Consider the following 57,671-nt stretch of genomic DNA (forward strand, 5'->3'; position numbering starts at 1 on the left):
AACGGCTTAAAAGCAGGGCTATCGACAACTTGGACACTTGGAAAAGTCATCTTTCCGGTTACCATTCTCGTCAGTATCTTGCAGCATACGCCTGTTATGGATTGGATCATACAATTCATACGGCCATTTATGGGGTTGTTTGGTCTTTCAGGAGAAGCGGCCATTCCGCTTGTATTAGGAAATGTGCTGAACTTGTATGCGGGCATAGCCGCCATTCTGACACTAGATCTTCCTGTGAAGGAAGTGTTCATTTTGGCCGTGATGCTGTCCTTTTGCCATAACCTGATCATCGAATCGACAGTGGCAGCAAAGGTTGGACTCAGAGTGTCTGTCATTTTGCTGGTCAGAATCAGCCTTGCTGTTATTTCGGCTATTGTCATTCATCTCGTTTGGCAGGGAGGCCAGGAGCCGGCACAATATGGACTGCTGACGGCAGCTCAGACGGCTGATGTGCCTTCCAGCTGGTACATGATTGTCCTTGTCGCTTTACAAAAAGCCGTACTCGGTGTGCTCCAGCTCGCCTGTATCGTCATCCCTCTCATGATCATCATTCAATTCATGAGAGATTTAGGATGGCTCCATACGCTGTCTAAGTGGCTGTCTCCATTTACGAGAATGCTTGGAATGAAAGAAAATACGTCGATGACAATGGTAGCTGGATTAACCATCGGTCTGGCATACGGAGCCGGCGTGATGATGAAGGCAGTGGAAGAGGACGGCGTGAGTAAAAAGGATTTAACCCTTGCCTTTATTTTCCTTGTTGCCTGCCATGCAGTGGTCGAAGATACGCTGATATTTATTCCACTTGGGATTCCTGTGTGGCCGCTTCTTGTCATCCGTCTGATATCTGCTATTTTATTAACAGCTGCCATTAGCTATATTTGGCGGAAGCGGGAGCTTGCAGCTGTTAGAAAGGAAGCCATATGAACGAATCAACTATTAACACCGTGCTATTTGATTTAGATGGCACATTAATCAATACGAATGAATTAATTATTGCTTCATTTCAACATACGCTTGATCATTATTATCCTGGTCAGTACAGCCGTGAAGAGATCCTTCATTTCATTGGTCCATCATTGTTTGATACATTCTCTGCGATGGACCCTGAGCTAACGGATGATATGATTCAGATGTATCGAACGTTTAATCATCAACAGCATGATCTGCTTGTGACTGAATATGAGACTGTTTTAGATACATTGAAAGTCCTGCAGGATCAAGGATTTAAACTTGGGATAGTCACAACAAAAATACGTGATACGGTTTTAATGGGTTTGAAGCTGACAGGTTTAGAGCCATTCTTTGAGGTGATTGTGACGCTCGATGATGTCCAAAATGAGAAGCCGCATCCAGAACCTGTCCAGCTGGCATTATCCAAGCTTGGCAGTGATCCACATGAAGCGGTGATGGTCGGCGATAATTATCACGATATTTTGTCTGGTCAAGCGGCAGGGACAAAAACAGCAGGTGTTGCTTGGTCGATTAAGGGAGAAGAGGCCCTTTTAAAGCATCGCCCTGATTTCATGCTGAAGAAAATGAGTGATCTCCTGGCGATTGTTGGAGCTGATTGAGTTGAGAAAAACAGATCGTTATCCTGTAAAAGGGGTCAATTCGTTACGACAAGTCTATCGGACGGTTTCCTTTTTCAAAGTGGTGAAAAACTTTATTTTCATTCAAATAGCACGGTACACGCCTTTTATGGGAATGAAAAATTGGATATACCGAACCTTTCTTCGTATGAAGGTCGGCGAGGATACGGCGTTTGCCTTAATGGTCATGGTGGATCTCATGTTTCCTGAGAAAATCAAGGTCGGTCGAAATAGTGTGATTGGCTATAACACGACCATCTTGTCCCATGAGTATTTGATTAAAGAATACAGACTTGGGGAAGTCTATATTGGTGACGAAGTCTTAATTGGAGCTAATTCAACCATTTTACCTGGTGTAACCATTGGGGATGGGGCGATCGTATCGGCTGGTACACTTGTTCATAAGGATGTTCCAGCAGGCTCATTTGTTGGAGGAAATCCAATGCGCATGATTTATACGAAAGAAGAAATGAAAGCACGTCAATCTACGTCTGCTGAGTAGCTCGGCAGACTTTTTTGTTGACAATATGTTATGGTGTAACTATAATGATTACAACAGAGGTGAGAAAACATGAAAATCAGCAGCAGATTCACTGTCGCTGTCCATATTCTGGCCTTGCTATCACTTGAAAAAGGATCATTACAGACATCGGAGGATATCGCGGGAAGTGTGAATACAAACCCAGTGGTCATCCGCCGCATTATGAGTAAATTAAAAAAAGCAGGCCTAATCTCAACGAGTCTTGGCAAAGGTGGTTCTCAGCTGAACCGCAGTGAAGACGACATCACGCTGCTGGATGTGTATAAAGCGGTTGAAGTGGTGGATGAGGGAGAGTTGTTTCAAATCCATGAAAGCCCAAATCCTGACTGTCCGATCGGTGCGAATATCCAGGCTGTGCTTGAGTTAATCTTGTGCCGCGCTCAAAGTGCGATGGAGCAAGTGCTTGCTGAGATCAAATTAAGTGAACTAACGCAGGTGTTAATCAAAAAAATTGGATGATTATTCAATTTTTTTTACCTCTGTTGTAACTATACTTGTTACACCTTTATTTATCAAATAAAATCATTTTACAGGAGGAATTCATATGAAGATTGGTATTATTGGCGCTACAGGTAAAGCAGGACAGGAAATTGTAAAAGAGGCTCAATCTAGAGGACATGAAGTGACAGCCATCGTTCGAGATGCACAAAAGGTGACTAATTCATCCGTAGCTGTTATCGAGAAGGATGTGTTTCATTTACAAGCAGAAGACATCAAAGGCTTTGATGTCATCGTCAATGCATTTGGTGCACCTGCTGGACAAGAGCACCTTCACGTAGAGGCTGGGAAAAAGCTTATTGATATTTTGAAAGAGATATCGGATACGCGTTTAATCGTTGTGGGCGGAGCAGGCAGTCTATTTGTTGATGAGGCTCAAACAACAAGACTTGTTGATACACCAGAATTTCCAAAGGAGTATGTGGCGACTGCTTCACAGCAAGGTGAAAACCTAAAAGATCTTCAACAGACCGAAGGATTAAAATGGACTTTCCTCAGCCCTGCTGCATTCTTTGACCCAGCAGGCAAACGCACAGGTTCTTATGTGAAAGGGAAAGACCAGCTGATTGTCAATTCTAAAGGTGACAGCTATGTGAGCTATGCCGACTACGCCATTGCCCTTGTCGATGAAATTGAGCAGGCTGCCCATGTTGGAGAACGTTTTACCGTTGTATCTGAAGCAGAATAAGTCGTTTCACTGCTGCTAAAAACCATGAGTGAGAAGTCTAACGAATTATCTCTCATTTTTACTAAAAAAAGGTTGAATACTTCATTGTAGGCGGAGGAGTAATGACAGCTGCAAAGCTTGAAGACCGCCTGAAGGAAATACTAGAAAGATCATCATGAAAAAACATCCTCTATACGGCTAGAGGATGTTTTTTCATGTTTTCAATGAGAAAGGTGTTCTACGCTTTAATGATAATCGCCTGCCGGCCCATCTGTTCCCAAGAATCCTCAAACTGATCGCGATCGACTTTTTGATTCTTTTCACCGTATGGGTTATTTAGGTAGACATGTTCCTTGTCATAGCCCGTGATGACCACGCTATGCATATTAAAGCTCACATCTATTTTGCCATTCGGGGTATTCCATGTTTCGATGTTATCTATTTTGTCGAAGGTGGATGTGGTAATCACCCAAACAGGATACCCTTTTTCAAGTGATTGATAGATGGCTTTTTTGACAGGTTTTCCGCTTAAGTCGACGACTTGAGCGCCCGCATATTTTTTCGCAAGCTGATAAATAGGTTCATGGTAAACACCAAGACCTGGTCCATTCTCCATATCGCCTACAAACCCGTCATGCGGGTCTCCTTTTAAGCCATTTTCATAATTGAGCGGAACACGTTTGATTTCATTTGCCAATGCGTCTTTCGTCACTTGCTCATAACCGCTGTAATGAAGAAGCATCGCTAAGCTTGTGACTTCGCATCCATTATAAAGCTTTGGGGCATCCATTTGATTGTAGAGGATGACGTCCATGGCTTTTTTACTTCCTTTTAAAGAAGAATATGTGTTGTCTGTTTTTTTCGTTGATCGTGTTTCTTCAGCTGCGAGTGCCGTATCGTTTTCTTTTTCTTTGGCTGCTTCGTGTGGTGAAGCTGCCTTCTTGACTTGGTCGATTTGTGTCACGTATATAAAGCCGAAATAAACAAGGCATGCGCACAACAAAGTTAAGATTAATGTCTGGATGAACTTCACTGTAATCTCCTGTGTTATTCAATATTTTTAAGTATTATAGCACGTTCTTTTATCAAACATGCAGAAAAGGGACAGGTGTCACTTGAATGTAATAATTCCACAAATTTTTCATGAAAATAGAGAGAAAATAAAAATGATTGATTTAATTACTTTATTTTGTTAGCATATTATCATATTAGCGAACTAAAGGATTCGGAATTTTTTGTTTTAATGTGTTGGAGGTGCAGAAGAGCATGTTTATGTTTGAGAAACCATATGGTATGCGGGATTCATTACCAGGATTGTATGAGACGAAGAAAAAAGTGAGCCATTCATTAACAGAGGTCATGAATGGCTGGGGTTACCGTTTGATGGAGACACCAACGCTTGAATTTTACGATACAGTCGGTGTTCAATCGGCGATTACAGATACACAGCTCTTTAAGCTTTTAGATCAGAACGGGCAAACCCTTGTACTCAGACCTGATATGACGGGACCTATTGCGAGAGTGGCGGCTTCAAAGCTTCATGAACAGGCGTATCCGCTTCGCGTTGGGTATGCGGCCAATGTGTTCCGGGCGCAGGAAAGAGAAGGCGGAAGGCCATCAGAATTTGAGCAGGTCGGAATTGAGTTGATTGGTGATGGGTCGATTAGTGCAGATGCTGAAGTGATCGCGCTTGTCGTATTTGCATTAAAAAATGCCGGGCTAAAGTCCTTCAAAATCGCGATCGGGCATGTCGCTTTAGCAGAGACGTTATTTGTAGATGTATTGGGAAATACAGAGCGTGCAAACGTCCTCCGCCGATTCTTATATGAAAAGAATTATGTAGGATACCGCCAGCATGTGAAGCAATTGCCACTCTCCTCCATCGATAAAACGAGGCTGTTACAGCTTTTAGAGTTAAGAGGCGGCCAGGAAGTCACAGAGCGGGCAAAGGAAATCGTCGTTTCACAAGAGGGAAAAGAGGTGCTCACACAGTTAAAATCGCTTTGGGAGACACTTGAAGATTACGGCTGTACAGAATATATCCGTTTAGATTTAAGCATGGTGAGTCATATGAGCTACTACACGGGCATTTTGTTTGAAGTATTTGCAGATCATGTTGGGTCAGTCATCGGAAGTGGCGGCAGATATGACCAATTGCTGGCTCATTTTGATGCACCTACACCAGCTACAGGATTCGGACTTCGATTAGACCGTCTGCTTGAAGCGCTTGATGCAAAAGAAATCAATGAGCCGCAGGAGGCAGTGATTTTTAGTAAAGAACAACGGCTGGAGGCTTTTGCTTTTGCAGAAAAGGAGCGGTCAAAAGGGAAAAAGATCGTCCTGCAAGACTTAGCAGGGATTGAAAATATTGACGCGATGACCAAGGCATTTGAGCAGGTGACTTATTTTATCGGCGCTAGAAAGGGAGAGTCAAATGGGTAAAGTGTTGACGATGGCGATGCCAAAGGGCCGGATATTTGAAGAAGCAGCTGGGTTGTTGAGACAGGCGGGATATCAGCTGCCAGAGGAATTCGAGGATTCAAGAAAGTTAATCATTGATGTACCGGAAGAAAACCTCCGCTTTATTTTAGCGAAGCCAATGGATGTGACAACTTATGTCGAGCACGGTGTAGCGGATGTTGGCATTGCAGGGAAGGATGTCATGCTCGAAGAAGCTCGTGATGTGTACGAAGTGCTCGATTTAAACATCAGCAAATGCCATTTAGCGGTTGCCGGATTACCGGGAGCCAGCTGGGGCGGTGTCGCGCCGCGTGTGGCAACAAAGTACCCAAATGTCGCATCTTCCTATTTTAGAGAACAAGGGGAGCAGGTGGAGATCATTAAGCTGAATGGTTCCATTGAATTAGCACCGCTCATCGGACTCGCCGATCGTATTGTTGACATTGTCTCTACAGGTCAAACACTCAAGGAAAATGGACTTGTTGAAACGGAGCATATTTGTGATATTACGTCACGGTTTATTGTCAATCCTGTGAGCTATCGGATGAAGGATGCGGTGATCGATGAAATGGCGCAGCGCCTTGCAAGAATCATTGAAGGGGAGGAAACATCATGAACATCACCTACATACAAGAAGGTGAGACAGAGACACTCTCACTCAAGCGGACTTTAGATACAGGCACGGAAGAGCAGCGCCTGGCTGTTCAGCGGATTATACAAGAAGTGAGGCTAAATGGTGATCAAGCGGTACAATCTTTTACAAAGCAATTTGATGGAGTGCTGCTTGAAGATCCGCTTGTCACAGAGGAGGAAATGACAAAAGCCTCCGAACGCATGGACCCAGCCATGATTCAGGTGATCCAAACGGCTATCCGTCATATTCGCACATACCATGAGCGTCAGCTGACATCCTCTTGGTTTTATCACCAGCAGGATGGCTCGATGCTTGGACAAAAGGTGACACCGCTCGATGCAGTCGGTGTGTATGTCCCCGGCGGAACAGCTGCTTATCCCTCATCTGTTTTAATGAATGTGATTCCGGCGCTTGTCGCTGGTGTTGAACGAATTGTCCTTGTCACACCTCCAGGGAAAGATGGCCATCTCTCAGACGCTGTACTGGCTGCTGCAAAGGAGCTCGGTATTTCTGAGATGTATAAAATGGGCGGTGCGCAGGCGATTGCGGCACTTGCCTATGGAACAGAAAGCATCCAGTCTGTTGATAAAATCACAGGTCCAGGCAACATATATGTAGCGCTGGCAAAGCGGGAAGTATTTGGCCAGGTAGACATTGATATGATTGCCGGTCCAAGTGAAATTGCTGTTCTAGCAGACGATACAGCAATGGCACGTGAGGTGGCGGCCGATTTACTTTCGCAGGCAGAGCATGATGCACTGGCATCTAGTATTTTGGTGACACCGTCTAAGACACTTGCTGAAAACGTGCAGGCTGAGATGAAAACGCAGCTGGATACCTTGCCAAGAAAATCAATCGCCGCACAATCCATACAAAATCATGGCCGTATATACGTGACAGATTCCATGGATCGTGCAGTAGACGTCGTCAACCAGTTAGCGCCAGAGCATTTAGAAGTGCTGACAGCATATCCAGAATCACTTCTTGGTCAAATCAAGCATGCAGGGGCGATTTTTTTAGGGCGTTATAGCCCTGAGCCGGTGGGAGATTATTTTGCAGGACCAAATCACGTGCTGCCAACCAACGGAACGTCTAGATTCTCCAGCCCGCTTGGTGTGACCGATTTTCAAAAGAAAACGAGCATTATTTCATATAGTCAAGAAGCGTTTGAGACACACAGGGATAGCATTGCGGCTTTTGCCAGATTAGAAGGGCTCGAAGCGCATGCAAGGTCGATTGAATCGAGAAAGCGGGAGGAATCGTCATGAGACAGGCGGAAACAGCGAGACAAACAAATGAAACGAATATTTCGTTAGCGTTAGAGATTGATGGGGAAGGAAAAGCAGATATTCAAACAGATGTCCCTTTTATGACACACATGCTTGATTTATTTACGAAGCATGGACACTTTAATTTGACCGTCGATGCGAAAGGAGATACGGATGTTGATGATCACCACACAACAGAAGATATCGGCATCGTGCTTGGGCAAATGTTTAAGGAAGCGTTAGGTGATAAAAAGGGAATTAAGCGGTATGGCTCCAGCTTTGTTCCGATGGATGAAACGCTTGCCCAGGTCGTGGTCGACTTAAGCAATCGCCCTCATTTGGAAATGAGAGCGGCCTTTCCAAGTCAAAAGGTCGGTACCTTTGATACAGAGCTTGTGCATGAGTTTCTTTGGAAGTTTGCGCTAGAAGCTCGTATAAATCTTCATGTGATTGTTCACTACGGAACCAATACGCACCATATGATTGAAGCCATTTTTAAAGCGATGGCACGTGCCCTAGATGAGGCAACAACCATTGATCCACGTGTGAAAGGGATTCCTTCGACAAAGGGGATGCTCTAATGATCGGAGTCATTGATTACGGAATGGGAAATTTGTTCAGCGTATCAAAAGCACTGGAACGAGCAGGTGCCAGTTATATCGTCTCCTCTGATGTGGAGGAGCTCAAAAAGGTAGATGCTTATATTTTGCCTGGGGTCGGTTCGTTTCGTGATGCGATGCAGCTGTTAAAACAGACAGGACTTGAAGAGTTTATCCACCAAGTTGTGCAGGAAGGAAAGCTGCTATTTGGTATTTGTCTCGGGATGCAGCTGTTATTTGAAGAAAGTGAAGAGGCAGGACGTACGAAAGGTTTGGGGCTGTTAAAAGGGCGTGTCGTTCTTTTAAAGGATCGCGACCAGGATGGGCAAAGGCTGAAGGTGCCTCATATGGGGTGGAATGAGCTCACATTTCATCAGCCCTCCCCATTGTTTGATGGTGTACCGGAAGGATTTGCGTACTTTGTTCACTCTTATTATGTAAGTGATATGAATCCAAAAGAGCAATTAGCAAGTGCGGATTATGGCGTTCAAGTACCAGCAGTTGTCGGCAAGGGGAATGTGCTTGGCGCACAGTTTCACCCTGAAAAAAGCAGTACAACGGGAATGGCGCTGCTCAAACAATTTATTCAATTAGCAAACGAACAGAGGGTGAACAAATGAGTGAATTTACATTGTATCCAGCGATTGATATGAGAAATGGCAAATGTGTACGGCTTGTGCAAGGAGATTATGATCAAGAAACCATTTATGGAGATTCGCCGCTTGATATGGCTGCGCGGTTTGCAAATGAAGGAGCAAAGTGGATTCATCTCGTTGACCTAGATGGTGCGAAAGCAGGGAATCGCGTCAATCATGAGCATGTACTGGCGATTGCTTCATCCTTAGATGTGAATGTACAAATTGGCGGCGGCATTCGGACAGAAGAAGACGTTGCCTTTTATATAAACAATGGTGTAGCTAGAGTCATCCTTGGCAGCTCCGCTGTTTCTAATCCCGCCTTTGTGAAAAAAATGCTTGCGCAATATGGGGAGAAAATAGCGATTGGGATCGATGCGCGAAATGGCTTTGTATCGACTGAGGGGTGGCTTGAAACGTCGAAAGTGAAGGCGGAGGAACTCGGCAAAGAATTGGCAAAGGAAGGTGCGGAGGTCTTTATTTTCACGGATATTCAAATGGATGGCATGCTGTCTGGACCCAATGTGGAAAGTACAGTTCGTTTAGCAGAAGCTACTGGCAAACAAGTCATTGCTTCAGGTGGTGTAAGCGCGCTAGCTGATCTTCAAAAGCTGTCAGTACAAAAACAGTCAGGTGTTTCTGGTGCGATCATCGGAAAAGCCCTTTACACGAAGCGGTTTACTTTAGCTGAAGCAATTGAAGGGCTTGACCGCGTATGATGACAAAACGAATCATCCCATGTCTCGATGTGAAGGAAGGGCGTGTGGTCAAAGGGGTGCAATTCCTCGGCTTAAAGGATGCTGGTGATCCGGTAGAATTAGCGCAGATGTATGATGAGGAAGGTGCGGATGAACTTGTCTTTCTTGATATTTCTGCCTCTCATGAAGGCCGGAAAACGATGGTGGATGTGGTCAAGCAAGTGGCGTCCACTCTTGCCATCCCTTTTACGGTAGGCGGCGGAATTAACCACCTTGATGACATGAAGCGCTTATTAAGAGCGGGTGCAGACAAAGTATCTGTGAACACAGCGGCAGTTTTAAGACCAGAACTGATTTCAGAAGGCGCCGATTTCTTTGGTTCCCAGTGCATCGTCGTCGCAATAGATGCAAAGTACGATGAAGAGAAAAAAGAGTACATGGTCTACACACACGGAGGGCGCCGTCAAACGGATATAGAGGTCAGCGATTGGGCAAAAGAAGCCGTGCTGAGGGGAGCAGGAGAGATTTTACTGACAAGTATGGATGCCGACGGTGAGAAAACAGGCTTTGATCATCGATTAACAAAGCTTGTGTCAGAAGCCGTCACCGTGCCTGTCATTGCCTCGGGAGGCGCTGGCAATGCCCAGCATATGCTGGAGGCATTTACAAAAGGAGAAGCTGATGCAGCATTAGCAGCCTCCATTTTCCATTATAAAGAGACTTCAATTCAAGAGGTAAAAACATACTTGAGAGAACACGGGGTGAAGGTCAGATGAAACAGGCAAACGAATTATCCTTTAATGAGGCAGGCCTGATACCTGCAATTGTACAGGATGCTCAAAGTAAGGAAGTATTGACATTGGCGTATATGAATCAAGAATCCTATGAAAAAACACTGGAGACAGGGGAAACATGGTTTTACAGCCGGTCGAGAAACGAGCTTTGGCACAAAGGCGCCACATCTGGACATACTCAGCGAGTCACATCCATTCGATATGACTGTGACAAAGATGCTCTGCTTGTTCTTGTCACACCAAGTGGACCAGCCTGCCATACTGGCAGCTATAGCTGCTTTTCGGAAGAAGGCGTGAAGCTTCAAACGGAAGAGCAGGATCGTTTTGCGATTTTAAATGAACTTGAACAGGTGATTGCAAAACGTCAGACAGAAATGCCAGAAGGCGCTTATACAACCTATCTATTTGAAAAAGGGGTCGATAAAATCCTAAAAAAGGTAGGGGAAGAAGCGTCAGAGGTCATCATTGCAGCGAAAAACCGGGATCAAGAAGAATTGAAATGGGAAACAGCCGATCTCCTGTATCATCTGCTTGTGTTATTACGTGAACAGCAATTGCCGCTTGATGAGGTATTAAAAGTATTAAAAAAGCGTCATCAAGGTGAGTGAAAAGCCGGGGGCACCTCTGGCTTTTTGTTTTTGAGTGAAAAACAAATCCTTCCTTTTCTTTTGTTCTATGTGACGACTCGTGAAGTATGTTATACTACACACGGTACACTGTTCGAAATGGAGGGTATCGGTGAGTAAATACACTTCTCAAAATAATCACACACAAGTCGTCCAGCTATTCCAAGATGGGCATTACTTTTTTCATAAAGGTCTAAAAGCTTATAGAGAAAGAAATCTATCTAAAGCGAGTAAGCTGATACAGCGGGCTATCGTACTTGAGCCTGAAAATGTAGAAATGCTATCACAGCTTGCCATTATTTATACTGAAATGGGTCATTACCAACAATCAAATGAACTGCTTGATTTCATACTTGAACATATCGATGAAAACATGTCTGAGTGTCACTATTTTAAAGCCAATAATTATGCGAACCTAGGACTCTTTCAAGAGGCTTATAAGTCAGCTACTGCCTATGCTTCATTGGAAGAGAACGGGGAATTTGCAGATGAAAATGACGATCTCCTCGACCTGCTCGATATGAGCGACGAAGAGGACGAAGATTTTCCTTACGATCAGGATGACCTGATTGTCAAGCAGGATCAAGCGAATCACTTGCTAGAAAGCGGCAGGCTTGATGAAGCCATTGAAATGCTGGAACAGATGATTGTTGAGTATCCAGAATTTTGGTCAGCGTATAATAATCTCGCTTTGGCCTATTTTTATTCTGGTCAAATCCATCAGGCGAAAGAGATGTTGAACCGGGTTCTTCATGAAAATCCGGGTAATCTGCATGCCCTTTGCAACCAGCTTGTCTTCTATCATTATGAAAAAGAAGAAGAAAAGGTCAATACGTTAGCGAAGCAATTAACGCACGTGTATCCAATATTAAGTGAACAGCGTTATAAGCTTGGCGCAACATTTGCCCTAGTTGGAGAATTTGAATGGGCCTTTAAATGGCTTTATTCTTTGTACAAAACAGGCTTTCAGGGAGATAGTACATTTTTATACTGGCTCGCAAGCGCAGCTTATTATACAGGCCACAAAACGCTTGCACAGACGGTTTGGAATAAGATGGTCGAAGAAGATATCGATGCAGATGAAATCAAGCCGTGGCAGGATAAACCCGAGGAGACTGAGCCAATGGTCTCCATTGAGGAGCGGCTGACTGCGTACTATGTGAGCAAACAAAAAGGGGAACGTGACGTTCTTCAATCTGTCCTTGATGCACACGCAGCGAAAACAGCCTTCGAACAGCAATTCATCGAACTGCTATTATACGAAGATGAAATGGAAGTGCGGTCGTTTTCAGAAGATGCGGTTTTCGCAAAACAGGCGGCATCCAGCTTGGAAGAAGCTGTTCAGCCTGACAGCCATATGCCTTATTTTTGGTTATTCCATATTATTCAGCAGGCACGTGCTTCTGGCGTAGATAAGAAAAATGCGCCTGCATGGGCAGCAGCATCTTATTATTTATGGATGCAGGAGCAAGAAGAATCAGCTGTGAGCAAAAAAGAGATTGCAGCCTCTTTTCAAATCAGCGTTCAAACACTGTCTAAATATGAACAAGTCATTTGTGCGTTAATCGATTAAATAGGTAAATAGATTCAGCAGATTGCAGCATGGCCGAAAAGGTCATGCTTTTTTCTTGGATAAAAAGGTGGGATTTGCAAGGATTTGGCGAAGTATGACAATCACGACATGTTTTTGAAACATAAATGTAATAAAAATATTAGCTCATTTTGTCGATGTCTCATGTATAATGAAAATCGTGGATTAAAACAAAGACATATATTTAGATATTTTACTATACATAATGAAACACCTAGTGATAGAAACAATCTGGTCAACATCTGACTGATCAATCAGGAAGAAAGACATAGATAGCACAGATTGGCCGCAGAGAATTTGCTGCTTTCTCATGTCGCTTGGAAATTGTCAAAGGAGGAACTATTCGTGAAAAAGTTTATTACTTTCGGTTTAGCTTCGGTCATCGGAGCGAGCGGTTTATTTATCCCATTTACTCATGAAGCAAACGCACAGAACTTTGAACAAAAGAAACAAGAGCTGGACAGCAAGCAATCTGAGGTCAACAAAAACCTTCAAAAGAAAAAAGATGAGCTTTCAAAGCTTGAAGCAAAACAAGAGGCACTTGCACTAAAGCTAAAAGAAATTGACGAGAAAGCTTTAAAAACAAGTGATCAAATCGAAGAAAAACAAAAAGAAAATGAACAAACAAAAAAAGAAATCAAAGCACTGAAACAAGAAATTGCTGATACTGAAAAACGTATTGAAGATAGAAACAAATTCTTGAAAAAGCGTGTACGTGCGCTTCAAGAAAGCGGCGGTTCTACGAAATACATAGATGTATTACTAGGAGCGAAAAGCTTTAGCGATTTCATCAGCCGTGCAGGTGCAGTATCTACACTCATCAACGCAGACAGCGAAATCATTAAAGAGCAAGAAAAAGACAAAGCTGAGCTTCAAAAGTCTGAAAACGAATTAAACACAAAGCTTGAAGATGTTCAAAAGACACTTGCAAAGCTTGAAACGCTTCAAACAGACTTGAATAAACAGCTTGATGAAAAAGACAAGCTATTCAAGCAAGTGAAAAAGCAAAAGGGAAGTGCATCTTCTGAAATCAGCGAGTTAAACAGTGAGGCTAACAGCATTGCATCTGAAAAAGACGCAACAATCGCTGCTCAAAAACAAGCTGAAAAAGAAGCGAGAGAAGCAGCTCAAAAAGCAAAAGAAGAAAAAGCACAAAGACAACAGCAGCGTCAAGCGAGTGTTCAAGCGGAAGACAACAGCTCAACTAACGACAGCAGCCCGTCTTCAAATAACAGTAACAGTGGATCTTCAAATAATAATAACAACAGCAGTTCACCAAGCAAGAAGCCATCTTCTGGCGGTGGATCACCTGTCAGCAGTAACGTAGGCGGAATCGAAGGTGCAATCAGCACAGGTTCTACCATCGTTGGACAATCTCCGTATAAATGGGGCGGCGGCAGATCACAAGCCGATATTGATGCACGTCGTTTTGACTGTTCTTCATTCGTTCGCTGGGCATTCGCATCAGCAGGCATCAACCTTGGACCAGTTGGCGGTACAACAACAGATACGCTTGTAGGTAAAGGAAGAGCTGTAAGTGCATCTGACATGAAACGCGGAGACCTTGTGTTCTTTGATACGTATAAAGTAAATGGACACGTTGGTATTTACTTAGGAAACGGTACATTCTTGAACGATAACAGCTCTCGCGGTGTTTCAGTTGACTCTATGAGCAATGTTTACTGGAAAAAAGCATTCAATGGCGTTGTGAGAAGAGTCGTTGAATAAATCGTTACTTACTATATAACCGTAAACAGGCTTCCTTAAACAGCAGTTTAAGGAAGCTTTTTCTTTTTTTGAAGATATGAGCAAATGATTCGCTTATTATCCGCAGATTTAATAGGATATGGGTAAGGAATAAAAGTAAGAGTGGAATTGATGCTCTCTGTCATGAATGGAAGCATCACCCAAGGGCATTCTAATAAGAAATGCTAGCAGCAATTGAAGAGGGAGTGACAGTTGTGTCAGAAGAAAAAATCTACGATACGATCATCATTGGAGCGGGACCTGCCGGAATGACAGCCGCTGTTTATACATCACGGGGAAATCTTTCAACATTGATGATTGAAAGAGGGATTCCAGGCGGTCAAATGGCAAATACGGAAGATGTCGAGAACTATCCTGGCTTTGAAAGCATTTTAGGACCAGAACTTTCAAATAAAATGTTTGAGCATGCGAAGAAATTCGGTGCTGAGTATGCATATGGCGATATCAAAGAAATCGTAGACGGTGAAGAGTACAAAATCGTCAAAGCCGGTTCAAAAGAATACAAAGGACGCTCTGTCATTATTGCGGCAGGTGCTGAATACAAAAAAATCGGTGCACCAGGTGAAAAAGAACTTGGCGGCCGGGGCGTCTCTTACTGTGCAGTATGTGACGGTGCTTTCTTTAAAAACAAAGAGCTCGTGGTCATTGGCGGCGGAGACTCTGCGGTAGAAGAGGGTGTATACCTCACACGCTTTGCGTCAAAAGTAACGATCGTTCATAGACGCGATAAACTTCGTGCACAAAGCATTTTACAAGCGCGTGCTTTTGATAATGAAAAAATCGACTTCATGTGGAACAAAACCGTTAAACAAATTAATGAAGAAAACGGTAAAGTCGGCAGTGTGACCTTGATTGATACGGTGACTGGTGAAGAAGAAGACTTTAAAACAGACGGCGTCTTTATCTATATCGGGATGCTCCCACTATCTAAACCATTTGAAAATCTCGGCATTACAAATGAAGAAGGATATATCGAGACAAACGAAAGAATGGAAACAAGAGTGGAAGGCATTTTCGCCGCTGGTGACATTCGTGAAAAAACACTCCGTCAAATTGTGACAGCAACAGGTGATGGAAGTATTGCCGCACAAAGCGCACAGCATTATGTAGAAGAGCTTGCTGAAAAGCTGAAAGCAGCGAAATAAATGGCTGTCGTAAATCCTTAATATAGCGTCATGGGCTTTTAACTGGAATGTAACACGGGTGAAATAATTATCCGTTATGATAAAACTAGTAATTGACCCCCTTTTATAAGGAATACATGTTTGGCACGGATGAGAATCCGTGTCCTTTTTTTTGCTTAAAATCAGAAATTCATGAGATGTTCACAAATGACGCATGGAGAACCATTAGATGCTGTAAAATAAAGAGTAGAGAAATTGCCCGCCACCTCTTTCAGACGAAATCCGGTCTGTTTTCGGTGAAGAAGGGGCATGTTCATTGTGAGAGTCAGGATGAACCTGTATAATAAGTTAAAGACATAAAAGAGTAGGTGACAGCTGATGCAACGAGTAACCAATTGTGTGCTGCATCACGAAGATCAAGTTCTCTTGCTGCAAAAGCCAAGACGGGGCTGGTGGGTAGCGCCGGGCGGCAAAATGGAAAGCGGAGAATCGGTCAAGGATTCAGTCGTTCGAGAGTATAGAGAAGAAACAGGAATTTATATTTTAAATCCACAGTTAAAAGGTGTTTTTACCTTTATCATAAAAGAAGGCGATCAAATCGTTCAAGAGTGGATGATGTTCACCTTTATGGCAGATTCATTTACTGGAAAAAACGTGACAGAGTCAGAGGAAGGCATTTTAAAGTGGCATGAAGTAAAGGATGTGCCTCATTTACCGATGGCACCAGGAGATTCTCATATTCTTGATTTCATGCTAAAGGGAAAAGGACTTCTGCACGGTACTTTTACGTATACACCTGATTTTGAATTGATTGCTTATCGGTTAGATCCTCAAGGAGACTAATACATGAACCGTTTTCATAAAGAAGGAGAGGAAGCAGGCATGAATACGAACAAACAAGAAGATATTCAGCTTGTGATTATTACAGGAATGTCAGGTGCGGGGAAAACCGTTGCCATTCAAAGCTTTGAAGACTTAGGTTACTTCTGTGTAGATAACTTGCCGCCATCACTTTTACCGAAGTTCCTAGAGCTCATGAAGGAATCGAATTCTAAGATGAGCAAGGTCGCCCTTGTGATGGATTTACGCGGACGAGAATTCTTTGACAGCTTAATTGCAGCTTTAGATGAAATGAGTGATCTTGGCTGGATCACACCAAGAATATTATTTCTAGATTCAAACGATAAGGTGCTTGTCTCAAGATACAAAGAAACGAGACGTTCGCATCCCCTTGCGACAACAGGTTTGCCCCTCGAAGGAATCGCAATGGAACGCGACCTGTTAGAAGAGTTAAAAGGCCGGGCTCAAATGATTTTTGATACATCGGATTTAAAACCAAAACAGCTTCGAGAAAAAATTGTCGCGCACTTTGCCACGAACCAAGGGCAGGTGTTTACAGTGAATGTGATGTCCTTCGGTTTTAAATACGGTCTGCCGATTGATGCTGATCTTGTATTTGATGTGAGATTTCTGCCGAATCCTTACTATATTGAGAGCATGCGTCCACAGACTGGAAACGATGAAGAAGTGCGCTCCTATGTAATGAAATGGAGCGAGACACAAAAATTCACAGAGAAATTAATTGACCTTCTCAGCTTTATGCTTCCGTCCTATAAACGAGAAGGAAAAAGCCAGCTTGTGATCGCTATTGGCTGTACAGGCGGACAGCACCGATCAGTGACGCTAGCTAACTACTTATCGGAGTATTTTAAAAATGACTACTACACTCATGTCACTCACCGGGACATTGAAAAGAGAAGCAGAAAATAGATGACGACACTTCCAAAGGTGGTCATTCTTGGTGGGGGCACTGGCTTATCTGTTTTGCTCAGAGGGCTAAAAACAAAGCCAGTGGACATTACCGCTATTGTAACGGTTGCTGATGACGGAGGCAGCTCAGGCAGACTGCGGCATGATTTGAATATTCCGCCTCCAGGCGATATTCGAAATGTCCTTGCAGCTCTCTCTGATGTTGAACCGCTTGTAGAAGACTTATTTCAGCACCGTTTTAACAAAGGGAATGACTTAACAGGCCACTCTCTTGGCAACCTCATTCTTGCGGCCATGACAAATATAACCGGTGATTTTTTTCATGCCGTCACAGAAATGAGCAAGGTCTTAAATGTGAGAGGAAAAGTCTTGCCAGCAGCGAATTCAAGTGTTGTTCTTCATGCTGAATTAGAAAACGGGCAAGTGGTGACAGGAGAATCAAAAATCCCAACCTACGGTGAGCGAATTAAACGAGTGTTCCTCACACCCGATACGATTGAACCGCTCCCAGAATCGATTCAAGTCATTCGTGAAGCTGATTTGATCGTCATTGGGCCAGGCAGCTTGTATACGAGTATCCTGCCAAACTTGCTTGTACCGCATATTGGCGAAGAAGTGATTCGCTCGAAGGCGAAAAAAGTGTATATTTGCAATGTCATGACGCAGCCAGGGGAAACGCTTTCCTACAGTGCAGCTGATCATGTGCAGGCATTAAATGATCATATGGTTCGTCCATTTATCGATACCATTTTTGTGAACAATAAAGAAATTCCAGAAGAGATCAAAGCAAAATATGCAGAAGAACAGGCACAGCCTGTACAGTTCGACACAGATGTACTCAAGGCAATGGGACTGGAAGTCATCCCTGGGGAAATCATTACATATGACCAGCATGTGATTCGTCACGACACGCTGAAAGTAGCCTCGCTGCTTGTCGACCTGCTGCATAAGAAAAAATAGGAATGGGGGTGGCAAGGATGTCATTTGCATCCGAAACAAAAAAAGAGCTGACTAATCTGGACGTGAAGGACTGCTGCACAAAAGCAGAGCTTTCTGCCCTCATCCGTATGAACGGTTCATTATCTTTCTCTAATCGAAAATTAATTCTAGATATACAGACAGAGAACGCAGCCATCGCAAGACGGATTTATACGCTGCTGAAAAAGAAATATGATGTCACAGTCGAGCTGCTCGTTCGTAAGAAAATGAGATTAAAAAAGAATAATGTGTATATTGTCAGACTGGTAGAACGAGCGAAAACCATTTTAGAGGATTTGAAAATATTAGGTGAGCAATTTGTATTTGAGCGCAATATTTCAGAAGAGCTTGTAAAGAAAAGATGCTGCAAGCGCTCCTATATGAGAGGTGCTTTTTTAGCAGGCGGTTCTGTGAATAATCCAGAAACGTCTTCCTATCACCTTGAGATTTTTTCACTATATAAAGAACACAATGATGCCCTTTGTGAGCTGATGAATCAATTTCAACTCAACAGTAAAACACTTGAGCGTAAAAAAGGATACATCACGTATATGAAAGAAGCCGAAAAAATTACCGAATTCTTAAGCGTTGTAGGTGCGCATAATTCACTTCTTCGCTTCGAAGACGTTCGGATCGTCCGTGATATGCGAAATTCCGTGAACCGGCTCGTCAATTGTGAAACAGCAAACTTGAATAAAACGATTGGTGCATCACTGCGCCAGGTCGAGAACATTCAATTCATTGATGAAAAAATTGGACTTGATGCCCTGCCGGATAAGCTGCGTGAAATTGCAAAACTGCGAGTCGACTATCAAGAGGTCACGCTAAAGGAACTGGGAGAAATGGTGGAAAGCGGCAAGATCAGCAAATCAGGCATTAACCACCGCTTAAGAAAGCTAGATCAAATTGCAGAACAATTACGAAACGGACAAGCTGTTACACTCAAATAGGAGAATGAAAAAGGGAGGCAGATCATATGGTGGAAAAAACGGTCACCATCCAGTTAAAAACAGGCTTGCAGGCACGTCCCGCTGCTTTGTTCGTACAAGAAGCTAATCGCTTTGGGGCTGAAATTTTTCTAGAGAAGGACGGAAAAAAAGTCAATGCGAAGAGCATTATGGGTCTCATGAGCCTTGCGATCAGCTCTGGGGTCACTGTCACACTGATAGCAGATGGTGCGGATGAACAAGAAGCCATTGATGCGTTAACGGATTTTATCAATCAAGAAAACTGAGTCTCTTCACAGACTCAGTTTTTTTAGAAGGGAATGAATATGATGCAATCAGCATTTTTACAGAAGATCGGATACGAAGGCCAGTCCATCACCTTTGGTGACCTGCCTGCATTATTAAAAAAGATGGCCTACACCTTTCCATTTGAAAATAGATCTGTGCTGAACAAACAATCCTATGCCTTGAATCAAGAGGGGTTGAAGCAGCATCTTCTTGAAGGAGAAAGAGGAGGTCTTTGCTATGATCTCAATCCTCTCTTATATTATGTGTTAAAAGAGGCAGGGCTTGCTGTACAGCTCGTTCAAGGGACCGTGTATAACAAAGAAGCGTGCACATGGGCAATTGATGGCACGCACGTAGCCATAGCCATGACGTTGAACCATCACAACGAACGCTTCCTTATTGATGCGGGATTTGGTGTGAATTTACCTCTTCAGCCTGTACCTTTTACAGAAGAATGGGTGGAAGGAGCGTCTATTCGGTTTCGAGTCAAAGAAGAGGACACCGAAAAAGGAACGCATCTGCTCCAATTAGATAAGGGGGAAGGCGCTGAAACAGGCTATGCTTTCACATTGGAAGAGGTGAGCGAGCCTACTTTGGTCCAAATGAGACATGAGATTTATGAAAATGAAGCCTCTCCTTTTAACAAAAGACCGCTTGCGTCAAAGCTCACACCAACAGGACGTGTAGTCGTCACCGAGGATCATGTCACCACACATGAACATGAAGAAGTGTCGAAAAAACCGCTGCCTCTGCCTTTTGAGGAATACGTGAAAACTCTTTTGCCGTAAGCAGCATCAAAAAAACAGCCCTAGGTCAAATGGGGCTGTTTTTTGATTGATTATCGAATACGTGTGAAAGTTGCATAATGGTCTGTTGTTTTGTAAATGAGCCAGTCACTTGAATACACGAGGCGGTCAGCATTTCGGAAGCCAGAGACGTAGTTGATATCTGCCTCACGCCATGTTCGGCCGCTTGCTGAAGGAAGACGTCCCTCCCGGTTAGAGAAAACATCTCCACCGATGCTTTTACCTGGGGCAACCTCTGCTAGATTTCCCTTTGATGCCACCCATCCAAGAGCACTTGCTTGTGATTTTGTGATGTAGTTATCAGGCAATCGTTTGTAGCGAATTAAATAATCTGCTACACCATCAAACGTATTAATGACGGCAAGGGTATGAACATCTGATGTAAGTTGAATAGTAGCTGTTTCATTTGTGGCGGTCTGTGTAAGAGGTGTTTCGGCATAGGCTTGCTGCGGAATAAAACCAGAAAACAGAATAGCAGCGATCAGAGCAAACATAGTAAAAACCGAACTGATTTTTTTCATCTTCATCCTCCTATTAAGGAAATCGGATGCTGTCCTCTTGATGCTTGTCTACCTCATATTATAGCACCCGAACATGAAGGAAATGTAAAGAAACAGGTTCTTTGCTAAAATGAGGCTTTTTTCCTGATAACCTTCTGATGAAATAAATAAATAAAAAGACGCAGCTCCGAATCCTGCGTCTTTTCCGATTAAGATGAAGCAAGCTCCTTCACAATATCAATAGGGGCTTTGCCATCAATTCCATGAATCACATTATGAATGGCTCGTTTCAGCATAAGATCCCGTGTTGTTTCAGTAGCAGAACCGATGTGAGGAGCAAGTGTGACATTGTTCATTTCTTTGAAAGGATGATTCTCCTGAAGCGGTTCCTGCTCAAACACATCAAGACCTGCGCCTTTGATCCATCCCTCCTGAAGCGCTTGAATGAGGCTTTTTTCATCCACTGTTTTCCCGCGTGAGATGTTTACAAATAAAGCCGTTTGCTTCATTAACTTCAATTCCCGTTCTCCAATCATATGATACGTTTCATTGGTCAGCGGTGTAATCAACACAATGATATCGGCTTGCTTTAGCAGGTCATCAAGTGTGCAATATAAAGCGCCATATGCTGATTCAGCCTTTTCATTCCGGCTGCGGTTATGATACAGGACATTCATATCAAAACCATGTGCGGCTCGTTTGGCTACTTGCTCTCCGATTCGTCCCATGCCAATAATGCCAAGCGTTTGATGATGGACATCGATGCCAAAGATATCTTCTTCCTGTACAAATTTCGTCCATTTCCCCTCGCGGATAAAACGATCAAGCTCGGCAATTCTTCGCGCAGAGGAAAGAATGAGTGAAAATGCAAGGTCAGCAACAGTATGATCGAGTGTATAAGGCGTGTGCGTTCCGATTACGCCTCTTTGCCTCATCGCTTCTATATCGAAGTTGTCATAGCCAACAGAGTTATTGCTCACTACTTTGAGTTTTGGTGCGTGATCTAATAGCTCTTGATCGATTTTCGTTCCAGACGTTAAAAGACCATCAGCATGCTGCAGTTTTTGAAACAAAATACCTTTTGGAATGGGGTCTTTGGATTGCCACACCTCGTATGTACAATGTTCCTTTAGTATTTCCTCAAAAGAGGCAGGTAATGGTTTGGCGACAAAAATGTGTGGTGTCACAGTCTACTCGCTCCTTTCACATGATTATCTTGCTCCTTTTATTATAAAGCAACCATTTCGGCTGAACACGTTTGAAGGTTATCTGCTCAATATTTAATATACTAAAATAACGGAAAAGAGAGACATTTTCTTAGTGAAAAAGTATATTCATATGCCATCTGATTCATTTTTTACAAAGATAAGAGTCAGCTAATGGGTGATGTGACATATGAAAAAGCCTGATTTTTTGAGAGATTATCTGACAAACTGGAAAATAGATCGAGATTTTTTGATAGAAAAATGATTATATTTGAAACGTATTAAACGGGAAGGTCGTTTTCTACTAAACCATTTCATCGTCTTTTGGCGATCAGAGAACGATAGATTGAAAGGAAGACCGCGTCTCTCTTACGATGAAGCGGAAAATAGAGAAAATGATGACTTTTTTTCTCATCGTTTTCTCATTTTTTTCTTTTTTTTCTATCATTTTTCTTCTCTATGCTTGAGAACACACGAAAGAAAAGGGGGACAGGCAGGGACTTACGTGACTTAAAAAAAGATGGGAGATGGCAAGATGGGATCAAAATTAGAACAGATTCTTCAGCACAATTCAGAGTTCGTACAAGAGAGACATTATGAGCCTTACAAAGCGGGGAAATTTCCCGAAAAGAAACTGGTCATATTAACTTGTATGGATACACGTCTTTTGGAATTATTGCCGCAATCCATGGGGCTGCGCAACGGTGATGCCAAGATCATTAAAAATGCGGGCGCCATTGTAACTCATCCGTTCGGCAGTGTGATGAGGAGTATTCTACTAGCCATCTATGAGCTAAAGGCAGAAGAGGTATGCATTGTAGGACATCATGAATGCGGAATGGCAGGTCTTGCGGCAGATCCTTTACTTGAAAAGGCGAAAGCACGCGGCATTGAAGAGAAATGTTTGAGCATTGTGAAAAACTCAGGAGTTGATTTAAAGGGGTGGCTGACAGGCTTTGATTCGGTTGAAGAGAGCGTGTCCCAAAGTGTGAAATTGGTCAAAGAGCATCCATTGATGCCAAGTGATGTGGCTGTTCATGGACTAGTCATTCATCCAGCAACGGGAAAGCTGGATGTTGTTGTGAAAGATAAACAGATTGACGCGCAGTATACCTAAATCATCTACACATACTTGAAGGAGGCCAACACATACCATGCGTTTTTATGGAAGATTTGAAGGATATGATTCATCAAAGTTTAGACGCGATTTAATCGCTGGGCTTGTCGTGGGCGTTGTGGCAATTCCTTTAGGCATGGCTTTTGCCATTGCATCTGGTGTCGGACCAGAATATGGATTATACACAGTCATCGTTGCCGGCATTTTGATTTCATTGTTTGGTGGTTCAAAGTATCAGATCGGCGGGCCGACTGGGGCGTTTGTTCCGATTTTATTTGGTATCGTCAGCCAGTATGGTATCGAAAACCTACTCATAGCCGGTTTTATGGCAGGCTGTATGCTTGTATTATTCGGAATATTCAAACTAGGGAAGCTCATGAAATTTATTCCTCGTCCGGTTATCATCGGCTTTACTGCTGGCATTGCTGTCATTATTTTTTCAGGGCAGATTGCCAACTTCCTCGGATTAAAGGGTGTTGAAAAGCATGAAAGCTTTTTCCTCAATATGAGAGAAATTGTGGTCCATCTCGGTACCGCAAACAGTCTTGCCATCATCACAGCTGTTATTGGGCTCATCGTGATTGTGGCGGCTCAAAAATACATTCCCAAAATACCTGGTGCTCTATTAGGTCTATTGGCTTCAACGTTTCTAGCTGTTCTCTTTTTCCAAGGACAAGTTGAAACGATCGGCTCGGCATATGGGGAAATTCCTCGTCAGCTGCCAAGCTTCGCTTTTCCTGAATTAACGATTGAAAAAATGATATACCTCCTGCCTCCAGCGATTGTCATTGCACTTTTAGGCGGAGTGGAGTCAATCTTGTCAGCTATGGTTGCTGATAATATGAAAGGCTCAAAGCATGACAGCAATAAGGAGCTTGTCGGACAAGGGATCGCCAATATGGCGGCACCGCTGTTCGGAGGAATTCCGGCGACTGGGGCGATTGCCCGTACGGCAACAAACATCAAAAATGGCGGAGCAAGCCCGATTTCTGGTGTGGTACATGGCGTCGTCGTGCTGCTCATCTTAATGCTATTTGCGCCATATGCGTCGATGATTCCACTTGCTGCGATGGCACCGATTTTAATGTTTGTTGCTTGGAATATGAGTGAGAAAAAAGAGTTTATCAATATTGTAAAAGTGAAAAATGCGGATTCACTTGTACTTGTTGTGACCTTCCTGCTGACGGTCATCGGTGATTTGATTATTGGCGTCACCGCAGGTCTCATTTTAGCATTTATCGCTTTTATCAAAAAAATGAGCCAGACGACCAGCATTCATACTAATGTTGCGGTTCCCCAAATGGAAACGGCAGCTGCTTTAGAAAAACAGACAGACCAGCGAGGTATCAGTATGTACTCCATTGAAGGGCCGCTGTTTTTCGGAACAACAGATTCATTGGAAAATTCGATTTTGGACCATGTTCAGACAAAGCCGAAAACGCTCATTCTGCTCATGAATAAAGTCAATTATATGGACACATCAGCAGAAGCGGTTCTGATGAATATCTCCAATCGTTTAAAGCATCATAATGGAAAGCTGATGATTGTCGGACTTCAATCACAGCCTAAAGAGCTTTTGCGTCGAACGGGTCTTTTTCATCATATTGGAAAGCAGCATTTCTTTGAACGAACAGATGATATCTCGCCACAGCAGTTATAAGGTGGAAAAAAAGCACGTGACAATGTGGTCACGTGCTTTTCACTTGCTCTATTTCTTCTGAAAAACGCTTTGTGAGTTTCTGTTGATGAGAGGAGAAGACCTCTTCTACTGTGACATCATAGAGATTGGCTAAAATAAGTAGATTCGCTAACACATCACCCATTTCTTCAACGAGTTCTTTCTTCAACTCGGATGATTTTTGTCTTTGCTCATCAGGCCGGTCACGTCCGATCTCTATTGCTCTAACAGCACGAGCGAGTTCTCCCGTTTCTTCCATGAGGAAGCCTAACCGGATAAACGGCCCGTATTTTGTCCAATTTCTCATTTCATAAAAATCCTTGATCCACTTCTCCATCTCCGTTGTTTGCATTTTCTTTATACAGCTCCTTATATGGTGTTTGCCTTTTGATTTTACACTATATATAGATAGATCGGCTGTTTTTTTACAATTAATTATAGTAGAATGAGTGGGGAGAAGAAATCATAGAGAGAGATGGAGCTGTTCTGATGAAAACGATTTGTGTGTTTGCTGGTTCGAATCCAGGCGTGAAGGACGTCTACAAACAAAAGGCTGTAGAGCTGGGGACTTATATGGCAGAGCAAGACATCCGTCTTGTATACGGCGGTTCACGAATTGGATTAATGGGTGCCATTGCAGATGAGGTTTTAAGACAAGGCGGGCAAGTGATTGGGGTCATGCCTAAAGGGCTTTTTAGAGGAGAAGTTGTGCATCAAGAGCTGACAGAATTAATCGAGGTAACAGGAATGCATGAACGAAAAGCGAAAATGAGCGAGCTGGCTGATGGATTTATTGCGATGCCTGGCGGCTTTGGTACATATGAAGAATTATTTGAGGTGCTATGCTGGGCACAAATCGGCATCCACCAAAAGCCAATCGGCTTGTATCAAGTGAATGAGTATTTCAATCCGCTCATTGACATGGTGAAGTTTAGTGTACAGGAAGGTTTTTCGAATGAATCACACCTTCAATTGTTACATGCTTCCAGCGAACCGGAGGAATTAATCACGCAGATGGCTTCTTATCAAACACCATCTCTTCAGCAGAAATGGACAGAGTTGTCTTAAAGCGTTTTTGAATCACAAAAAACCGTCTGTTCAAGGAGCAGACGGTTTGTTTTGTCATATTATTTTTGTTCTTCTGAATTACGGGTCAAGACTTTGTCAATAAGTCCGTATTCAAGTGCTTCTTCCGCTGTTTTGAAGTTGTCACGATCTGTATCGCGCTCAATCACTTCAATTGGCTGACCAGTACGTTCAGCAAGTACTTGGTTCAGTTTATCGCGTAAAGAAAGGATTCGTTTTGCCGCAATTTCAATTTCTGTTGCTTGACCTTGGGCACCACCTAGTGGTTGGTGAATCATGACTTCACTGTTTGGAAGGGCATAACGCTTACCTTTTTCACCAGCAGCAAGCAGGAACGCACCCATAGATGCAGCCATACCAATACAAATGGTTGATACCTTTGGTTTAATAAATTGCATCGTATCGTAAATGGCCATACCAGCTGTGATCGAACCGCCAGGGCTGTTAATGTAGATAGAAATATCTTTTTCTGGATCTTCAGCTTCTAAGAAAAGCAGCTGTGACACGATGGAGTTGGCAACATTGTCATCGATCGCAGAACCAAGCATGATAATACGGTCTTTTAAAAGACGAGAATAAATGTCGTAAGCTCTTTCCCCACGATTTGTTTGCTCAATGACTGTAGGTATTAAATTCATAATGTTCCTCCTTCACCTTTTAGGTAAGTATGTAATTCAATGATACATTTTTGGTCAATAAAGGTCAAACAAAACGCTGACCTAAATTCAAATACCCCTATCCATTTTCCCCAAACTCATTCCACTTCAAACCATCATATTAGTCTATGTATCCAAAAGAAGAAAATACATGTTCAGGACTGATGATTAATCATTGCTTTCTTGCAGCATTTCCCTTATAATTTGATATGCTGACGTTCAAAAACATATCGTGCGCTCGTAGCTCAGTTGGATAGAGCGGTGGTTTCCGGTACCACGTCTGCCGGGGGTTCGAATCCCTCCGAGCGCGTACTTGATCTTGTTCACGACCGATAAAGGTCCAATGAAACCCTCTCCTTTGAGAGGGTTTTCAGATTGTTGACAAAGGGCTAAAATGATCTTTATTTTAGCCCTTTGTCTTCTTTTCAGCATGATAGAAAACCTTTGAAGTCTAGGAAGGACGAGCACCGAAGCGGAGCGAATTTAACATTCGTGAGCATCGGCGCACAGGACTGACACCGAATGCGAGGGTTTGTCTACACGCTGAAACCCTCTCCTTTGAGAGGGTTTTTTCGTTTACACATATATATCCTTCACTTTTAAAATTTTTCATTTATGACTAGCCATTTATGCTATAATTAATAATCATTCTCAATTAAAGGTGGTTTCACTAGTGAAAAAAATGATTTGGCTGGTCAGTCTGCTGGCATTATTATTAGTGGCATGCGGGCAGAAAGAGAATAAAGAGCAAGCAGCAAGTACACGTACATATACAACTGAAACGGGTGAAAAGATCACCATTCCCGCCAAGCCGAAGCGTGTTGTTGTGTTAACAGCGCAGCTTGGAAATTTTAAAAAGTTAGGTGTGACACCTGTTGGCATGACAGATGTTTACCCAGAATCGTCGTTTTTAGATGAATCAGGTGTGAAGCGTGTACCGATCGAAAATGTGGAGGCGATTGCCAAGCTAAAGCCTGATTTGATCATTGCATATTCCCAAAACGAACAGATTGAAAAGTATAAAAAGATTGCCAAAACGATCACGTTTACGACAAGTGAACACAGCTTCAAAGAGATGCATATTGAAATCGGAAAGATTCTTGGAAAAGAAGCGTTAGCGAAAAAACAAATACAAGAAATGGACGAGCAGCTGAAGAAAGACGGCAAAGAGGTCAAAGCAAAAATTGGTGATGACAAGACGTTCTCCATTATGGACGTGCAGCCAAAGCAAGTTTACTTATTTGGTACAGACTTTGGCCGCGGCGGGGAAGTCATCTATCAAGGCTATGGGTTCAGCTTGCCTGAAAAGGCAGAAAAAGCTCTTCCGAAAGAAGGCTATCTTGGTATTTCATTAGAAGAGATGAACCAGTATACAGGTGACTATTTACTTGTCCCCACAAAGGATGGAAAAGCACCGAATCTTGATATCACAAACAGCGGTGTATGGAAAAAGAATCGAGCGGTGAAGCAGGGACATGTTCTTTATTATTCAATCAACGAATTTATCTATGCAGATCCGATCTCAATTGAAAAACAGTCTGCTGCGTTTAAACAAATGCTGCTCAAAAAATAATAGAAAAAAGACAAAGCACATAACATGGGGCTTTGTCTTTTTTCTTCTTGTCATCTCTTAAAATACTGGCCATAAGACTCATTTCTTCCCTTTACAGGCGTATTTGTTGAGCCTGCTGGCTGTATATGATTAACATGGAAGAGAATTGACAATGAGGAGGGATTTCTTGTGGCGAAGATTTTATTGATTACATTTCCAGCTGAAGGGCATGTGAACCCTATGTTAGGGATCATCAAAGCATGGGCGGATCGAGGAGATGAAGTACATGCGGTCACAACTGTACATTATGAGCAGCGAATCAAACGCTTAGGAGCTCACGTACATAAACATCCAGACTATATTCGTACATTACATGTGGATGAAGGAAATCTCGATTCCATGCAGCCGTTCTTTCATGCCATGCTGCAAACATCATTTGATATTTTAGAGGTGGTGGAAACACTTTCTCAGCAGCATTCATTTGATTTTGTCTATTTTGATATGTTTGGGGCAGGGGAGCTTGTTCGAGATTACTTACAAATTCCAGGGATCGGCTCAAACCCATCTTTTGTGCTGCAAGAGGCGCATTTTGATACACCGCTATACAGAAAGGATGAGAAAGCCGGTCATCTGTTAGAAAACATACAAGAGCGTTTTGGCGTTCAGCCAACGCGTTTGATGCAATTCATGAAAAACCGCGGAGAGCTCAATATCGTGTATACAAGTGAATATTTCCAGCCGTCTGTCGATGCAGTGAACGACTCGTTTGTTTTCATTGGACCGAGCTTTCTAAAAAGGGCAGATCAGCATGATTTCCCGCTGGAAGCACTTGAGCAAGAAAAAGTCGTCTTTATTTCGATGGGCACCGTACTTGGGGATACAGAAGCATTTTTTAATATGTGTATTGATGCCTTTGCCGACTTTGACGGAAAAGTGGTGCTCGCAACAGGTGAAAAAGTGGATCGGTCTCTCTTGAAAGAGGCGCCGTCTCATTTTCTGATAGAACCTTATGTACCGCAGCTTGAAGTGCTTGAGCTGACAGATGTGTTTGTGACCCATGGCGGAATGAACAGTGTCAATGAAGGCATTCATTATCACGTTCCGATGGTCGTCATTCCGGTCGACAAAGATCAGCCGATGGTCGCACAAAGACTGACAGAGCTATCTGCTGCCCGTGCACTTGATAAAGATCAGCTGACAGCAAAGCAGCTAAGAGAAACCGTGGAATCTGTTCTGGGAAGTGACACGTACCGTGCTGGGATTGAAAAAATTGAAGAAAGCTTCCAAACAGCAGGTAGAACAGAAAAAGCATTGCGGGTGATCGATCAATTGTTGCAAACGAAACAGACTCAATCGTGAGTCTGTTTTTTTGATAAAAAAAGAGATTGTATTCCCCATTTCTGTATGATATTATTCAATTCGTAATCATTTCGATTAATAATCGTAATGATTACGATAATATAAATTTGGGGGAAGTACATATGAGTGATCAGCCTGTTTACATAAAGAAAAAGCAATCCTATGTAACATACACCTTGATGCTGTTTTCAGTCATGGCATGTTTTTTATTGGCATCATGCTCTGATAATAAAGCATCTTCCAGCATGAATGACAGAGAAGAAGATGAGCTGGTGTATGCAAGTACAAAAGATATAAGGGACATCAATCCCCATTTATATGGTGGAGAGATGGCCGCTCAAAATATGGTGTTTGAATCGCTTGTCGTCAATACAGAGAAAGGCGTTCAGCCTGCCTTAGCGAAAAGCTGGGATATTTCAAAAGATGGAAGGACCTACACCTTTCACCTTCGAAAAGGCGTGACTTTTTCAGATGGCGAGCCTTTTAATGCAAAGGCAGTGAAAATGAACATGGACGCTGTCGTCAAAAATATTGAAAAGAACGCTTGGCTTAATCTCGTATCCGAAATCAAATCCACAAAGGCGGTGGATGACGATACATTTGTTCTTACGTTAAAGGAGCCTTATTACCCTACGTTAGAAGAACTGGGCTTAACACGCCCCTTCCGTTTTATTTCTCCAAAAAGCTTCATTGATGGAACGACAGCAAAAGGAGTTCAAAGCTATGCAGGCACAGGTCCTTATGTGCTAAAGGAACATAAAAAAAATCAATATGCCGTTTTTAAAGCGAATGATCACTACTGGGGGAAAAAGCCAAAAATTTCAACAGTAAAGTGGAAAGTCATGCCGGATCACCAAACGATTTTACTTGCCCTGCAAAAAGGAGAGATTGATCTCTTATTTGGAGCAGATGGCGACATGATCGACGGAGACTCATTCCAGGCTTTAAAGGAAGCAGGTCAATACGGTGTGACCGTGAGTCCTCCTGTTGGTTCAAGATCGATCGTCATCAATTCAAACCAGCCAATGACAAAAGATCCGAAAGTCAGAGAAGCGTTTCAATATGCCATTCAAAAAGAGATGATCACAAAAGGCATTTTAAATGGAACGGAACAGGTGGCACATACGCTGCTTGCCCCGTCCGTTCCTTACGCAGATATCCCGCTGAAAAAGAAAACCTATCAAAAAGAGAAAGCAGAGGCATTACTGGATGAGGCAGGCTGGAAGCTGAAAGAAGACGGCTACCGCTATCAAAATGGCAAAAGGCTGAGTGTCGCCATTTACTATAATTCCGATAATGCAGGTGAAAGAACGATAAGTGAATCCATTCAACAAGATTTCAAGCAAGTGGGGATCAAGCTGGATATTAGAGGAGAAGAAAAACAGGCGTTTTTAGATCGCCAAAAAACAGGGAAATTCGATCTGATGTACTCGCTATCGTGGGGACTTCCTTATGATCCACAAACCTATGTTTCTTCGTTCCGCGTAGCATCGCATGCTGATTATCAAGCCCAGTTAGGATTGAAGAAGAAAAAGTGGCTGGACGAGACGATTACGAAAGTATTGGTAGAACCAGATGAGCAAAAGCGGAAACAAATGTATCGAGACATCTTGATGTATATCCATGATGAAAATGTCTACATCCCAATTTCTTATTCTGTGACAAAGGCTGTTTATAATAAGCGTCTGAAAGGCATAGGTTTTCATGTGTCACAGTATGAAATTCCCTTTGACCGTATGTATTTTTCTTCATAAAGCGGAGGCAGAAAGATGACACGCTATCTCTTAAAACGAATATTACTGCTTTTCCCACTCATGATCTTTATCACCTTCTTTGCTTTTGTACTGCTGACGATGCGGGCAAGTGATCCAGCTGAGGTCGCTTTGCGGGTGAATCAAGTCACTCCAACAGAAGACATGATTGAATCGATGCGGCAGGAGCTAGGCTTAGATCAGCCATTTCTTATACGATATGCCACATGGCTTAAAGATGGATTAACAGGTGATTTTGGCAGGAGTTATGTTACACAAGAGCCAGTTTTTGATCTCATCATGGAGGCGCTGCCTGCCACATTGCAGCTTGCAGGAGCAGCGCTCTTTTTCATCATTGTATTGAGTTTGTTATTCGGAGTGATCTGTGCATATGCTGCTCATACATGGGTAGACCGAGTACTGAGAGCCTTTGTGTTTATCGCTGCTTCAATGCCTAGTTTTTGGTTAGGGATTTTGTTTATTTGGCTTTTTTCTGTCAAATTCAATTGGGTCAATACGAGTGGAATGGAAGGATTCAAATCAATTCTTCTACCAGCTGTCACACTATCACTTGGGTACTTATCAACCTATGTGAGACTGATCCGCAATCAAATCCTGAAATTTCAGCACGAGCCCTTTGTTTTTTATGCAAGAGCTCGCGGTTTAAAGGAACGGGCTGTTCAACTGAAAGTGATGAGACATGCACTTCAATTAGCTGTGACAGCACTTGGCATGTCTATCCCAAAACTCATTGCTGGCACAGTTATTATTGAAAATCTTTTTGCTTGGCCAGGGGTTGGCCGGTTGTGTGTAACAGCTATTTTCCATGCCGATTTCCCTATGATTCAAGCCTATTTATTTGTGATGGGGTTCCTTTTTGTTGTGTGTAACCTCATGGCTGATGTTGTGCAAATGACCATGAATCCGCAGTTGCGAAAGGAGGTCTGAGAATGATGATAGGATGGCATCAATTAAGAAAAGACCGTATGGCGGTTGTTTCTATCTGGCTGTTAGCACTTGTCGCTTTAGCAGGACTGTTTGCACCAGTGTTAGCACCACATGATCCAACAGAAACGAACATTCTTCAAAAATATGCCGGCATCAGCCTGACTTATCCGCTCGGAACGGATCAGCTCGGGAGATGCGTATTGTCACGGCTTTTATATGGCATTCGGACTACGATGCTTGCGGCCATGCTGACGATGTGTATCACGATGCTCATTGGCAGCACACTTGGACTCATGGCGGGCTTCTTCCGAGGAAAAGTGGATGGCGTGTTGATGAGACTGTGTGATGTTATGCTCTCCTTCCCAGCAGAAGTGATGATTCTAGCTGTTGTGGGGATACTGGGGCCTGGATTATTCAATATTATTTTGGCGAATGTCCTAGCGAAATGGGCCTGGTATACAAGAATGATTCGTTCGTCCGTTCTGCAGTATGCGAATGAACCATCTGTTCAGTATGTAAAAGTGTCTGGCGGCTCCCCATTTTACATACTGAGGAAGCATTTATTTCCTCGCATTTCAGGAGAAATTGCTGTCTTTGCGACACTTGATGCGGGCTGGGTCATCTTAAATATATCTGCTCTGTCTTTTCTTGGGTTAGGCGTGAGCGCACCTACACCGGAATGGGGGATGATGCTCAACGAAGCGAAGAATGTCATGGTGACACATCCAGCCCATATGCTTGTGCCTGGCCTTGCCATCTTATTTGTGGTCATGGCGCTGAACTTTTTAGGAGACAGCCTTCAGCAGGCCACGACCCCTGCCATGCATCACAACAATCAAAAGGGAGGGAGACCATTTGCCTTTCATCGACGTAAAAAATCTGTCCGTACATGATCCAGTGCAGCAAAAGGATTTAGTGGCGAACATAACGTTCTCCCTACAGCAACAACGTTGTTTAGCTGTTATTGGAGAAAGTGGAAGCGGAAAATCAACCGTCGCAAAAGCGTTAATTGGCTTGATTCCTTCTTCGCTAGAAGTGGAGGGAGCGATCATGTTTGACGGCGAAACATTGACAACTCAGACAGCTGAGCAGTGGCGAGGCAAACGAATTGGCTTCATCTCACAAGATGCGATGAATGCGTTCAATCCCATCGAAACCATTGGTCATCAAATGATGGAAACGTTCCAGCGTCATTTGGGCTTACAAGGAAAAGAAGGGAAAGCACATGCTATCGCAGGACTTGAGCGTGTTCATTTAAAAAATCCAAATGAATTGTTGAAGCAATATCCTTATGAATTATCTGGCGGTATGCTTCAGCGAGTGATGATTGCGATCACGATGATGCTTTCTCCTAATGTGATCATTGCCGATGAGCCAACGGCGTCGCTTGATGCATATAATCGGCGTGAAGTCATCATGCAATTACAGAGGCTGAAAGAAGAAACAGGCGCGGCCTTGATCATCATTTCGCATGATTTAGGCGTCGTTCAGGCGATCGCTGACGAGGTGTTGGTGGTGCATCAAGGCGAGATGCTTGAGCATCGCCCAGCTGATAAGGTATTCACATCGCCTGAGCATCCTCAAACGAAGCATTTACTTGAGACGAGGCGCCGATTATCTGTGCCTCTTGAAGCACTGCGGCAGCAGCAGAGAGTGAGGGCATTTCCATGTTGATTACAGCTGATAGCCTCATCAAGCATGGAGAGAAGAAAGGTTTCTTCTCTCGACAAATGCAGTCAAAACCACGCATATCAAACGTCTCGTTTGAAATCGAAAAAGGACAATGTGCCGGGTTAGTCGGTGAAAGCGGCAGCGGCAAAAGTACATTGGCAAGAATTCTGCTCGGTTTAGAAAAAATAGATGGCGGCAAGGTACAGATTGATGGAAAGCCAGCTGACACATGGCGAAAGATGAACCGAGGAAAAATGAGTGTTGTCTTTCAGGATTATCGATCTTCTGTTCACCCCTCCTTTACGGTGAAAGAAATCGTTGCTGAGCCTATGCGATTGTTAAAGCAGGAAAAAAATGTGGATCAGAAGGTTTTATCGTTGCTTGAACAAGTCAGACTACCCTCTTCTTTGCTGTATCAATATGCACATCAGCTAAGCGGCGGTCAGCTCCAGCGAGTGTGCATTGCACGAGCCATATCAACGCATCCAGCCATTCTCATACTAGACGAAGTCCTGAGCTCACTGGATGTCTCTGTTCAGGTGCAACTATTGGAGCTGCTCGAGACATTAAAACAAGAGCTAGACATGACCATCCTTATGATTACTCATGATATAGAAGCGGCGGTGTATCTATGTGATCGTCTCCTTTTTTTACATGAAGGAAGCATAGTGGAAGAATGCAAAAAGGATGAACTGCTTGATGCGGTCCACCCATTTACGCTGAAATTAATGGACTCACTTATGCCATTTCAGCTTGACAAAAAATAACCAATCTTTTATCGTATACGTAACAAACGACGGAAGGGTGACCCAATGCAATGAAGTACTAATCCTATGACCTGTAAGCAAAATGAAAAAACGAAGGCAGTGAGCAAACGATTGGTTTGCCATGTTTGCTGCGTTTTCATTTTTTAGCTTCGGAATAGGATGGTACAGCTTGGGAATCAAAGAATGAGGTGATTGATACGGGGGATGTGTGTGTTCAGATAGGAACGCGGCACGTCATCCTGGATTGATCTGCTTATTTTTGTACACCATTTTGCCTCCTATTCTGAGAATGGGAGGCTTTTTCATGTCTCCTGATACGAAAGGAGAGGGTTGGATGTTATTAAAAGCCAATCAGTTAAAGATTTTTCGAAAAGATCGATTGTTATTTGATATTGAGGAGCTTGCCATCCATCAAGATGACCGCATCGGCCTTGTTGGAACAAATGGCAGCGGGAAAACGACTTTATTGCATGTGCTGGCGGGGCAAGAGAAACCAGACAGTGGCACGTTTGCTGCCACAACAACTTGTACACTGCTTCCTCAGCTGAAACAAGCGGATGGCACACAGAGCGGTGGTGAGATGACCCAGACTTATATTGAAAGAGCGTTAAACCGTCCTTCTGCCCTTTTATTAGCAGATGAACCGACGACTCATTTAGATACAGAGCACATTGAGTGGCTGGAAGAGAAGCTGCATCATTATCAAGGGGCCCTCATTGTCGTTTCACATGATCGTGCTTTTTTAGATGCGGTATGTACGGAGATTTGGGAGCTGGATCATGGACGGCTTAATCAATACAAAGGCAACTACTCGCAATTTGCACAGCAAAAAGAGCTGGCGCATCGTCAGCAGGTGGAAGCGTACGAAGCTTATACACAAAAGAAAAAACAGTTAGAGCATGCGCTTGAAAAGAAAAAGAAAAAAGCCGACAAAGCAACAAAGCCATCCCAAAAGCTGAAATCCTCAGGGCCAAAAATTGCAAAGCCCTACTATGCAAATAAGCAAAAAAAGCTGCAAAAAACAGCCAAATCCATTGAGACAAGGATGGAGAAATTAGAAAAGGTTGAGAAAGTAAAAGACATTCAGCCCATTCAAATGACTCAGCATACAATGAAGGAAGTAGCGAGCCGTACTATTTTGCGAGTGAAAAATGTAGATGGCAAGGCGGGCGATCAATTGCTTTGGAAGCAGGCAAATGTGGAAGTGAGAGGCGGGGACAAAGTCGCCATTATCGGCAAGAATGGGAGCGGGAAAACGACATTTCTCCGAATGCTGGTGAATGGGCATCCCGGAGTGTCTCGCTCAGAAGCTGTCAAGCTCGGCTATTTTCGTCAGGATCTTTCAGGATTGAAGGTAGATGAATCGATTTTACAAAATGCGCTGAAAGAGGCTGTTCAAGATGAGACAGTGGTACGAACGGTTTTAGCGAGACTCGGATTTCGAGGGGATGATGTGCATAAACCTGTTAGGGTGTTAAGCGGGGGAGAACGGGTGAAGACCATGCTTGCGTCCTTGCTTGTCAGCGATGCCAATGTCCTCATGCTGGATGAACCGACGAACTTTCTAGATCTGTCGGCAGTTGAAGCGTTCGAAGGTCTATTGAAGGATTACCCGGGTACCGTTGTGTTTGTATCCCATGATCGCAGACTGATTGAGGAGGTGGCCACTCGCATTTTCCATGTTCATGAAAAGCGTATTGAAGCATTTGACGGCACATATGAAGCGTATAAACAAAAGGACGACAAACCAGCTGTTACACAAAGAGAAGAGGAGCTTCTTTTAATTGATATGCAGCTGTCTGAAGTGCTCAGCCGTTTAAGTATTGAGCCGTCTCAGGAGCTGGAAGAGACATTTCAAGCATTATTGAAACAAAAGAAGTCTTTGGAGTCATAAAGAAAACCCCTGTGTTTACTGCACAGGGGCTTGTTCATGCCGTTCTTTTGTTAATTGTTCAAGTTCACTTACTGTGACCAGCTGATAGCCTTGTTTGGTGAGCTCATGGATGATCTTCACTGCTGCTTGAGCTGAGCTGTCATAAATATCGTGCATTAACACTGTTCTGCCATCTGCTGCATGTGAGAGAACGTGGTTTGTGATCTGCTGACTGTTGCGAATTTTCCAATCCTCTGGATCAACATCCCATAAAGAGACCTTCATCCCAACCGCTTGATTGATGTCTTGATTTGTTCCACCATATGGCGGTCTAAAGTGCGTAGGTGTATACCCGCTCGCTTTCTCAATCAACTGCTGGGTGTCCTTCACTTGTTTCACCGCCTCCTTTAAAGGCAGTCTTGTTAATAAAGGATGACTGTAAGAATGGTTTCCGATTTCATTCCCGCCTTTTAGAATATCTGCAAGCATACTAGGATAATACTGCACCCTGCTGCCTAATACGAAAAAGGTCGCATGTCCTTTATTTGCCTTTAATGCATCTAAAATTTTTGATGTTGTCGCTGGGTTCGGACCATCATCAAATGTGAGGGCGATGGCTTTTTTATTAAGGTCAAGCTTTGATTTTTGCGGCAGCTTGACGGCTTTTCTTTTTGGATTTGGTTCTTTCATTTCATTTTGGTTATTGGTTTTATTCATATATTCTGGCTTTAATATATCTTTCAGCAGCGTCTTTTTAATCGCGAGTGTTTGCGGACCAAGATCCTTGTCGGCTACTTGAGATGCTGGGAAATAAAATTCTACATATTTCTCTTTCAAGGCAAATTGACTGAAGTTTTGAGCAGTAGGGGCTGTTCCTTTCTGAAGGAGAGTCTGATCCTTAGATAAGGTTTTGTCCTTTAGAAGCTCTGAATATGTAATGTAGGATAATTTCTTCAAAAAGTTGGTTTTAGGCAGAAATAAATCTTTTGTGTCAAGAAAGGTTTTTTTCTGAAAATCATAGTTGATCGTGAGATGATTGGTGGTCCCATTTTGCTGACCTGTATAGGTATAAGTCGTAAAGCGAATAGCAGCAGACTGCTTCGCATAATGCACCATATCATAATCAATATTCAGTTCAAAGCGTTTGTTTTCATCGATGTCCTTGGCTTCACTAAACGTCTTTTTGAAATGCTCTAATGCTGAATTGGCGTAGCTTTGAATCTTGTCATCTAGCTGTTTTTGATGAAAAAGAGGATAGTTGACTGCATATCTCATAAATTTCCCGTCATTTACGAGAGTAACGATTTCGACATTTTTATAGTTCGTATCCTGCTTTACATTTTTCTTCTCTGTCCCGCTTGCTTGTTGATTTTGAAAGAAAGCAACGACTCCAATGATGATCGCAAGTGCAAATAGGCTGATACTCCATTTTCCCTTTAATGACACAACGTTCAAATCTCCTCTCATGACGGGCCATTCTTTATCAGTTTGACATCTGTTTGTAATATTTTTATAACATTTGACTTACTTTTGTAATTTTAGAGGATGTTCAGGCGGAATGTCAACTATTTTCCTATTAAACTATGAGAAAAAATGATAGGCCATTCCAAACGAGCAAAAGACACCTCATTTTGCTGCCACGCACATACCTTCATTAATTAAAAAATAGGGCGTACATTGATTTTTCAGAGGCAGACGGCTATAATTTTGATGATTATGATTCTCATTTTCAAACTGACTTTTAATGAAGAAAAGGATGACACCGATTTTGCAGGATAAGCGAACACCTCAACAAAAACGATCATCACATATTCTGTTCTTTTTGATATTTTTTCTCGCCGTCATTGGTTTGGCGGCTGCCATGTTTTTGGCTGTGTCATATGGTGCCAAAACATTGTCTCTGCAAACGGTTTGGACAGCTGTATTTGACTATCAGTCAGATGTCACAGAGCAGCAGATCATCCATGAATTAAGACTTCCTCGTGTTTTAGGAGCAGCTCTTGTCGGAGCGGCATTTGCCGTAGCAGGTGCGCTCATGCAGGGCATCACAAGAAACCCGCTGGCAGATGCGGGGATTCTGGGCATTAATGGCGGTGCGATGTTTGTGGTCGCTCTCTGTTTTGCCTTTTTCCCAGAAATGCCTTATTCGGCACTTATGTTTTTTTCCTTTATTGGTGCAGTGCTTAGTACGCTGCTGATCTTTGCGATTGGGGCGGCTGGTGGCGTTTTGACACCGCTGCGTTTAACTGTAGCAGGAGCCGTTGTGGCTGCATTGCTTCATGCGCTTAGCTCTGGGATCGCGATTTATTTTGACTTGAGTCAGGACCTTGCGTTTTGGTATGCAGGCGGTGTGGCTGGTGTGAAATGGCCGCAGCTGACGATTCTTGCCCCAGTCATTCTGATAGTGATCGTATGGGCGATGCTATTAGGACGGTCGCTGTCGCTGCTGACGCTCGGTGAAGATGTAGCGGCAAATTTAGGGGTGAAAACACGACAAGTGCGAATACTAGGAATGGCAGCTGCCGTATTATTAGCAGGGGTTTCTGTATCAGCAGTCGGATCGATTGGATTTGTCGGTCTTGTCATCCCGCATATCGCAAGAAAGCTGGTTGGTGTAAACTATCGTTTCGTCATTCCGATGTCGGCGATATTAGGCGCGGTGCTGCTAGTCTTTGCTGACCTTGCCAGCCGCACCGTTAATCCGCCCCGAGAGCTTGCCATTGGCGTGATGGTGGCACTTGTCGGTGTTCCTTTCTTCTTATATATTGCCAGAAAAGAAGGGAGGAACCTGTCATGAGAGAGAAACAGCGGGCTCTTGTCGTGACAGTCGTTTTGCTTTGTTTGACTGCGGCTGTTGTGCTGTATAGCTTAAATACCGGCACGCTGAAACTAAGTCCTCTTGTGGTCGTCAAAACGTTATTCGGCTTTGGGGATTTTCAAAGTGAAACGGTGCTGTTTGACTATCGTCTGCCTCGAATCGTGGTGACGATGCTGGCGGGAATTGGTCTTGGCATTGCGGGCGGCATTTTGCAGAGCTTATCTCGTAACCCGCTGGCCGATCCAGGAATTATTGGACTGAATGCAGGAGCAGCATTTGGCTTAATCGTGTTTGTGACGTATTTCCATGCACTAGAAGGCAATCCATCTCTTCTTATTCCGCTCTTTACATTTGGCGGAGGGCTTCTTGCGGCAGCGGTCATCGTGCTTCTGGCGTATAACCGGCAGGAAGGGCTTGTTCCCATCCGGCTGATCCTAGTAGGAATTGCAGTTGCGGCGGGATTCAGTGCTTTGACGTTATATTTGTCATTGAAGCTGGATGAAGATACTTACACATTTGCTTCAAGATGGCTTGTCGGTAATGTCTGGGGGAGAGACTGGATTCATGTGTTAGCGCTTCTGCCTTGGATTGTATGCCTTGTGCCGCTTACGCTGATGCAGTCAAGCACGCTCAATGCATTGACATTAGGAGATGCTGTCGCCTCAAGTGTAGGTGTACGTGTCCAGCGTCAGCGTCTCCTTTTGCTGACCTTGGCTGTTGGTTTGGCGAGTGCAAGTGTTTCGATGACAGGCGGTATTGGTTTTATTGGTCTTGTCGCCCCGCATTTGGCAAGGCGGCTTGTCGGCTCGCTGCATCAGTATTTTTTACCGGTTAGTGCGCTGCTTGGCTTGTTGATTTTGGTCAGTGCCGATACAATCGGACGTTCCATCTTTGCCCCAAATGCCATACCAGCGGGTGTGGTTGTGGCTTTTATTGGGGCACCTTATTTTCTCTATTTATTAACAAAAACGAAATAAACGTGAAAGAGGAACTCATCATGAAAAAATTACTTGTGCTTGTTTTAACGTTCTGTTTCATTATGCTTGCCGCTTGTGGTCAACAGGAAACAAAGAATACAACAACTCAAAATGATCATGGAACACCGAAAATTGCTTCCTTGTCTATCCATTTAACCAATGACTTATTAGCACTCGGTATCAAGCCGGCAGGCTCTGTTGTAGGAGGGGACTTAAAAGATTTCCTTCCACATGCGAAAAAGCAGCTGAGTGGTACGAAGAAGCTGGGCATCGCAGCCGATCCCGATATGGAGTCACTGCTTGCATTACAACCAGATGTCATTTATGTCGATGAAGAACTAGCTGGACAAGACTTATCGAAATATAAGAAAATCGCCAAAACGGAAGTGTTTAATTTAAATGACGGCACTTGGCGTGATCATTTGAAAAAAATCGGCAAGCTCGTCAATAAAGAAAAAGAAGCCGATCAATATATTCAGGATTACAATCAAGAAGCAAAAGAAGTCAAATCGCTCATCAAACAAAAGATTGGAAACGGGAAAGTAATGGCGATCCGTGTGACGGCAAAGGAGCTTCGAGTATTTAGCATGAAGCGCCCAATGGGTCCTATTTTATACGAGGATTTAGGTCTGACACCTGTCGATGGTGTGAAGAAACTGGACAGCAAGCGGCCATTTGAAGTGATTTCTCAAGAGGTTCTTCCTGACTATGATGCAGATGCTATCTTTGTCGTCGTGAATCGTGATGATAAAGCGCAGCAGGTATTCAAGCAATTAGAAAAGACTCCGATTTGGAAGGGTCTAAAAGCCGTGAAGAAAAATCAAGTCTATCCGATTGCCGATCAGCCATGGCTCGATTACTCAGCACTAGGCAATAAAATGGCATTGGATGAAGCAAAAGAGATGTTTTCTACATCAAAATAAAATGAAATCAGGCATCATTCCTTTTATGGGAATGATGTCTCTTTTTTTGATCTGGTCTTCTATTCATTCGGTTTTTGCATACATATGAGAGAGAACGAGCAGTACCGCCCGTGAAGGGGAAGAAAGGGAGGGGATACAGTTGAAGGTTCAAAAAATTAGTGCAGGTACAATCGCAAGGCTTGTGCTGCTTTTGCTCGCGCTTGTCAACAGTGCTCTAACCGCTGCGGGAAAAAGCCCAATTCCTATTGATGAAGAAGGTATTCAGCAATTTATCACGTTAGCCTTTCTTGGGATTACATCACTATGGGCCTATTGGAAAAACAATGATATAACGAAAAAAGCACGAACAAAAAAAGAAGAATAAGAGAAAAAAGAGCCTTTTCATGATAAAAGGCTCTTTTTCAGCGAAGCGTCAAACGCCTCTCCCCGCAATTTGACTCTTCCTGAAAGGCTTACGCCCGTCGTTCTCCCATGTTGGCGAGGAATGCTTTTACTTCCTCAATGCTTAAGCCGATAGCTTTCGCCTCACTCATCAGACGCTTCCACTCTGATATATTCGAATCAGTCAGCTTTCTATGAGTGACATGTAACGTCTTTTCTTCCTGCTCCTTTCGGTACGTTTGGAGCAGCTGATAGAGTTCTTCTTTCGGCATGCCGGATTGGACGGCATTGACGATATGCTCCCGCCATTCGTGTTCACCACCCTCAGAGTAATGAAACATCATCGTCTCTGCATCAAACAGCTCTTGTAAATCAATTTCTAGTGAAGAGGATACCTTTTTTAAAAACTGGACAGATGGATTTCTGTGGACACCACGCTCAATTTTACTCAAATACGACTTAGAGACATGGGCATCTTCAGCCAGCTGCTGAATGGAGTATCCTTTCCTCTTTCGGTAAATGCGTATCACCTTTCCTATCATTCTTATCAATGATCTCCCTTCTCCCTGGCGAATCGTACTGCGACCTTTTCGTTCATTATAAGAAATAAATTGTTCTTTATAAAATTCAAAAACGTAAGAAACAGGAAGTAAACAAAAGAAAACGAACGATTTCGTTCTTTAAAAAGAACTATAAGACCTATTATGACATTTTTCTTTGCGGGTATTATCTTTTATAATCCAATCATTAACAAAAAGAAACCATATATAACCTTTTTATGATGAAATCGGGAGGTATCTATGAATGAGAATATAGGTTTTAAGCAGCTGTTTTCTGTCATTAAAGAGAAAATGGCCCTTCTGATCCTGATTGTCCTGATCGTAACGGGCACTTCAGCCTACTATCAGTTCTATGTCTCGACTCCTGTATATCAGGCAACCACTCAAATTCTTGTTCATAAACGCAGCAATGACGCACAAGCAAACTTAAACGATATTCAGATGAACCTTCAATATACACGTACCTTTCAAGTTTTATTAAAAAGTCCGATCGTCATTGAAAAAGTAAAAGAAACACTCAACCTCACAGAATCAGCTGAAGGATTAAAACACAAAATTGCCACAAGTACAGAAAATGAGTCTGAGGTCATCAATATTTCTGTACAAGATGAGGATCGCGCAAAGGCAGTCGCCATTGCGAATACCGCAACAGAGGTGCTGCAAGAAGAAATCAAAAAAACCATGAATATGGATCGCATTAATGTTTTGTCTGAAGCCAAGCTGTCCAATACGATTCTCATGAATTCCAGAAAATTCGTTCATATCGTTCTGGCACTAGGTGCCTCTTTATTAGGGGGGATGACACTCATTTTCTTAATGAATTTACTCGATGATACTGTAAAACGAACACATCAAATAAGAGAAGAGATCGGATTGCCGTCGCTCGGAAGTGTCTATCAGATGCAGGCAGACAGGAGGGCAAAAAAAGACAAGCAGTCCGTCATAACGGGAGGACAGAACATTGATCTTTAAGAGGAAGAAAAGAGAAAAGAGAGATTTATCCTGTATTTCTGTATTAAATCCTCACTCTGTCATTGCAGAACAATTCCGTACAATCCGAACTAACATCGAATTCACATCAATCCAAACAAGGCTGAAATCCATATTGGTGACATCCTCCTTGCCGAAGGAAGGGAAATCATTTACGGCTGCAAACCTAGCAGCTGTTTTTGCACAGCAGAAAAAGCGGGTGCTGCTGATGGATGCTGATTTGCGAAAGCCGTCTGTTCATGAATATTTTGACCTGAGTCATCACACGGGCTTGACCAATGTACTATTAAATAATTGCAGCTTGGAGGAAGCTATTTTGCCTACACCCATTGAGCATTTAGAGCTGCTTCCGAGCGGAACCATTCCGCCGAATCCAGCTGAGCTGCTCTCCTCTTCTGTCATGAAGCAGCTGTTTTATGAAATTGAACAGCAATATGACATGGTGATTGTTGATTCCGCGCCGCTTCTGCCAGTGGCCGATGCAAAGATCCTGGCGAACCGGACCGATGGGAGCATTCTTGTTGTCTTAAGCGGCAAAACAAAGATAGCGGCTGTGAAGAAATCAAAAGAAGTGTTAGAAGGAACAACAGGTAAACTGCTTGGGGCTATGCTAAATGGCAAGAAAGAGAAAAAGGGAAGGCTGTATATGTATTAACAAGATTGATAGGTGATGTCTCCTAATCTTTAACAATGGAGGCACTCGATCCTGCTGTGGGCATGACAAATGCCTTAGATGCTCGTCATCAATAGTGGGGTGTGAGGACGGGTTTGATGCCCATTTTACGTAAGAATAGTGATGTTGAAAAAGGGGGAGGAGCGTTGACTTACGCCCAAAGATTATCAATCATCGTGGCACTAGATTCATATCTCATCTTAGTTGCTGTCTTTTTTGGCTTTCAATTTGTCCAAGAAGCGGCGTTAACTGTTTATACATTTGAAATGCTCGTCATTTCTTCGCTCAGTCTGCTCATTGGGCACCATTTGTTTTCGTATATTTTTCACGTGTACAAGCAAGTATGGGCTTATACAGGGGTAAGAGAGCTATTTTCTTTAATGAAGACCTTTGTGTGTTCTTTTTTATTTTCAATGGCAATGCTGTACCTTTTCGTGCAGACATGGCCCTTTCGGTTTTTGTTCATTGTGTGGCTTTTCCACGTATTATTCATCGGCGCATCTCGAATGGCCTCCCGGCTATTTCATGATGGTGCAAAGCGGCTGCAGGTAGAAAAGGAGCGGGCCTTAATCATTGGCGCCGGATCAGCCGGGACCATCATCGTTCGTCAGCTTCAGCAATCGAGTGATGTACATATTGAACCAGTCGCCTTCATAGATGATGACAAGACGAAGCATAAGCTTGAAATCATGGGACTGCCTGTTCTAGGGGGAAAAGAACAGATTCAAACAGCTGTTGTGATGATGGATATTCAAAAGATCATCATCGCCATTCCGTCCAAAAGCAGCCATACCTTAAAAGGGCTGTATAAGGAATGCGTAGCGACTGGGGTCAAAACGCAGATCATGCCAGAGATGGAGCAGATTTTAAAAGGAACTCATGCGCTGAATCAATTACGGGATGTACAGCCAGAGGATTTACTCGGAAGAGAACCGATTCAATTAGATTCAAGCCGTCTATCTGTCCATTTAAAGGGGAAAACGATTATGGTCACAGGGGCAGGCGGATCGATTGGGTCAGAAATCTGTCGTCAAATTTGTGTGTTTGCTCCTCAAGCGATTGTGCTTGTGGGACACGGGGAATTTAGCATTCATTCTATTTTACTAGAGCTGAAAGAAATTTATGGGGACACCATCAGTCTCTATCCACAAATTGCAGATATCCAAGATAAACAGAAAATGAGTGAAATCGTTGGTCAGTTTCAGCCGGATATGATTTATCATGCCGCGGCACATAAGCATGTCCCGCTCATGGAGATCAGTCCAAAAGAAGCAGTGAAAAACAATATTATCGGGACAAAAAATGTCGCAGAAGCTGCACATGAGCACGGCATTGAAACATTCGTCCTCATTTCCTCTGACAAAGCGGTCAATCCTGCCAATGTGATGGGCGCCACAAAGCGGTTTGCTGAAATGCTGATCATGCAAATGGGGGCAGGCAGTGAAACAAAATTTGTAGCGGTTCGGTTTGGAAATGTACTCGGAAGCAGGGGAAGCGTCATCCCTATTTTTAAGAAACAGATCGAACAAGGCGGGCCGGTCACGGTCACGCACCCAGCGATGACAAGGTATTTTATGACCATTCCAGAAGCATCAAGGCTTGTCATTCAGGCGGGTGCATTGGCAGAAGGAAGACAGATTTTTGTATTAGATATGGGGGAGCCAGTGAAAATTGTTGACCTCGCAGAAAACCTCATTCACCTCTCAGGCTATACCACAGACCAGATTCCGATCACGTTCACAGGCATTCGTCCTGGGGAGAAAATGTATGAAGAATTACTCAACCAGCATGAAAAAGCACAGGAACAAATTTTTCCGAAAATTCATATCGGCCATGCGCTGGATGGTGATCCATATGTGCTGAACCGCTTTATCCATGAATTTGACATGATGAGTGAAGAGCAAATGAGAGAAGCATTGTTTGCTGCCATCGAATCGCATGATTTGTTGTCTGAACAGATGACCAGAGAGGAGGAAGCGCTTGCCAATGAAGAAAAAAGTCTTGTTTTGCGCAACGGTTGACTATCATTTTAAGGCATTTCACCTTCCCTATTTCCGGTGGTTTCAGGAACAAGGATGGGAAGTGCATACAGCAGCAAATGGTCAGCTGGAGCTGCCCTATGTGGATCAAGCGCACTCAATTCCGATTCAGCGCTCCCCTTTTCATGTGCACAACCGGTTTGCGTATGTGGAGTTGAAGAAGCTGTTAGCGAAAGAACACTACGACTTCATCCATTGCCACACACCAATGGGAAGTGTGGTTGGCAGACTTGCAGCCAAAAGCGCGCGCAAAAAAGGGACGAAGGTTCTTTACACAGCACATGGCTTTCACTTTTGGCAAGGAGCGCCGCTTCAAAACTGGCTGCTCTATTATCCAATTGAGCGATGGCTCGCCCGCCATACAGACGCTCTGATCACCATTAATGGAGAGGATTTTAAAAGAGCAGATCATCTATCAAAAGAGCGAACATCTGTTTATTACGTTCCTGGTATGGGTGTGGATATGAAACGATTTGCACCAGTTAATGAAAAAGAGAAGCAGCGTCTTCGTGCAGTCTATGGCTTTTCTTCAGAAGATTTTATTGTGCTGTGTGCTGGCGAATTAAATGCGAATAAAAACCAAGGAATGCTCATCAAAGCATGTGCCCAGCTATATAGGAAAATATCAAATGTGAAGATCGTGTTTGCCGGGGAAGGCACAATGAGGCCGATGTATGAAAAGCTGGTTTGCGGGCTCCATCTTGAAAAGCATGTCCACTTTGCTGGTTTTTGCAAACAAATTGAGGAATGGATGCATATGAGTGATGTATGTGTGTCGACTAGTCTGAGAGAGGGCCTCGGCATGAATCTGCTTGAAGCGATGTCTGCGGAAAAACCAGTCATTGCAACAGAGAATAGAGGGCACTGTGAGCTGATCAGACATGGCGTGAATGGTTTTTTAGTCAAACCGCATGATGTAAATGGCTTGGCTGAATATTTGCACCAGCTCTATCACAAAAGGGATCAGCTGCCCCTCATGGGAAAAGCGGGACGCTCCTTAGCGCATGCATTTGCACAGGAGCAGGCGGTGAGTGCTATGGAAGAAATTTATACAACCTATATGGATCAAGCAGAGAAGGTGATGTGAGCATGCGTAAGCCAAAGGTGTCTATCATCATGGGCGTCTACAATTGCCAAGACACAGTAGAAGAAAGTATTGAATCCATTCTTCATCAAACATATGACAATTGGGAGCTCATCATATGTGATGACGCATCAACAGACGGCACCTATGAAAAAGTGCTGTCTTATACAAAACGAGACCCTGAAAGAATTCGCCTTATCCGCAATGAGCATAATCAAAGGCTTGCTGCCAGTCTGAATCGCTGTCTAGCTGAAGCAAGGGGAGACTTGATTGCACGGCAGGATGGCGACGATGTATCAGTATCAGTTCGTTTAGAAAAACAGGTTCATTTCCTAGAAACACATCCTGAATATGATGTGGTCGGTACGGCGATGACGGTGTTTGATGAATCGGGTACAAAAGGTGTACGTGCACTTATTTCAGAGCCTGATCGGAAGGTGCTGGCAAAAGGGACTCCTTTTTGTCATGGAACCATTATGATGAGGGCTGCTGCATACAAGGCTTTACATGGGTATCGCTCTGTGAAAACAACAAGGCGGATGGAAGATATCGATCTGTGGATCCGTTTTTTTGCTGCGGGGAGAAAAGGCTTTAATTTACAAGAGCCGTTATACCTTGTGAGAGAGGATGAAGCGGCCTTTCAGCGCCGTAAGTTTCAATATTCAATGGATAATGCCTGGCTCATTTTAAAAGCATGCTGGTTATTAAAATTGTCGCCGGTTCATTATCTGTTTGCACTAAAGCCGGTGGTTCGCGCCTGTTTATCACCGAAGATCATGAAATTTTATCATCGGCGGAAGCTGGAGGCGTCTTTGTTGAAAAGGGGGGACGATTCGGGATGAGTGAGCCAAAGCGTGTACTTCATATTGTGGGCGGGATGAACCGCGGCGGGGCTGAAACGATGATCATGAACATCTATCGTGCACTCGATAGAAATGTCCTTCAATTTGACTTTATTACCCACCGAAAGGATGTCTGTGATTATGATGAGGAAATTCAAAGGCTCGGGGGACGCATCTTGTACGTCCCAAGTATTGGGGCGTCCTCTCCTTTGGCATTTGTGAAAACATTGACAAAGACAATCAAGCGAACAGGACCGTATCAGGCAGTGCATGCCCATACGGATTTTCAAACAGGTTTCTCCGCACTTGCTGCGAAATTGGCGGGTGTGAAGGTGCGGATTTGTCATTCGCATAATACAGCTTGGAAACAGTCGCCAAATTGGGTAGACCATATGATGCTCAAAGGGTTTCGCCAGCTGATCTTTGCATTTTCTACACAGCTTGTTGCATGCGGTGAGGATGCCGGTTCCTTTTTATTTGGGCAGAAAAAAATGAAGAATGGACAAGTTGAGGTGCTGCCGAATGGGATTGATTTATCCCTTTTCTTTCAGCCTGATCCAGACGAAAAGGTGAAGATCAAAAAGCAGCTGGGTCTTCACGAAAAGAGCATGATTATTGGTCATATTGGCCGGTTTCATGAGCAAAAAAATCACGTTTTTTTTATGGAACTGGCACAGACCTTAAAGAAACAGGGGGTCTCATTTCAACTTGTCCTTGTAGGGGATGGACCACTGAGGCAGGTGGTTGAATCATATGCGGAGAAGGCAGGCTTGTTAGACGACATTGTCTTTACAGGCGTCGTATCAGACGTTCCGCAGTATATGAAAGCATTTGATGTATTTGTGATGCCGTCCTTGTTTGAAGGACTTCCGCTTGTATTAGTGGAAGCACAGGCATCTGGATTGCCTTGTGTGATTTCAGATCATATTACAGAGGAAGTGGATTTAGGCTGCGGTCTTGTGAAAAGAATGTCGCTGCGGGATTCTGCGCATGAATGGATGAAGGCGGTGCTTGAAGCATATCATGCAGAGCCTCCTCTTCAAGAGACCATTACGTCCCAGCTTGAACAAAGAGGATTTGATGTCAAACAGAACATCACACGTGTGATGAATGGATATGGACTGTAAGGAAGGAATGGCAGATGGCGGTTTATTTGGTGAACATGATTTTGGTCTATTTATGGTCGAGCTTTGCCGCATTTTACGGCAGGCGTGATGATACCATTCAAAGCGGATGGCGGCCTAACAAGATTCTGGTGTTATTTCCGTTTTTGTTTCTTTGTATTGTCGCTGGTATTCGGTACAAAGTAGGAACCGATTTTGTCACATATGGACAGATGTATGAGTTCTCCGTCAATTATGAAAAGCCTTGGCATATATTCGGATTTGGTGTGGACAAGGCGGCCACTGACCCAGGATTTACGTTTATTTTATGGATGCTCAATCAACTGTCCCGTGATCCGCAAATCATGTATATCTCGGTTGGGGCGATCACCTATTTTTTTATCATCAAGACGCTCATTCAATATGGCCGTCCCTTTGAGCTGAGTATGCTGCTTTTTCTCGGCACTTTTCATTATTACGCTTCGTTTAATGGCATGCGTCAGTATATGGTGGCTGCGGTTCTTTTTTATGCTATCCGTCTTGTGATCAATGGTCAGTGGAAATTGTATTTTCCGCTTGTCCTCGTATGTTCATTGTTTCATTCATCGGCTCTCATCATGATTCCTGTGTATTTTATCGTGAGAACAAAAGCATGGTCTTGGATGATGCTGGTCTTATGCATGATTTTCTTAGGGTTAACTGCTCTTTATGACCGCTTTGTTTCCGTGTTTGTCGTGATGCTGCAAGGCAGTTCATATGGGCATTACGAGGAATGGCTCACAACGAATACGAATGGAATGAATGTGACAAAAATTGGTGTGTTGGTTTTGCCGCTTTTACTTGCTTTCCTTTATCGAAAACGACTTCGTGAGCTGACGCCTGAGAGTGATTACATTGTGAATTTTTGTTTGCTCGGTTTCTTGTTTGGCATCCTTGCTACAAAGGATGTCATTTATGCAAGATTTCATATCTATTTTGGCTTGTATCAGCTTATTTTACTGCCATATTTCACACGTATTTTTGATCAGCGGTCTAATGTCTTTATCTATGTAGGGATTGCTGTTTGCTATATTCTGTACAGCATCATGCTGATGCCGTTCGATTCATCTGTTTTACCGTACAGGACGATATTTACAAAGTAGATTTGGAGAAAGGTGGGGCATGTTGTAATGCCAGCTATCAGTCTATTGGTCGCAGTCTACAATACGAGTCAATATGTGGAGCAATGCCTTCAATCAATTGCAGATCAAAGTTTTTCAGATATAGAAGTGATTCTCGTGAATGATGGATCGACGGATCACAGCGGAGAATGTCTTGAAGCGTTTGCTGCGCAAGATCAGCGCTTTCGGGTCATTCATCAAACCAATCAAGGGTTAGGCGCTGTGAGGAACCGGGGCATCGAAGAAGCAAAAGGGACGTATATCGCCTTTATTGATTCAGATGATATTCTCGCGCCTCATTACTGTGAAGCCTTGTATGAAAAAGCTGAAATGACCGGCGCAGATCTTGTTGTCAGTGAGTACTGGATTCAATTTGAACAGTCAAAGCGAACCATACCAACGACGCTGTTAGCCGAGCGATCAGCCGAAAAGACGAGTTTAATTGAAGCGTTATTGCACGGAGACATCACGGGGTTTTCATGGAATAAGCTGTATCGGCGTGCCTTTATCGAAGAACATCACATTCGATTTCCGCTGCGGGGGGAACTTGAGAACATAGAAGATCAATATGTGACGCTGCGCTGTTTTTCTTTATCACGCAGCATCGCCTTTGTTCATGAACCTCTTTATTACTACCGGGTTCATCTGTCTTCTATTGTGCAGCGATATCAGAAGCAGTATTTTCATCATGGACTGACCTTTTATCATGCACAGCGCTTGTTTTTGACAGAATATGATGACATCTCTCTGTATGAAAAGGCACTTGTTTTTTTTATTGTCAATCATACCCTTCATTGTATGCTCAACGAATGGAAGAGCCAAAATGCACTCTCTCTTCGGGAAAAGCTTGATCACATGCGGGAAATGGTGACACACGAGGCCTTTCTGCATGCCGTCAAACAAGTGGAACCATCGAAGCTCACCGCTCGAAAGCGAATGATTTTATTCCTTGCTAAGTGCCGGCTGGTTTATCCGCTTTCTGCCGCCGCTTCTAGCTATCAAAAATGGATCGAATATCAAACAAGGAAATAGGGGTGATGAGATTGACATTGCAGCAATTGAAGGCGCACGCCGCAGAGTGGCTGCTCTTAAAGGTTAAATATCCGCTTGAGTATCGACTGAGCCGCCAAAGCCTGCCAGAGCTGAGTCATCAGAAGAAAATCATTCTCACGCTGCTGCCAGGGCATGATAATTTAGGGGATCATGCGATTGCCTATGCGAGTTATTGTTTTTTAAAAGAGCACTTTCCCGCCTATGACATTATCGAAGTGGACATGAAAGAGATCTATCGCCTCGCCCGTCCGTTAAAGCGTATGCGGCACCCAGAAGACATCGTCTGTATCATCGGTGGGGGCAATATGGGGGACTTATACCGTTATGAAGAATGGACGAGACAATTTATCTTGAAGACCTTCAAGTCCTATCCGGTGATTCAACTGCCGGCCACTGCCCATTTTACAGAAACAAAGAGAGGAAAAAGAGAGGAACGCCGCGCCATTCAGACATACAAACATCATCCAAGGCTGCTTCTCATGGCAAGAGATCAAACAACCTATACTTGGATGAAGCAGCACTTCCCTGATCAAGATGTGTGGAAACAGCCTGATATGGTGCTGACATTAGACGAAACATCAAAGGAACAAAAACGTGAAGGGATTCTGCTTTGTCTGCGTGAGGATAAGGAAGCCTATCTCACCAAGGAGAGCCGGCAGCAGCTGCAGCAGCATATTCAAGAGACGTATGATCAAGTCGGTTTCATCACAACGACAATTGGCAAACGAGTTGATCGAACGACTCGCTTAGATGAATTATCTGCCTTATGGACAGAGTTAAGAAAGGCGCAGGTCGTCGTGACAGACCGGCTTCATGGCATGATCTTTTGTGCGATTACGCATACACCATGTGTTGTCCTCAGGTCGTTTGATCATAAGGTGATGGAAGGGTATGAATGGGTGGCTCATCTTCCGTTTTTGACGCTATTAAAAGAACCGAATGAGGCGGCTGTGAAAGAGGCGATTCATCAGCTGATGAAAACGAGCGGACAAAAGGGAGAGGAAGCTGGATGAAAGCTTTTAAACGCTGCGTGAAAACAAAATGAATCGAGCATTTCTTTACAATGCCAGTGCAAACTTCATGACGTTTGTCTTGATGATGCTTATGTCTGTTTGTTTAACACCGTACATCGTTCATACACTTGGAGTGGAAGCATTCGGCTTAATCCATCTGACGCAAAATATGATCAACTATTTATCGGTTATTACGGCTTCATTAAGTGCTGTTGTGGTGCGCTTTTTTTCTGTGGCGGCTCATAAAGGAGAAATGGAGAAGGCGCAGCGCTATCTCTCATCTTATTTCGTTAGTTCCATTTTTTTATCGATCAGTCTTTTTCTGTTTTGTCTGTTCATGTCCCGCCAGCTGGTAGAGTGGCTTCATGTGCCTGGTCATCTCGCAAAAGACACACAGACCGCTTTTATATTAGGGGGTCTTTTATTTATGCTCAATTTTGTCATGTCCGGCATTGGGGCTGCGCCGTTTTATGCGAATAAGTTATATGTATCAAGTGTTGGTCAGGCCATTCAGATGTTTTTGAGGGCATTTATGATTGTGATGCTGTTTACATGGACGGCACCAGCCATCTGGCATATTCCGCTTGCGGCCGTCATAGGAAGCTTGGCGGCTATGGGAATCGGTATCTATTATTTTAAAAAACTCATTCCTTGGTTTTCGTTTAAGTGGCGGCACGTCTCATTATCTTCTAGTCTCACACTTGTTCGATCAGGGGTCTGGCATTCTTTTGAGCAAATGGGAATTTTGTTGTTTTTACAAATTGACTTATTGATGACCAACCTGCTCATTGGAGCGGAAGCGACGGGACAGTATGCGGCGATTTTACAGTTCCCATTATTATTACGCACACTCGCAGGGACACTGGCGGTTGTATTTGCCCCAACGATCACGAAATTTTACTCGAATCAAGACAAAGAAGGTCTCATCCAATATGCAGCCAGTGCCATTAAATGGAGCGGTTTATTTGTCGCGTTCCCAGCCGCTCTACTAGGAGGGCTCGCCGGTCCGCTCATGCTTTTATGGCTTGGACCTGCCTTTGAAGAGCTGAAATGGCTTCTCATGATACATGCAGCTTATTTATGTTTGACCTTGATGTTTTTACCGCTGACATATGTGCCGACCGCTTTTAATCGATTGAAAGTTCCAGCGGTGGTCACGCTCATATTAGGAGTATCCAATGTGCTTTTTGCCTATGGATTGACTCATATGCTTCAGCTTGGCTTATATGGCATTGCATCAGCAGGAGCGATAGTTTTATTGATGAAAAATATCGTGTTTCTGCCATTTTATACGGCCCGCATCACGAATCAGAAACGCACCATCTTTTACAAACATACATTGGTTCCATTTGCAGGAGCGCTCATGATTTGGGGCGTCTGTGCAGGGATTCAAGCGATTTATGACGTGACCTCATGGTGGGAGCTGTTTTGTATTGGTGGTCTTTGTTTCATTCTTTATATGGGCTACTTGTATCAATTTGCAGGAACAAAACGAGAGCGGCAGCAGCTGGTGCATAAGGTAAAACAAGCTGTTTCCCGCTAGTGAGATAAGGAGATTTAATGATGAAAAGAATGTTAGATGTGATGGTGGCATTGACGCTGCTCATCGCAGGCAGTCTTCTTTTTCTTCTGATTTATGGACTGATTCGGTGGAAAATTGGGACGCCTGTGTTGTTTCGGCAGAAGCGGCCTGGTCTGTATGGCCGGCCATTTATGCTGTATAAATTTCGGACGATGACCGATGAACGCGACGAGCACGGGGGGCTCCTGCCAGATCATCTTCGATTAACAAAAACCGGCGCCTTGATTCGCAAGCTCAGTCTTGATGAATTGCCGCAATTAGTCAATGTCCTAAAAGGAGAGCTCAGTCTCGTTGGACCAAGGCCTCTTCTGATGGAGTATCTGCCGGTGTATACAGAGGAGCAAGCAAGGCGCCATCTTGTAAAGCCTGGCATTACTGGATGGGCACAGGTGAATGGAAGGAACACGATCTCCTGGGAGGAGAAATTCACCTATGACCTCTGGTATGTCGAGCATCAATCATTTTGGCTTGATATGAAAATTTTATGGATGACCTTGCTGAAAGTCATCAAAACAGAGGGGGTGCAGCAGCCGCATCATGCCACAGCTGAAAAATTCAAAGGAACCGATATGTAAAGAGCAGCCCATAGGTTTAATTGGGGCTGGCGGGCATAGCAAAGTCATTCAGGATATGATTGTTGCACATCCCGATTACTCATTATGTGCCGTATTAGATGATCAATTTGAAGAGGAGGTCACTCAAAGCGGCATCTTGTATGGACCGATCTCCATGAGTCAACAGCTGAGAGAGACAATGCCTCATATGAAATGGCTGATTGCTATTGGGCAAAATGAGATGAGACAGCTAGTAAAGGAACGCCTCTCATTTGAAAACAAGGCGTTTGCCACGCTCATCCATCCAGAGGCGGTCATAAGTCCATCAGCGGTCATTGGAGGGGGAACTGTCGTGATGGCAAGGGCAGTAGTTCAAGCAGATGCAGCAATCGGTGAACATGCGATTATCAACACAGGATCTATCGTAGAGCATGACTGTATACTCGAATCGTTTGTGCACCTATCACCAGGAGCAGTGTTAACTGGCTGTGTGTCTGTACGAATGGGTACCCATATTGGGGCAGGTGCTGTTGTGATACCCGGGATATCGATCGGAAGCTGGACAATCATTGGCGCAGGAGCCGCAGTAACAAAAGATATACACGATCAGAAAGTCGCTGTAGGCATTCCTGCAATAGAAATCAAAGATCGGAGAGAAGGTGGGAAATGATGCAAGAAAGGAAACGAATTTACTTATCGCCTCCGCATATGAGCGGAAAAGAGTATCTGAAAATAGAGGAAGCCTTCAAGAGCAACTGGATTGCGCCGCTTGGACCTCTGGTGAATGAATTTGAGCAGGCAGTCGCGGGCTATGCAGGAGTGAAGACAGGAGCGGCTTTATCTTCAGGAACAGCAGCGATTCACCTCGCCTTAAAGCTTATTGGTGTTCAAAAAGGGGACGTTGTCTTTTGTTCAACCCTCACATTTGTTGCAACTGCAAATCCGATTTTATATGAACAAGCGACGCCTGTTTTTATTGATTCTGAAAGAGATACATGGAATATGTGCCCGCTTGCTTTAGAGAAAGCCTTTGTGGAATCAAAACGACTTGGAAAAAGACCCCGTGCTGTTATTGTCGTGCATTTATATGGACAAAGCGCAAAAATGGACGAGATTCTGGCGTTGTGTGAAGCATATGATGTACCAGTCATTGAGGATGCGGCTGAATCGTTAGGTGCTCTATATAAAGGGAAAAAAAGCGGCTCAATGGGCAGGTTCGGTGTCTATTCGTTTAATGGAAATAAAATCATTACAACATCAGGTGGCGGTATGCTTGTGAGTGATGATGAAGCTGCGATCGAACGCTGCCGCTTTCTCGCTTCACAGGCTAGAGAACGCGCCATGCATTATGAGCATCAAGAGATAGGATACAACTATCGCATGAGCAACCTGCTAGCAGGCGTCGGGATTGCTCAGATGGAAATATTGGACGAGCGTGTTGAACAGAAGCGACGCATTTTCAAGCGTTATCAGGATGCTTTATCTAAGGTAGAGGGCCTGTATTTCATGCCAGAATATCAAGGCACCAAGTCCAACCGCTGGCTGACGACATTGACTATTGATCGTGATAAGAGAACGTCTCCAGTGGACATCATTGCTGCACTAGAAAAAGAACAGATCGAAGCAAGGCGTGTATGGAAGCCGCTGCACCAGCAGCCGCTCTTTCGTGATTGTCCTTTTTATTCAGCAGCGAAAGGCACTCCCGTATCTGAGTTGTTATTTGAAACAGGGCTTTGTCTCCCCTCTGGAACAAGTATGACAGAAGCTGAACAGGATCGTATCATTGACACACTTCGTAATGCCCTGCGAGAAAAAACATTCACCTCTTCACAGGCTGCTCATTCGTAAGCAGCCTGTCTCTCTTTCTATCAAATTCATCAATTAATGGAATAAATAGGTATATGTATTGTCAATTCGTTTTAAATATGATATTGACAAAGGGGTCCTTCCTCCTTAAAATGAAAATGATTATCAGCGTCAATTAGGAGGAACATCTTATGTCTATTTGGAGTCATTTTTTTCCGAAAATTAAAATAAATACAGTATTACCTTTCCTGCTGATCTTTTTATTAGTAGGCTGCTCTCAAGCAAACAATGGAGCAGGTGGAAACAAGGATCATCCTGACATGATCACGATGGCTTGGCCGAGAGATATTGGCGAAATGAATCCGCACGTATACAACCCATCACAATTGTTTGCACAATCAATGATTTATGAGCCATTGGTCAGCTATCAAAAGAATGGAAAGCTAAAACCTGAATTAGCGAAATCATGGGATGTTTCAAAGGATGGCAAGGTGTATACTTTTCATTTAAGAGACAATGTGACGTTCTCAGATGGATCTGAGTTTAATGCTAACATTGTGAAAAAGAACTTTGATTCCATCTTAAAAAACAAGGATATACATAGCTGGTTAGGTGTTATAAAAAAAATCAAAAAGACAGAAGCAGTAGACAAGAAAACGTTTAAACTCACATTAACAGAGCCATATTATCCAACTGTTCAAGAATTAGCAGTTGTCCGCCCGGTTCGTTTCTTAGGCGAAGCAGGCTTCCCTAAAAACGGAGATACGTCAAAAGGAATTGAAAAACCAGTGGGGACAGGCCCTTGGGTATTAAAAACATACCAAAAAGATGACTATGCCATTTTCGAACGAAATGACCATTATTGGGGAGAAAAACCAAAGGTTAAAGAAATCAAAGTCAAGGTGATCCCAGATGCGGAAACGAGAGTCATGGCATTTGAAAAAGGCAATGTAGATGTCCTTTACGGAGAAGGAACCATTAGCCTTGATGCCTACAAACAGCTAGAGGCGAGCGGCAAGTATGAAACAAAAATGTCAGAGCCTGTAGCAACGAGACAGCTTGTCATGAACACAAAAGTGGATCAGCTGTCAGATGAGAAAGTGCGTCATGCCCTTCAATATGCTATTAATAAGAAATCAATGGTAGAAGGTGTCACCTCTGGCTTAGAGGATGAAGCAGATCACATATTGCCGACCAACATGCCTTACACATCTGATATTAAGGTGAAGTCTTTCCAGTATGATGTAGACAAAGCGAAAGCATTGCTGGATGAAGCAGGCTGGACACTTCCAAAAGGAAAAACCGTTCGTGAAAAAGATGGAAAAGCGCTTGAATTTAGTATGATGTATGACTCAGCAGAATCGATTCAAAAAGCGATGGCTGAGACGCTTCAAGCAGAATGGGGAGCCATTGGCGTTGGCGTCAAACTTGAAGGTGTGGAGCTGGCAACACAAGTGCAGCGCTTTAAAGCCAACAAATTTGATATGAACTTCTTTAGCAACTACGGAGCGCCTTATGATCCGCATACATTTATGAACGTCGTCTCATCAGATGGTTTTGGATTCAAAGAAGCCATCTCAGCCTATCCAAATAAGGACAAGCTGATCAAAGAAATGAGCGAAATTCCATCAACAACCAATGAAAACAAACGAAAAGCACTTTATTCG

Annotated in this window: 58 protein-coding genes and 1 tRNA gene (2 of these 59 cut by a window edge); 52 read left to right on the forward strand and 7 right to left on the reverse strand. The window is 43.5% G+C overall.

From position 1 onward, the window contains the following. The 5 genes from C6Y01_RS10130 to C6Y01_RS10150 all read left to right on the forward strand — a co-directional run. Positions 1 to 927, forward strand: the 3' portion of a protein-coding gene (locus C6Y01_RS10130) for a nucleoside recognition domain-containing protein (protein ID WP_034660091.1). 18 nt of this gene lie to the left of the window's left edge; 927 of the gene's 945 nt are visible here — the last part of the coding sequence; the start codon falls outside the window, past its left edge; its stop codon occupies positions 925 to 927. Beyond that, positions 924 to 1,574, forward strand: coding sequence for a pyrophosphatase PpaX (gene ppaX, locus C6Y01_RS10135; protein ID WP_034660090.1), 651 nt, complete (start codon positions 924 to 926; stop codon positions 1,572 to 1,574). Before C6Y01_RS10130 ends, ppaX begins: the two co-directional genes overlap by 4 nt. Before the next feature lies 1 nt (position 1,575). Beyond that, positions 1,576 to 2,094, forward strand: a complete 519-nt coding sequence (locus C6Y01_RS10140; protein WP_034660089.1) for an acyltransferase — start codon at positions 1,576 to 1,578, stop codon at positions 2,092 to 2,094. Positions 2,095 to 2,163: 69 nt separating this feature from the next. Next, positions 2,164 to 2,592 (forward strand): Rrf2 family transcriptional regulator, encoded by a 429-nt coding sequence (locus C6Y01_RS10145; RefSeq protein WP_003213266.1) that lies wholly within the window; start codon positions 2,164 to 2,166, stop codon positions 2,590 to 2,592. 85 nt (positions 2,593 to 2,677) lie between these two features. Further along, positions 2,678 to 3,319, forward strand: coding sequence for an NAD(P)-dependent oxidoreductase (locus C6Y01_RS10150; protein WP_106038163.1), 642 nt, complete (start codon positions 2,678 to 2,680; stop codon positions 3,317 to 3,319). Between the two features lie 217 nt (positions 3,320 to 3,536). On the opposite strand, the gene C6Y01_RS10160 is transcribed toward C6Y01_RS10150, so the two are convergent. Continuing rightward, a complete protein-coding gene (locus C6Y01_RS10160; RefSeq protein ID WP_034660087.1) occupies positions 3,537 to 4,331 on the reverse strand; it encodes a C39 family peptidase in 795 nt (264 codons plus the stop codon). A 233-nt stretch (positions 4,332 to 4,564) separates the two neighbouring features. Here C6Y01_RS10160 and C6Y01_RS10165 point away from each other — a divergent pair, with 233 nt between their 5' ends. The 17 genes from C6Y01_RS10165 to C6Y01_RS10245 all read left to right on the forward strand — a co-directional run bounded on the left by C6Y01_RS10165 (position 4,565) and on the right by C6Y01_RS10245 (position 20,265). After that, a complete protein-coding gene (locus C6Y01_RS10165; protein ID WP_106038164.1) occupies positions 4,565 to 5,740 on the forward strand; it encodes an ATP phosphoribosyltransferase regulatory subunit in 1,176 nt (391 codons plus the stop codon). Further along, complete coding sequence (gene hisG / locus C6Y01_RS10170; RefSeq protein WP_003213329.1) at positions 5,733 to 6,374, forward strand: ATP phosphoribosyltransferase; 642 nt, start codon at positions 5,733 to 5,735, stop codon at positions 6,372 to 6,374. The genes C6Y01_RS10165 and hisG overlap by 8 nt, the downstream gene beginning before the upstream one ends. Then, entirely contained in the window at positions 6,371 to 7,660 is a 1,290-nt protein-coding gene (gene hisD / locus C6Y01_RS10175; RefSeq protein ID WP_034660085.1) for a histidinol dehydrogenase, read from the forward strand. Before hisG ends, hisD begins: the two co-directional genes overlap by 4 nt. After that, positions 7,657 to 8,241, forward strand: a complete 585-nt coding sequence (gene hisB, locus C6Y01_RS10180) for an imidazoleglycerol-phosphate dehydratase HisB (protein ID WP_034660084.1) — start codon at positions 7,657 to 7,659, stop codon at positions 8,239 to 8,241. The genes hisD and hisB overlap by 4 nt, the downstream gene beginning before the upstream one ends. Next, complete coding sequence (gene hisH / locus C6Y01_RS10185; protein ID WP_106038165.1) at positions 8,241 to 8,879, forward strand: imidazole glycerol phosphate synthase subunit HisH; 639 nt, start codon at positions 8,241 to 8,243, stop codon at positions 8,877 to 8,879. Before hisB ends, hisH begins: the two co-directional genes overlap by 1 nt. Beyond that, positions 8,876 to 9,613 carry a 1-(5-phosphoribosyl)-5-[(5-phosphoribosylamino)methylideneamino]imidazole-4-carboxamide isomerase gene (hisA, locus tag C6Y01_RS10190; RefSeq protein WP_106038166.1) on the forward strand — a complete coding sequence of 246 codons (738 nt, stop codon included), beginning with the start codon at positions 8,876 to 8,878 and terminating at the stop codon, positions 9,611 to 9,613. Before hisH ends, hisA begins: the two co-directional genes overlap by 4 nt. After that, positions 9,610 to 10,368 (forward strand): imidazole glycerol phosphate synthase subunit HisF, encoded by a 759-nt coding sequence (gene hisF / locus C6Y01_RS10195; protein ID WP_106038167.1) that lies wholly within the window; start codon positions 9,610 to 9,612, stop codon positions 10,366 to 10,368. The genes hisA and hisF overlap by 4 nt, the downstream gene beginning before the upstream one ends. Next, the gene (gene hisIE / locus C6Y01_RS10200) at positions 10,365 to 10,994 is read left to right on the forward strand and encodes a bifunctional phosphoribosyl-AMP cyclohydrolase/phosphoribosyl-ATP diphosphatase HisIE (RefSeq protein WP_034660080.1); all 630 of its coding nucleotides are present in this window, start codon (positions 10,365 to 10,367) and stop codon (positions 10,992 to 10,994) included. Before hisF ends, hisIE begins: the two co-directional genes overlap by 4 nt. Before the next feature lie 130 nt (positions 10,995 to 11,124). Beyond that, positions 11,125 to 12,585, forward strand: coding sequence for a tetratricopeptide repeat protein (locus C6Y01_RS10205; protein ID WP_095285754.1), 1,461 nt, complete (start codon positions 11,125 to 11,127; stop codon positions 12,583 to 12,585). A gap of 363 nt (positions 12,586 to 12,948) precedes the next feature. Continuing rightward, a complete protein-coding gene (locus C6Y01_RS10210; RefSeq protein WP_034660078.1) occupies positions 12,949 to 14,331 on the forward strand; it encodes a C40 family peptidase in 1,383 nt (460 codons plus the stop codon). Positions 14,332 to 14,564: 233 nt separating this feature from the next. Continuing rightward, on the forward strand, positions 14,565 to 15,515 hold the full coding sequence (gene trxB / locus C6Y01_RS10215; protein ID WP_034660715.1) for a thioredoxin-disulfide reductase: 951 nt from the start codon (positions 14,565 to 14,567) through the stop codon (positions 15,513 to 15,515). 357 nt (positions 15,516 to 15,872) lie between these two features. After that, positions 15,873 to 16,337: an 8-oxo-dGTP diphosphatase gene (locus tag C6Y01_RS10220; RefSeq protein WP_003213484.1), complete on the forward strand. Its 465-nt coding sequence runs from the start codon at positions 15,873 to 15,875 to the stop codon at positions 16,335 to 16,337. 39 nt (positions 16,338 to 16,376) lie between these two features. After that, positions 16,377 to 17,264 carry an RNase adapter RapZ gene (gene rapZ / locus C6Y01_RS10225; protein WP_034660713.1) on the forward strand — a complete coding sequence of 296 codons (888 nt, stop codon included), beginning with the start codon at positions 16,377 to 16,379 and terminating at the stop codon, positions 17,262 to 17,264. Then, the gene (locus C6Y01_RS10230; protein ID WP_034660077.1) at positions 17,265 to 18,224 is read left to right on the forward strand and encodes a gluconeogenesis factor YvcK family protein; all 960 of its coding nucleotides are present in this window, start codon (positions 17,265 to 17,267) and stop codon (positions 18,222 to 18,224) included. It abuts the gene before it with no gap. Positions 18,225 to 18,241: 17 nt separating this feature from the next. Further along, positions 18,242 to 19,192 carry a DNA-binding protein WhiA gene (gene whiA, locus C6Y01_RS10235; protein ID WP_034660076.1) on the forward strand — a complete coding sequence of 317 codons (951 nt, stop codon included), beginning with the start codon at positions 18,242 to 18,244 and terminating at the stop codon, positions 19,190 to 19,192. A 26-nt stretch (positions 19,193 to 19,218) separates the two neighbouring features. Next, positions 19,219 to 19,476: an HPr family phosphocarrier protein gene (locus C6Y01_RS10240; RefSeq protein ID WP_034660075.1), complete on the forward strand. Its 258-nt coding sequence runs from the start codon at positions 19,219 to 19,221 to the stop codon at positions 19,474 to 19,476. Positions 19,477 to 19,515: 39 nt separating this feature from the next. Next, entirely contained in the window at positions 19,516 to 20,265 is a 750-nt protein-coding gene (locus C6Y01_RS10245; RefSeq protein WP_106038168.1) for an arylamine N-acetyltransferase family protein, read from the forward strand. 50 nt (positions 20,266 to 20,315) lie between these two features. Here C6Y01_RS10245 and C6Y01_RS10250 read toward each other — a convergent pair whose 3' ends face one another. Both C6Y01_RS10250 and C6Y01_RS10255 read right to left on the reverse strand, forming a co-directional pair. Further along, positions 20,316 to 20,804, reverse strand: a complete 489-nt coding sequence (locus C6Y01_RS10250) for a ribonuclease (RefSeq protein ID WP_034660072.1) — start codon at positions 20,802 to 20,804, stop codon at positions 20,316 to 20,318. A 188-nt stretch (positions 20,805 to 20,992) separates the two neighbouring features. After that, positions 20,993 to 21,970: a 2-hydroxyacid dehydrogenase gene (locus C6Y01_RS10255; RefSeq protein ID WP_106038169.1), complete on the reverse strand. Its 978-nt coding sequence runs from the start codon at positions 21,968 to 21,970 to the stop codon at positions 20,993 to 20,995. Between the two features lie 553 nt (positions 21,971 to 22,523). Between C6Y01_RS10255 and C6Y01_RS10260 the strand changes: the two genes are divergently transcribed. Both C6Y01_RS10260 and C6Y01_RS10265 read left to right on the forward strand, forming a co-directional pair. After that, positions 22,524 to 23,105 carry a beta-class carbonic anhydrase gene (locus C6Y01_RS10260; RefSeq protein ID WP_034660712.1) on the forward strand — a complete coding sequence of 194 codons (582 nt, stop codon included), beginning with the start codon at positions 22,524 to 22,526 and terminating at the stop codon, positions 23,103 to 23,105. Positions 23,106 to 23,142: 37 nt separating this feature from the next. Then, positions 23,143 to 24,765 carry a SulP family inorganic anion transporter gene (locus C6Y01_RS10265; protein WP_034660070.1) on the forward strand — a complete coding sequence of 541 codons (1,623 nt, stop codon included), beginning with the start codon at positions 23,143 to 23,145 and terminating at the stop codon, positions 24,763 to 24,765. A 28-nt stretch (positions 24,766 to 24,793) separates the two neighbouring features. Here the strand turns inward: C6Y01_RS10265 and C6Y01_RS10270 are convergent, their stop codons facing one another. Further along, positions 24,794 to 25,135, reverse strand: a complete 342-nt coding sequence (locus tag C6Y01_RS10270; RefSeq protein WP_034660068.1) for a MazG nucleotide pyrophosphohydrolase domain-containing protein — start codon at positions 25,133 to 25,135, stop codon at positions 24,794 to 24,796. 137 nt (positions 25,136 to 25,272) lie between these two features. On the opposite strand from C6Y01_RS10270, the gene C6Y01_RS10275 reads away from it, so the two are divergent. After that, positions 25,273 to 25,851, forward strand: a complete 579-nt coding sequence (locus tag C6Y01_RS10275) for an LOG family protein (RefSeq protein ID WP_034660067.1) — start codon at positions 25,273 to 25,275, stop codon at positions 25,849 to 25,851. A gap of 59 nt (positions 25,852 to 25,910) precedes the next feature. On the opposite strand, the gene clpP is transcribed toward C6Y01_RS10275, so the two are convergent. Then, a complete protein-coding gene (gene clpP / locus C6Y01_RS10280; protein ID WP_034660066.1) occupies positions 25,911 to 26,507 on the reverse strand; it encodes an ATP-dependent Clp endopeptidase proteolytic subunit ClpP in 597 nt (198 codons plus the stop codon). A 252-nt stretch (positions 26,508 to 26,759) separates the two neighbouring features. On the opposite strand from clpP, the gene C6Y01_RS10285 reads away from it, so the two are divergent. The 9 genes from C6Y01_RS10285 (at position 26,760) to abc-f (ending at position 36,467) form a co-directional block, all read left to right on the forward strand. Beyond that, a tRNA-Arg gene (locus C6Y01_RS10285) sits at positions 26,760 to 26,835 on the forward strand. A 372-nt stretch (positions 26,836 to 27,207) separates the two neighbouring features. Beyond that, positions 27,208 to 28,098, forward strand: coding sequence for an ABC transporter substrate-binding protein (locus tag C6Y01_RS10290; protein WP_223249916.1), 891 nt, complete (start codon positions 27,208 to 27,210; stop codon positions 28,096 to 28,098). A 168-nt stretch (positions 28,099 to 28,266) separates the two neighbouring features. Next, complete coding sequence (locus C6Y01_RS10295) at positions 28,267 to 29,436, forward strand: macrolide family glycosyltransferase (RefSeq protein WP_095285758.1); 1,170 nt, start codon at positions 28,267 to 28,269, stop codon at positions 29,434 to 29,436. Positions 29,437 to 29,558: 122 nt separating this feature from the next. Then, positions 29,559 to 31,190 carry a nickel ABC transporter substrate-binding protein gene (gene nikA, locus C6Y01_RS10300; protein ID WP_106038170.1) on the forward strand — a complete coding sequence of 544 codons (1,632 nt, stop codon included), beginning with the start codon at positions 29,559 to 29,561 and terminating at the stop codon, positions 31,188 to 31,190. A gap of 15 nt (positions 31,191 to 31,205) precedes the next feature. Continuing rightward, positions 31,206 to 32,135 carry a nickel/cobalt ABC transporter permease gene (gene opp1B / locus C6Y01_RS10305; RefSeq protein WP_034660061.1) on the forward strand — a complete coding sequence of 310 codons (930 nt, stop codon included), beginning with the start codon at positions 31,206 to 31,208 and terminating at the stop codon, positions 32,133 to 32,135. Between the two features lie 5 nt (positions 32,136 to 32,140). Then, complete coding sequence (gene opp1C, locus C6Y01_RS10310) at positions 32,141 to 33,028, forward strand: nickel/cobalt ABC transporter permease (protein ID WP_095285780.1); 888 nt, start codon at positions 32,141 to 32,143, stop codon at positions 33,026 to 33,028. Further along, positions 32,991 to 33,809, forward strand: a complete 819-nt coding sequence (locus tag C6Y01_RS10315; protein WP_034660060.1) for an ABC transporter ATP-binding protein — start codon at positions 32,991 to 32,993, stop codon at positions 33,807 to 33,809. The genes opp1C and C6Y01_RS10315 overlap by 38 nt, the downstream gene beginning before the upstream one ends. Beyond that, positions 33,803 to 34,573, forward strand: coding sequence for an ABC transporter ATP-binding protein (locus tag C6Y01_RS10320; protein WP_034660059.1), 771 nt, complete (start codon positions 33,803 to 33,805; stop codon positions 34,571 to 34,573). The genes C6Y01_RS10315 and C6Y01_RS10320 overlap by 7 nt, the downstream gene beginning before the upstream one ends. 334 nt (positions 34,574 to 34,907) lie before the next feature. Next, positions 34,908 to 36,467 (forward strand): ribosomal protection-like ABC-F family protein, encoded by a 1,560-nt coding sequence (gene abc-f, locus C6Y01_RS10325; RefSeq protein WP_223249917.1) that lies wholly within the window; start codon positions 34,908 to 34,910, stop codon positions 36,465 to 36,467. Positions 36,468 to 36,482: 15 nt separating this feature from the next. On the opposite strand, the gene C6Y01_RS10330 is transcribed toward abc-f, so the two are convergent. Further along, positions 36,483 to 37,892 (reverse strand): polysaccharide deacetylase family protein, encoded by a 1,410-nt coding sequence (locus C6Y01_RS10330; RefSeq protein WP_106038172.1) that lies wholly within the window; start codon positions 37,890 to 37,892, stop codon positions 36,483 to 36,485. A 322-nt stretch (positions 37,893 to 38,214) separates the two neighbouring features. Between C6Y01_RS10330 and C6Y01_RS10335 the strand changes: the two genes are divergently transcribed. From C6Y01_RS10335 to C6Y01_RS10350, 4 genes are all read left to right on the forward strand, one after another. Further along, positions 38,215 to 39,243 carry a FecCD family ABC transporter permease gene (locus tag C6Y01_RS10335; RefSeq protein WP_189318696.1) on the forward strand — a complete coding sequence of 343 codons (1,029 nt, stop codon included), beginning with the start codon at positions 38,215 to 38,217 and terminating at the stop codon, positions 39,241 to 39,243. Next, positions 39,240 to 40,241 (forward strand): FecCD family ABC transporter permease, encoded by a 1,002-nt coding sequence (locus C6Y01_RS10340; protein WP_106038174.1) that lies wholly within the window; start codon positions 39,240 to 39,242, stop codon positions 40,239 to 40,241. The genes C6Y01_RS10335 and C6Y01_RS10340 overlap by 4 nt, the downstream gene beginning before the upstream one ends. Positions 40,242 to 40,258: 17 nt before the next feature. Continuing rightward, complete coding sequence (locus C6Y01_RS10345; protein WP_189318698.1) at positions 40,259 to 41,164, forward strand: iron-hydroxamate ABC transporter substrate-binding protein; 906 nt, start codon at positions 40,259 to 40,261, stop codon at positions 41,162 to 41,164. A gap of 139 nt (positions 41,165 to 41,303) precedes the next feature. Further along, complete coding sequence (locus C6Y01_RS10350) at positions 41,304 to 41,528, forward strand: phage holin (RefSeq protein WP_034660052.1); 225 nt, start codon at positions 41,304 to 41,306, stop codon at positions 41,526 to 41,528. Between the two features lie 88 nt (positions 41,529 to 41,616). On the opposite strand, the gene slrR is transcribed toward C6Y01_RS10350, so the two are convergent. Beyond that, positions 41,617 to 42,087, reverse strand: coding sequence for an HTH-type transcriptional regulator SlrR (slrR, locus tag C6Y01_RS10355; protein ID WP_034660051.1), 471 nt, complete (start codon positions 42,085 to 42,087; stop codon positions 41,617 to 41,619). Between the two features lie 258 nt (positions 42,088 to 42,345). On the opposite strand from slrR, the gene C6Y01_RS10360 reads away from it, so the two are divergent. The 14 genes from C6Y01_RS10360 to nikA (C6Y01_RS10425) form a co-directional block, all read left to right on the forward strand. Next, entirely contained in the window at positions 42,346 to 43,077 is a 732-nt protein-coding gene (locus C6Y01_RS10360) for a YveK family protein (protein ID WP_034660050.1), read from the forward strand. Next, positions 43,067 to 43,750, forward strand: coding sequence for a CpsD/CapB family tyrosine-protein kinase (locus tag C6Y01_RS10365; protein ID WP_034660048.1), 684 nt, complete (start codon positions 43,067 to 43,069; stop codon positions 43,748 to 43,750). The genes C6Y01_RS10360 and C6Y01_RS10365 overlap by 11 nt, the downstream gene beginning before the upstream one ends. Positions 43,751 to 43,914: 164 nt before the next feature. Beyond that, a complete protein-coding gene (locus C6Y01_RS10370; RefSeq protein ID WP_034660046.1) occupies positions 43,915 to 45,789 on the forward strand; it encodes a polysaccharide biosynthesis protein in 1,875 nt (624 codons plus the stop codon). Continuing rightward, complete coding sequence (locus C6Y01_RS10375) at positions 45,755 to 46,894, forward strand: glycosyltransferase family 4 protein (protein ID WP_106038176.1); 1,140 nt, start codon at positions 45,755 to 45,757, stop codon at positions 46,892 to 46,894. Before C6Y01_RS10370 ends, C6Y01_RS10375 begins: the two co-directional genes overlap by 35 nt. 2 nt (positions 46,895 to 46,896) lie before the next feature. Further along, entirely contained in the window at positions 46,897 to 47,733 is an 837-nt protein-coding gene (gene epsE / locus C6Y01_RS10380; protein WP_106036502.1) for a glycosyltransferase EpsE, read from the forward strand. Continuing rightward, entirely contained in the window at positions 47,730 to 48,860 is a 1,131-nt protein-coding gene (locus C6Y01_RS10385; protein ID WP_106038177.1) for a glycosyltransferase family 1 protein, read from the forward strand. The genes epsE and C6Y01_RS10385 overlap by 4 nt, the downstream gene beginning before the upstream one ends. A gap of 14 nt (positions 48,861 to 48,874) precedes the next feature. Next, complete coding sequence (locus C6Y01_RS10390) at positions 48,875 to 49,978, forward strand: EpsG family protein (protein ID WP_034660042.1); 1,104 nt, start codon at positions 48,875 to 48,877, stop codon at positions 49,976 to 49,978. Positions 49,979 to 50,005: 27 nt separating this feature from the next. Further along, the gene (locus C6Y01_RS10395) at positions 50,006 to 51,028 is read left to right on the forward strand and encodes a glycosyltransferase family 2 protein (protein ID WP_106038178.1); all 1,023 of its coding nucleotides are present in this window, start codon (positions 50,006 to 50,008) and stop codon (positions 51,026 to 51,028) included. Between the two features lie 5 nt (positions 51,029 to 51,033). Then, positions 51,034 to 52,062, forward strand: a complete 1,029-nt coding sequence (locus tag C6Y01_RS10400; RefSeq protein WP_106038179.1) for a polysaccharide pyruvyl transferase family protein — start codon at positions 51,034 to 51,036, stop codon at positions 52,060 to 52,062. Positions 52,063 to 52,090: 28 nt separating this feature from the next. After that, the gene (locus C6Y01_RS10405; RefSeq protein ID WP_106038180.1) at positions 52,091 to 53,605 is read left to right on the forward strand and encodes an MATE family efflux transporter; all 1,515 of its coding nucleotides are present in this window, start codon (positions 52,091 to 52,093) and stop codon (positions 53,603 to 53,605) included. A gap of 20 nt (positions 53,606 to 53,625) precedes the next feature. Then, entirely contained in the window at positions 53,626 to 54,219 is a 594-nt protein-coding gene (locus C6Y01_RS10410) for a sugar transferase (RefSeq protein ID WP_317615138.1), read from the forward strand. Further along, positions 54,182 to 54,868, forward strand: coding sequence for an acetyltransferase (locus C6Y01_RS10415; RefSeq protein ID WP_106036505.1), 687 nt, complete (start codon positions 54,182 to 54,184; stop codon positions 54,866 to 54,868). The genes C6Y01_RS10410 and C6Y01_RS10415 overlap by 38 nt, the downstream gene beginning before the upstream one ends. Next, entirely contained in the window at positions 54,868 to 56,046 is a 1,179-nt protein-coding gene (locus C6Y01_RS10420) for a DegT/DnrJ/EryC1/StrS family aminotransferase (protein WP_034660036.1), read from the forward strand. Before C6Y01_RS10415 ends, C6Y01_RS10420 begins: the two co-directional genes overlap by 1 nt. Positions 56,047 to 56,195: 149 nt before the next feature. Then, positions 56,196 to 57,671, forward strand: the 5' portion of a protein-coding gene (gene nikA, locus C6Y01_RS10425; RefSeq protein WP_106038182.1) for a nickel ABC transporter substrate-binding protein. The gene runs 147 nt beyond the window's last position; only the first 1,476 of its 1,623 coding nucleotides appear in the window; its start codon is at positions 56,196 to 56,198; its stop codon lies off the right edge, out of view.

The organism is Bacillus sp. NMCC46, from assembly GCF_002998465.1.
GTDB lineage: Bacteria > Bacillota > Bacilli > Bacillales > Bacillaceae > Bacillus.

What these genes read in the sequence shown, in the direction of transcription:
- C6Y01_RS10275 (WP_034660067.1), top strand. Translation starts at nt 25,273, where the DNA reads ATGAAAACGATTTGTGTGTTTGCTGGTTCGAATCCAGGCGTGAAGGAC.
- C6Y01_RS10390 (WP_034660042.1), top strand. Translation starts at nt 48,875, where the DNA reads ATGGCGGTTTATTTGGTGAACATGATTTTGGTCTATTTATGGTCGAGC.
- slrR (WP_034660051.1), bottom strand. Translation starts at nt 42,087, where the DNA reads ATGATAGGAAAGGTGATACGCATTTACCGAAAGAGGAAAGGATACTCC.
- C6Y01_RS10415 (WP_106036505.1), top strand. Translation starts at nt 54,182, where the DNA reads ATGCCACAGCTGAAAAATTCAAAGGAACCGATATGTAAAGAGCAGCCC.
- C6Y01_RS10395 (WP_106038178.1), top strand. Translation starts at nt 50,006, where the DNA reads ATGCCAGCTATCAGTCTATTGGTCGCAGTCTACAATACGAGTCAATAT.
- ppaX (WP_034660090.1), top strand. Translation starts at nt 924, where the DNA reads ATGAACGAATCAACTATTAACACCGTGCTATTTGATTTAGATGGCACA.
- C6Y01_RS10320 (WP_034660059.1), top strand. Translation starts at nt 33,803, where the DNA reads ATGTTGATTACAGCTGATAGCCTCATCAAGCATGGAGAGAAGAAAGGT.
- C6Y01_RS10145 (WP_003213266.1), top strand. Translation starts at nt 2,164, where the DNA reads ATGAAAATCAGCAGCAGATTCACTGTCGCTGTCCATATTCTGGCCTTG.
- C6Y01_RS10385 (WP_106038177.1), top strand. Translation starts at nt 47,730, where the DNA reads ATGAGTGAGCCAAAGCGTGTACTTCATATTGTGGGCGGGATGAACCGC.
- hisIE (WP_034660080.1), top strand. Translation starts at nt 10,365, where the DNA reads ATGAAACAGGCAAACGAATTATCCTTTAATGAGGCAGGCCTGATACCT.
- C6Y01_RS10405 (WP_106038180.1), top strand. Translation starts at nt 52,091, where the DNA reads ATGAATCGAGCATTTCTTTACAATGCCAGTGCAAACTTCATGACGTTT.
- C6Y01_RS10250 (WP_034660072.1), bottom strand. Translation starts at nt 20,804, where the DNA reads ATGAAAAAAATCAGTTCGGTTTTTACTATGTTTGCTCTGATCGCTGCT.
- C6Y01_RS10400 (WP_106038179.1), top strand. Translation starts at nt 51,034, where the DNA reads ATGAGATTGACATTGCAGCAATTGAAGGCGCACGCCGCAGAGTGGCTG.
- hisD (WP_034660085.1), top strand. Translation starts at nt 6,371, where the DNA reads ATGAACATCACCTACATACAAGAAGGTGAGACAGAGACACTCTCACTC.
- C6Y01_RS10260 (WP_034660712.1), top strand. Translation starts at nt 22,524, where the DNA reads ATGGGATCAAAATTAGAACAGATTCTTCAGCACAATTCAGAGTTCGTA.
- C6Y01_RS10265 (WP_034660070.1), top strand. Translation starts at nt 23,143, where the DNA reads ATGCGTTTTTATGGAAGATTTGAAGGATATGATTCATCAAAGTTTAGA.
- clpP (WP_034660066.1), bottom strand. Translation starts at nt 26,507, where the DNA reads ATGAATTTAATACCTACAGTCATTGAGCAAACAAATCGTGGGGAAAGA.
- hisA (WP_106038166.1), top strand. Translation starts at nt 8,876, where the DNA reads ATGAGTGAATTTACATTGTATCCAGCGATTGATATGAGAAATGGCAAA.
- C6Y01_RS10410 (WP_317615138.1), top strand. Translation starts at nt 53,626, where the DNA reads ATGAAAAGAATGTTAGATGTGATGGTGGCATTGACGCTGCTCATCGCA.
- C6Y01_RS10240 (WP_034660075.1), top strand. Translation starts at nt 19,219, where the DNA reads ATGGTGGAAAAAACGGTCACCATCCAGTTAAAAACAGGCTTGCAGGCA.
- hisB (WP_034660084.1), top strand. Translation starts at nt 7,657, where the DNA reads ATGAGACAGGCGGAAACAGCGAGACAAACAAATGAAACGAATATTTCG.
- opp1B (WP_034660061.1), top strand. Translation starts at nt 31,206, where the DNA reads ATGACACGCTATCTCTTAAAACGAATATTACTGCTTTTCCCACTCATG.
- C6Y01_RS10245 (WP_106038168.1), top strand. Translation starts at nt 19,516, where the DNA reads ATGATGCAATCAGCATTTTTACAGAAGATCGGATACGAAGGCCAGTCC.
- C6Y01_RS10230 (WP_034660077.1), top strand. Translation starts at nt 17,265, where the DNA reads ATGACGACACTTCCAAAGGTGGTCATTCTTGGTGGGGGCACTGGCTTA.
- hisH (WP_106038165.1), top strand. Translation starts at nt 8,241, where the DNA reads ATGATCGGAGTCATTGATTACGGAATGGGAAATTTGTTCAGCGTATCA.
- C6Y01_RS10290 (WP_223249916.1), top strand. Translation starts at nt 27,208, where the DNA reads ATGATTTGGCTGGTCAGTCTGCTGGCATTATTATTAGTGGCATGCGGG.
- C6Y01_RS10220 (WP_003213484.1), top strand. Translation starts at nt 15,873, where the DNA reads ATGCAACGAGTAACCAATTGTGTGCTGCATCACGAAGATCAAGTTCTC.
- C6Y01_RS10165 (WP_106038164.1), top strand. Translation starts at nt 4,565, where the DNA reads ATGTTTATGTTTGAGAAACCATATGGTATGCGGGATTCATTACCAGGA.
- C6Y01_RS10270 (WP_034660068.1), bottom strand. Translation starts at nt 25,135, where the DNA reads ATGCAAACAACGGAGATGGAGAAGTGGATCAAGGATTTTTATGAAATG.
- epsE (WP_106036502.1), top strand. Translation starts at nt 46,897, where the DNA reads ATGCGTAAGCCAAAGGTGTCTATCATCATGGGCGTCTACAATTGCCAA.
- C6Y01_RS10375 (WP_106038176.1), top strand. Translation starts at nt 45,755, where the DNA reads ATGAAGAAAAAAGTCTTGTTTTGCGCAACGGTTGACTATCATTTTAAG.
- opp1C (WP_095285780.1), top strand. Translation starts at nt 32,141, where the DNA reads ATGATAGGATGGCATCAATTAAGAAAAGACCGTATGGCGGTTGTTTCT.
- whiA (WP_034660076.1), top strand. Translation starts at nt 18,242, where the DNA reads ATGTCATTTGCATCCGAAACAAAAAAAGAGCTGACTAATCTGGACGTG.
- C6Y01_RS10150 (WP_106038163.1), top strand. Translation starts at nt 2,678, where the DNA reads ATGAAGATTGGTATTATTGGCGCTACAGGTAAAGCAGGACAGGAAATT.
- nikA (WP_106038170.1), top strand. Translation starts at nt 29,559, where the DNA reads ATGAGTGATCAGCCTGTTTACATAAAGAAAAAGCAATCCTATGTAACA.
- hisG (WP_003213329.1), top strand. Translation starts at nt 5,733, where the DNA reads ATGGGTAAAGTGTTGACGATGGCGATGCCAAAGGGCCGGATATTTGAA.
- rapZ (WP_034660713.1), top strand. Translation starts at nt 16,377, where the DNA reads ATGAATACGAACAAACAAGAAGATATTCAGCTTGTGATTATTACAGGA.
- C6Y01_RS10340 (WP_106038174.1), top strand. Translation starts at nt 39,240, where the DNA reads ATGAGAGAGAAACAGCGGGCTCTTGTCGTGACAGTCGTTTTGCTTTGT.
- hisF (WP_106038167.1), top strand. Translation starts at nt 9,610, where the DNA reads ATGATGACAAAACGAATCATCCCATGTCTCGATGTGAAGGAAGGGCGT.
- abc-f (WP_223249917.1), top strand. Translation starts at nt 34,908, where the DNA reads ATGTTATTAAAAGCCAATCAGTTAAAGATTTTTCGAAAAGATCGATTG.
- C6Y01_RS10360 (WP_034660050.1), top strand. Translation starts at nt 42,346, where the DNA reads ATGAATGAGAATATAGGTTTTAAGCAGCTGTTTTCTGTCATTAAAGAG.
- C6Y01_RS10420 (WP_034660036.1), top strand. Translation starts at nt 54,868, where the DNA reads ATGCAAGAAAGGAAACGAATTTACTTATCGCCTCCGCATATGAGCGGA.